Origin of the sequence: Nitrosomonas communis (assembly GCF_024102715.1) — a bacterium.
Taxonomy (GTDB): Bacteria; Pseudomonadota; Gammaproteobacteria; order Burkholderiales; family Nitrosomonadaceae; genus Nitrosomonas; species Nitrosomonas communis_B.
Genome location: NZ_JAGFJM010000104.1, coordinates 1 through 53,952, shown reverse-complemented (window position 1 = coordinate 53,952; position 53,952 = coordinate 1). Strand labels below are relative to the sequence as shown.

The window sequence follows — 53,952 nt, the reverse complement described above, 5'->3', positions numbered from 1 at the left end:
TTTTCTTGCGCTCAAACAATGGCGTGGTATTGCCACCCGCTATGCCAAGAACCTCTCTTCATTCATCGCCATCGTCCAGATTCGTTGTCTCGCACTATGGCTCAAAGTCTCGTGACGACACTATCTAAGAAATACATTTCAGTTTTCCTTTGTAGAAAGCTCTCATTGCTGATTACTTAAAAAAACCATGAGTATTTTTCGTATTCTTAAAATTGCTGATATTTTTACCATAGGTAATCTATGCTGTGGGTTATTAGCTATATTTTATGCTTCTAATGAACATTTCTCTTTTGCTATATCATTCATGCTTCTTGCACTGGTCTTGGATACGCTGGATGGTAAAATAGCAAAGCTTATGCACCAGCAGAATTTATTTGGTAAGCAACTAGACTCGCTGGCTGATCTTATCTCTTTTGGTGTTGCTCCCACTTTTTTTTATTATTCGTTGTGCGAGCCTGGTATTGGCATAATCCTCATCTTAATATTATATGTCGTTTGTGGCATGCTGCGCTTAGCGCGTTATAACATCTCTGATGGAGAGGAATTCGAAGGTGTACCTATCACTGTGAACGGGATCATTTTCCCTTTGTTATATTTCTTATATATTTTCCAGCCTGTTAGTATCGTAATCTGGCCAGTTGTTTATGCCATCATGAGCATATTAATGGTTTCCAACTTTAAGCTAAGGAGAATATTTTAATCTCTTTGGATTCAATTTCCTGCCTCTAAGAGATGTTAGAAATAAATGATAGTCATTCCGAAAGAGGTTAAAACGGCATAGTACCCCGCTGCTTGCTGCGGGGATAGTCGCTTTTAAGTATCGCTATTTTATCAAGTACTCCTCGCTCCTACCTCATAAAGCAGTAAGTTGGAAGACACAAATTTGATGTGGTATATTGCCTTTAAGCAGCGCTAGTTTTTACCTTATTAAGAAATTGACAAAAAGAAAATGTTATTTCTCTTACTGGAGAAAATTTTGTTTAAGAAAGCAATAGGCTGTCTCTTCACAAAATATTTTCAGTTTAGAATAGATTTACTTCTGCAGTTGTTTTCCATATTTACGATTAAACTTCTCAACCCTTCCGGCAGTGTCCACAATTTTTTGTTTCCCGGTATAGAAAGGGTGACAAGCAGAACATACCTCTATATGCAAAGGTTTATTTAAGGTGGAACACGTCTTAAAGACATTGCCACAACTGCATGTTACTGTTATTTCCTGATAATCTGGATGAATCTCTACTTTCATAATCTCACGTCCTCAATTCCTGTATCGCTTTATGGTTATATCTAAAAAGCCGCATATTATCCTTTAATAAAGGAAGGGGTGCAACTTTGGAAAGTTCATGCCGATATTACCATTGCTATCATAAAAAATAATACAAAAGTTTACAGCTAAATAAATAATTTATACTCGACGCATTGAATCAAAAAAATCAGCATTACTTTTTGTTGCTTTAATTTTATCAAGTAAGAATGACATCGCATCCATATCATCCATCGGATAAAGTAATTTTCGTAAAATCCAGATTTTCTGCAATATATCTTGCGGCAACAGAAGCTCTTCTCGCCGAGTACCGGAACGATTAACGTTAATTGCCGGATAGATGCGTTTCTCGGCCATCCGACGATCAAGATGAATTTCCATATTGCCAGTTCCCTTGAACTCTTCGTAAATGACATCATCCATCCGCGAACCCGTGTCCACCAGAGCAGTAGCAATAATAGTGAGAGAGCCACCCTCCTCTATGTTCCGCGCAGCACCAAAGAAACGTTTCGGGCGCTGCAACGCATTGGCATCCACCCCCCCTGTCAATACTTTGCCCGATGCTGGCGCGACCGTGTTATAAGCGCGCGCTAGTCGTGTAATGGAATCAAGGAGTATCACCACATCTTTTTTGTGCTCCACAAGCCGTTTGGCTTTCTCGATTACCATATCGGCCACTTGAACATGGCGCATGGCAGACTCATCAAAAGTAGAAGAAATGACCTCACCTCTGACAGAGCGAATCATTTCGGTCACTTCTTCGGGGCGTTCATCGATCAATAGCACCATCAGAATAACATCCGGATGATTCGCCGCGATTGAATGCGCAATGTGTTGCAGCATTACGGTTTTCCCGGATTTTGGACTCGCCACTAGTAAACCACGCTGGCCCTTTCCAATGGGAGCGATAAGATCAATGATCCGGCCGGTAATGTTCTCTTCAGATTTGATATCACGCTCTAATACCAAACGTTCAGTAGGAAACAGTGGCGTCAGATTTTCAAACAGAATTTTCCGTTTGGAGTTTTCTGGCGGTTCGTTATTGACTTTGTCGACTTTTACTAATGCAAAATATCGCTCTCCATCTTTGGGAGGGCGGATTTCACCATCAACTGAATCACCGGTATGCAAATTGAAACGCCTAATTTGACTGGGTGAAATATAAATGTCATCGGGACCAGCCAAATAGGAAGTATCGGGTGAGCGTAAAAATCCAAAGCCGTCCTGCAAAATTTCCAGGGTTCCTTCCCCAAAAATACTTTCATTTTTACGCGCTTGGTTTTTTAACAAGGCAAAAATCAGGTCTTGTTTTCGCAAGCGGTTGGCGCCTTCAATTTCATTGGCTACTGCCATTTTTATTAATTCAGAAACATGAAGACTTTTAAGATCGGATAAACGCATGAGGAAACTCGTGAAAATAATTGAGAAAGAAAAAATAGATGCTAAACACTCAGGAAGAAGAGTATTGCCAATAGGGAAAAGTCAATTTGAAGCGGTAACTCTTATAAGCTTTAAGCTTACTAGGGCGTGAATATTAGAGGCAAGCCTAATAATTTTATAAATGGCTGTCAATAAATGCTGTCAATTGAGATTTTGAAAGAGCACCCACTTTGGTTGCTTCAATATTGCCATTTTTGAAAAGCATGAGGGTAGGAATACCGCGGATTCCATATTTTGGAGGAGTAGCTTGATTTTCATCAATATTAAGCTTTGCAACTTTAAGTCGCCCACTATACTCATTCGCTACTTCATCCAGAATTGGAGCAATCATCTTGCATGGCCCACACCATTCTGCCCAATAATCAACTAATACAGGCATGGGTGATTGTAGTACTTCTGCTTCAAAAGTTGCATCTGTAATATAGTGAATATGTTGGCTCATGAAATCCTCATTCAAATTTAATTATTAAGTTAATATAGACGAACACAACTAGTGCATTGCACCAATGAATAGAATAGATCTGCCATCCCTGACAGCAAATCGAATTAACGCTGAAATAGAAATACTTAAGTTTATGATTGCTTATACTATAGAAAATTCCTGTAAATGGGAAGTATTGTCGTACACTACAATTAAACTTCTATAAATTTCTTTGAAAAATTAAAGCATCCTGTAGAAGAAATGAATGATGAAATCAAATTTTCTAGCTTGCCGTTCAATATAAAAATAAAACAGGATATACCGTTTAATATGTCTAATCAATTTAACGCGAGACAAAAATTATGCATTTGATTCTGCGTAATCGCCTACATCAAACATTCACATTGTTTATTGGCTTATTCTTGATTTTTCGCAGTGAAACGCTAATCGCCTCTCCGTTGCATCCAGAAATCAAACACTTTATTAACGAGATGGTTGTACAGCATGGATTCAATCAATCCAAACTTGAAGATGTATTTAGTAAGGTACAATTCCAACCTTCAGTCATTGATCTTATCTCAATGCCGACTGCACCAATACCGTGGAGCAAATATCGCTCTCGCTTTATTAACTCACAACGTATAAAAAGTGGCGTTAATTTCTGGAATGAGCATGCACGGAAACTGGAACAGGCAAGCCAAACATTTGGTGTGCCAGAAGAAATTATTGTAGCAATTATTGGCGTTGAAACGGCTTATGGCGTAACGATGGGCAATCACCGTATTATCGATGCGCTCACGACTCTGGCATTTGATTTTCCTAAGCGCGCTGAATTTTTTAGAAGTGAACTGGAGCAATACCTGCTCCTTGCGCAGGAACAGCGTTTTGATTTATTCAGTATCAAAGGCTCTTATGCAGGTGCTATCGGTATTCCACAATTTATGCCAGGAAGTTATAGGCGCTATGCCATCGATTTTGATGGTGATGGAAAAGCTGATTTAACAGACAATGCTGCGGATGCAATTGGTAGTATTGCCAACTATCTTAAGGAATATGGCTGGGAAACAGGTGGACCAACCATAACCCGTGCACATGTCCCTACCAAGAGTGACCATTATCAGCAAATCTTACTTGCAGGCATTGAACCAGTCCATACAGTAAAAAAGCTTCGTGCAGCCAATATTATCCCGCTAGAGACGATAAACGATGAACGTCTAGCAGCTCTCTTAGAATTAAAAGATGATGACAATATACAATATTGGCTTGGGTTTCAGAATTTCTATGTCATTACGCGTTATAATCGCAGTACTTTTTATGCAATGTCAGTACTACAACTTGCTGAAGCAGTTCGGGCAGCACGAAATTCAGGGTTGCGATAAGTTAATAATTTACTAACCAGACTCATTGATTAGCTATTTACTCACCTATTCTTGAATTTCTATATGCCTTTATCTTTTAAAAACCACAACATGATCAGCTTCCAGCTTGATGCCAATTTTCTCGCCAATAGCGTGGTTATGGTGACTTGATATGAGTGATAGTGCTGTTCTTCCAGTAGGCAACTTCAACGTATAAAGAATCTCAGCACCTCGGAATGCTTTATGCATGACCACTGCCTGTGAAGTGCTTTCATTACTATACACAATGTCATCCGGTCGTATTAATACATCTACCTCGCTTCCAATATGGCAAATTTCATTATCGGATTCACATTGATGGTAAATGTGTTCAGTTAAAATACCCAGCTCCGTCTCGATTTTACCTGGAGCAAGCACTTTACCGGGGAGAAAGACACCTTGGCCAATAAAGTTGGCAACAAAACGATTGGCAGGACGATGGTATAAATTATAGGCCGTATCCCATTGCATAATTTTTCCTTGATGCATGACGCCTATCACATCTGCTACTGAGAATGCTTCATCTTGATCATGTGTTACCAGAATAGCAGTAATATGCTGATTCTTCAAAATATCGCGTACTTCCAGACTTAGACGTTCACGTAAGCTGATATCCAAATTAGAAAAAGGTTCATCCATTAATAATAAATCAGGGTTGGGCGCCAATGCTCGAGCCAATGCGACACGTTGCTGCTGTCCGCCGGAAAGCTCATGTGGATATTTATTGGCCGCTTCAGTCAAGCCTACGGTTTGCAGTAAGTCAGAGACGCGTTGTGTGCGTTCAACCGTAGATTTACGATGCAGTCCAAATCCCACATTTTCCGCTATTGTCAGATGAGGAAACAATGCGTAATCCTGGAATACCATACCGACACGTCTTTGTTCAGGCGGCAGGCTAAAGTTAGCGCAACTAACCATTATCCCGTTAAGTAATATTTCACCTGCAGTCAGTGGCTCAAAACCGGCAATACAGCGCAACACAGTCGTTTTCCCACAACCGCTGGGGCCTAACAAGCAACCAATCTCTCCTTTTTCCAAATCAAACGATAAATAGTTAATAGTTGTCTGCTTACCGTAAGCATGCCTAACCTGGTGTAATTTCAGTAATGTATCCACAGCACTATTTGTCGGTCTGTCGCATTAATAAAATAATAGGTACCAATCCTGCTAACACTAAAGTCACCGCCGGTAATGCAGCTTGTTCCCATTCCCCTTCTGATGTCAAAGCAAAAATACGCACAGCTAAAGTATCCCAACCAAAAGGACGGGTCATCAAAGTGATTGGCATTTCTTTCATTACATCCACGAAAACCAGTGTTGCTGCAGTAAATATACCTGCTTTCAACATCGGCAAATGAATGCTTCGTAATACTGCCCAGCCGCTCAAACCGAATCCCATCGCTGCCTCGTCTATGTTACGGGTAATGCGTTGCATAGCGCTATCGATAGGATAATGACCGACAGCAAGGAAGCGTGTCATATAAGCAATCAGCATTACCCCGAGCGTGCCTTGAATCAGTAAGTTAGTTTCAATTTGAAACAGCAACGACAGCCATTCATTCAACTGATTATCTAGCCAGGCAAATGGAATGAAAATACCTACAGCCAATACTGCTCCAGGCAAAGCATAGCCAATAGTCGCTATACGTACTGCAATCCGGGTAAGGATATCAGAATGCAAGCGGACTGCATAAACCAGCAATATTGCAATAAAGCAGGTAATTACAGTGGCCATTGCTGATAGCAGCACTGAATGCAAGAGAAATTCAAGATAGCGTTGGTCAAAACTTTGCAGTAAAGAATTAGCAGCCCAGATACCCAATTGCATAATTGGCATCACAAATGCAAAAAATAAAACACTCGCAGCAAAAAAGCTAGCTGCTTTGGCCTTCCAGCCTGAAAGTAAGATGCCGCCGGCGCGTGCACTCCTTTTCGTCTCTGCAAAGCGCATCCGCAGCCGGAATTGTTGCTCGATAATAATGAGCACAAAGACAATGACAATCAATAACGATGCAAGCTGAGAAGCAGCAGGTAGAGAAAACATGCTAAACCATGCTTTATAGATCGCCGTGGTAAAGGTATCGTAATTAAATACCGCGACTGTGCCAAAATCTGCCAGGGTTTCCATGAGTGTTAGCATGATGCCGCCTACAATCCATGGGCGCGCCATCGGCAACGCCACCTTAAAAAAACCCTGACGACGATTAAGGCCCAGTGATTGTGCTACTTCCAGCAAACGCTTTCCTTGTGTGAGAAAGGCATTACGTGCCATTAAATACACATAAGGATAGAAAGCCAGCGTCATGACAACAATCACCCCTCCTCTTCCATATAAATCTGGAAACCAGGTTAACTCTGATCCCAACCAAATGCGCAGACTGGTCTGAACTGGGCCGGTATAATCAAATAAGCCAAGTACAACAAATGCAGTAACATAGGCGGGAATGGCTAATGGCAGCAATAATGCCCAGGAAAAAAACCTGCTGCCTGGAAACTCGTATACTGCGGTAAACCAGGCAAGACTGACACCCAATAATGACGTACCGGCAATAACCCCGACTGAAAGCCAGAATGTATTGATTAATAGACTAGAAAGTGTCGTTTCAACGAGATGCTGCCAGACTTCATTTGCTGGCATAAAGAAAGAAGAGAAGACGACAATGACCGGAGTGAATACCAGTGCCGCAACGAGAAACGGGATTAGTCGCCATATACTTACTTTATGTTTCAAGAGAAAAAAGGGACGACTAATATCGCTATTTTTTTCTTCTACGGTAGAATACTTTTCATTGTTCACATGCATCCACTAGTTTATCGATAACCAGCCCGATCCATTAATTTTACTGCTGTTGTCTGTAATTCCCCAGCCTTGACAATATTCATTGGATTTTGCTTGAATGCTCCCCAAGCCGAAACGGCTGGACTAGGTTTAACCTGAGGATTGACTGGATATTCCATATTGACATCAGCAAACAAATTTTGCGCTTTCTCTGAAGATAAAAATTCCAGCAATTTAATCGCCGAACGCTCATTTTTGCTGAATTGAGTAATACCAGCACCGGAAATATTGACATGCACGCCGCTATTGCTCTGATTTGGCCACAAAATTGCTAAAGGTAAAGCAGGATTACTTTCCATCAACCTACCATAATAGTACGTATTGACCAGAGTCACATCACATCGCCCTGCTGCCACAAATTCTAAGGCTCTCGTATCATCAGGCAGAGGATCAGTTGCGAGATTGGCAACCCAGCCTCTCACAATTTTCTCAGTTTCAGCTTCACCATGTTCGGCAATCATCATGGCAACGAGCGATTGATTGTAAACTTTCTTCGAAGTGCGCAAACATAATCTTCCCTTCCATTTCGGATCAGCTAGGTCCTCATAGCTAGAGAGATCAGAAGGTTTTACCTTTTGCGTATTGTAGACGATAGTACGAGCCCGCACCGAGAGACCAAACCATTGCCCTTGTGGATCACGTAAATAAGTAGGAATATTCGCTTCCAATATAGGAGAAGAAACAGACTTTAACACTCCCGTCCGAGCGGCTTCCCATAAATTCCCCACATCAGCAGTGATCAAGACATCAGCTGGTGTTTTTTTACCTTCAGCCTTGAGTCTCGCTAAAAGAGCACCTTCCTTGTCTGTCGTAAATTTGACCTGAATACCTGTTTCATTGGTAAAAGCATCAAACATCGGCTTGATAAGCTGCTCAATTCTTGCTGAATACACTACGATCTGTTCTGCTTGCACCACATTGGCGGCCAACAGGAAAATAGAACAGCTTGTGATCGCAACAAAACGTTTGATAAAAAATAGTTTAGGCATTTATTAAATATGAAGTATGAAAATGTCAGGAGATATCATCCTACAAAATTTTAAAGCATTATACTATAAACAAGAATAGTTATCAGTTATCCCGCCGTTTCAGAGAGCGGTTCACGCCGATTTACTAGGATGCATCACCGATTGCCAGCAATGGCGCTGTATATTTCAGTCCAAACACTTCTGCCACCGCTGGGTGTGTCACAAAACCACGATGTATATTAAGGCCATGTTGCAAAGCACGATCATGACACACAGCGTCTAAACCTTCATTCGCTAGACGCACGACATAAGCAGCTGTTTGATTGTTCAGCGCAAAAGTACTCGTGCGGGGAACAGCGCCTGGCATATTGGTAACACAATAATGCAATACCCCGTCAACTTCATAAACTGGGTGGCTATGCGTGGTTGGATGTGTGGTCTCGACGCAGCCACCCTGATCAACCGCCACATCAACGATAACCGAGCCGCGGCGCATATGTGATAGCATATCCTTGGTGATTAACCAGGGCGCACGTCCACCCGGAATCAATACTGCACCAATAACCAGATCAGCCTGATAAACGAGTTCTTTGATATTGAGGCCATCACTCATACGTGTTAATAGTTGTCCTCGGAAAATATCATCCAGGTATTTCAAGCGTGCATGATTCACATCCAATACTGTTACTTGAGCGCCCATACCAACAGCAGCTCTGGCAGCATTAGCACCTACTATGCCTGCACCCAGAATTGCGACATTGGCAGGCGCTACCCCGGGAACACCACCCATCAGAATACCCCGGCCACCCAAGGTTTTTAGCAAGTAAGAAGCCCCTATTTGAATCGCCATTCTTCCGGCTACTTCGCTCATAGGGGCCAATAATGGCAACTCGCCCGATTCTGTTTGCACAGTTTCATAAGCGATGCCTGTCACCCCAGCAGTCAACAGCGTTTCAACCAGCGCTTTATTTGAGGCCAGATGCAAATAAGTAAAAAGAATCAAGTCATGGCGCAAATAGCGGTACTCCAGTTCTGTTGGCTCCTTTACTTTGACCACCATTTGCGCAGACCAGGCATCTTCAGCATTAGAAACAATATCAGCTCCCGCTGATTTGTAATCCTCATCAGTAAAAGAGCTTCCTAACCCCGCTCCGGTTTGCACTCGAACCTGATGTCCATATTCTACTAATGTATGCACGGTCCCGGGAGACATGCCGACACGATATTCATTATCCTTGATTTCTTTGGGTAATCCGATGATCATTACTTAATTCCCGCTTTTGTTATTCAGAGTGATTCTTTTACTCTTTTTTTATCCTTTTTCATAGCATCCATTGATTGATTCATAAAATTAGCCTTGTTTTGTCGATGCGATGCACCATGTAGCAGCCTCACCATACAGGCTGAAAAAATTCCGGAAATTTTCCAGCAGACCATGGTTTCAGCTTTCTAACTAGTAGACTGTTCCAGCATAATGGTTACAAAAACACCGTTCGGCCTGAGCTTGTCGAAGGCTGATTGATGTCAGTTGTTTAGCAGTTCGACAAGCTCACCGCGAACGGTAATGGTTTTACTGGAACGATCCACTAGCGATCAATAACGATTTCCAGGTTCATTCATCCGGAAACCTGAACAATTAGGTATACCGAATTTCTCTAACTTATCATCAAAATAAGTGACGCATACCCACTGTCCAGGTACCACGATCACGATCTATTACACTGTTTTTATCGATTACGTTTACATGCTGATAGCCACCAAACAGATTCGTGCGTTTGCTTAGGCTATATAATGCGCCAACAGTAAAGCTTTTGGATTTGCGGCTTGCAAAAACATCAGTTTTGTTCGCATCTGTCATACCACCCTGTGCGACAAAAGTCGCATTTCCTAGCTTGTATTGTCCTCCTGCATACCAGATGCTACCGTTCCCGCCAGGATTCATTGCGGTATTACATTGCCTGGTCGACACATCACCTATTGCACCTAGAGCAGCTGCATCCGAACATGTTGCGGCACCCAGTGCGTCACTGATATAGTCATATTGGCCCTGAAGACGGAAATTTCTGTACGACCAGACCCCACCGATTCGTCCCACTTCTTCAGTTTTTAAATTAACTACTGTTATTTGTTTTTGAGCAGAGCTTACGTTGTCCCTGGAATAACCACCAAATACCTCCAGTTTATGTTCTTGAATCTCTAAGGCATATTTAGCAGCAAACTGGATATCCCATTCACCATTTTCACCACCGGTATTGCCAATATTTCTGCCCTGCCCACCAAGAATACCGCCAAGATGTGCTTCTAGCTTGTTTGCATCGCCAGGCATTAACAGCACTGCAAAGGAAAAACCATTAAAGGTTGCAGAGGTAAAGCGTACCACGCTATTCACTGCAGAATACGATCCTGAACCAAGACCGTTTGCGCTGGCGATCATGGTACCGCCACTACCAGTGGCTTGCAGTGTGGTGTAGACGAACGGGTCAATCGTCCAGCCGCCAGCAAAGTCTGCAAATGGGGAATGAGTGCGGCCAAATTTTAATGTGCCAACTGAATCCTTGGATATCCCGACAAATACTTCCCGATTACCTACTGGTCCACCATTCGTGTTGAAGCCGAAATCAATCATTGTGACCACTTTAAACCCGTTTCCCAAATCTTCGAAAACACGCAGACCCCATGAAGAAAAAAAGGTTGGATCATTAACCGTTGTCTGGCTGGAGAAACCTTCGATATTGATACCGCTATATTCGGCCTGAATCCGGCCAACAAGCGATAAATTTGTTCCATATGCGGATGTCACGAGGGCAGTTGCAAGTAAGCCAGTTAATGCGACGAAAACGAATTTGCTATTCATGATGAATTACTGTGTAGAAATTAAATTGGTAAGAAATATAAAAATAAGTTGTTATAAATTAAATGCATAAATAAGTGTGTTGTAAGCAAATTAACTGAATTTATAATCATATTTCTGTTTTACCCAAGTGATCATTGCAATGGACGCCAATACTTGCATGGAATTAACTATGTTTCTGCCGGTTAAATCCTGGATATGTAATTTCTGGAAGAACCACAAAAGATCTTTTTTGCGGACAGTATTTTTATTTACAGAAAAATTACTAACACGCTAAAAAGTGCCGATGATTTTTGAAAAAAACAGAATCTGAATCCACTTCTTATTTATGCAATAAGCATTATTATTAAAAATCATGGTTCAAATAGCTGTGAGTTTTCTCACATGAAGTAAGCTGCTCAGTCTTTACACTGGTTGATAAGACGTTGCTGTGCTGGAACCTGGATTAAACCTGTTGTATTGGTTCAGTTACGGATCGTTTCAAATCGAAAGAGGTATTTTTCGATGTAGTGGTCTTAAATGATTGGAATATAGCTATTTCGATGCATTAAGACTTTATTATCAATATGTTGCAAGAGGGATTTTTAATGTTGTCAATGAAGAAGTTTTCCATCAGGAAGCTGGCCCGGATTATTCCCGTGGCAAGCATGTGCGTATTCGCTTTATCCGCAGGCTCTATCAGCGCGGCTAATGATCAGGCGCCCTTACCAATCAACCAATTTCCAAATGTCTATAACAATTATTTGCAACCGGTAGCAACGGCTATCGATTATCACAGCGGCAGTATTTATCTATTTAACTATGAGAACGACAAGCTAGTCATCATTGATCCAACCAATCTCGCTGGTTGGCCTGGAAAAGTTCCATTGCAGCATACAATAGTATTACCGGAAGGAAATAAGGTTTATATCACATCCGATACGACAGATGAACATCCAGCCTATATTATTGCGCTAAGAGTAGACAATGTTGATTGGAACGCCGGTACTGCCTCAGTAGCGGTGGAATCTGTCATGACAGCTGGAGACGGTGCAGGCGAACCCAGTGAATTTCCATTTGTTGAACCCGTCAACAATGTCCAGAATATCCCTAATTGGGTAATAGGCCGGGGACCCCAAATCCATGGTCCTACCATCTTACCTTATTCAAATTATATTTACTTTACCGAATTTACTTCTGACAGGGTACGTGTTGTCAATACCAAAACAAATCAGTTGGTAGAGAATGTTGACCCTATCAGGATTCCGGGTTACACAGAGCAAACGCATGGTATCAACTTCAATAAATCCGGCACCATAGGCCTTGGCACAGGGTATTTCTTCGACAATAGCATAATTGATGTCTATAAACCGAACAGAGAAACTGGCGAGCTGCAACCTGTAGGCCAGATCATGTTAGGAGATGAGAAAAAACATGCTGCTTTCAGTCATTTTACGGTTTGGTTAGATGAACGCTACGCAGTTACGGCAACGATGCAGCTCGATAAAACTTCGTTAACACCTGCAACTACTGAAAAAATTATTCCACCGAGTGTCTGGTTGATTGATGCTGTCGCAGGAACTGCAACCAAAATTCTAGATCGCTCTAAAAATGCCAATGCACCAGGTGTTTTCCGTTCTGCATCCGACATTGCTGTTGTTAATGGCAAGCTCTATATTGCGGAAGAAGATTCACTCGATTTCACATTTGCTGATGATGGTTATATATCTGTTTACGATTTAACTGATCGCTATCAACCAAAATTTATCAAGCGGCTTAAGCCAGGTGCAGAGCTTCCAAATGGATTTGCTATCGCACATACGATCGCACCTACGCCTGATAATCGCCATATAATTGTGGCAAGCTGGGTTTCTGGCTACGTAGTCAAAATCGATACTTCGACAGATACGGTCGTGAAAGTATGGGGACCTAATGACGGCCTGGTTAAGCCGCATGGGATATTTACTGCGGGCACTCTGCGTTAATAGTTAGTGCTGTTTATTCGGCTCATCTGCTTTTACTCAAGGATTGTCGTGTGGGTAAACGTCAAGATGAGCCGGTTCAAATATAAAACAAAGCGATCAGAAAATTGAAAAGAAAGAGTAAATAAATGATACAAAGTATTTTGCAAAGAAAATATTCTTCAACGGTAGTTGCGCTGACCCTTCTTTTTACGCAAGCCAGCATCGAAGCTGCAACGGTCATCTTGCCGCGTCCAGTACCACTAAAGGCTGAAACAATTTCTCATTTGCAGCAAGCGCATCCAAGCGAGAATAAACAATGGCAATTAGTAGTATTTGGATTTACGCGTTGTAGGGATATCTGCCCTATGTCACTGGCTAATTTATCCATGTTGATTAAAGCTGCTGCCAATGAGCAGATTAAACTAGATGGAACCTTTGTAACAGTGGATCCGGACAGGGATTCGGAAGAAATTTTATCGAGCTATACAAAAAGCTTCGACGCAAACATCGCTTACTTACGGTTTGAAGGTGAAGAGCTGGCGCGTTTCAAAGCTACTTTTGGTGTAGAGACTGTTTTTTATACGAAAAACGTCGGTAACATGCAGAACTATCAGGTAGATCACAGCACGTCGGCTTTTCTAATTGATCCTTCAGGAAAGATTAGAGTTATCTTTGATGCGCTTGAAGATACAGTGAATATTGCAAAAATGTTTCGCGAAAAAAGGGAGTTCTTCAAATCATGAAGTGGACGCTAATATTCATATTTTTATTTATGATAACCAGGTCTGTTGCTGCCATGCAAATCGAGGCCGATCCCCGTACCATCTCGTCTTTTATGGATAAATCCTTGACACCAGCACTGGATATTCTCCAAGTAACAACTGATATTTCAGCAGATAATCATTTGCTGTTCCGAGTCAAAACAAGAGGGGAACAAGTCAACGAGGAAAACAACGATTATGTACTCTTGCAAATTCTGCATGAAAAAACTTATCTTTTTCTGCTTCCGTTAAATAAAACAAAAACGGAAAAAGCCTTAGTGTATGAGGGTACCCTTGATCCCGAAAACCATAAATTGTCAGAAACCAGCGGAAAGTTTACAGAATACAATTTGCCAGCAGGCTTTACCGCTACGCGTACCGTTCGAGGCGCTGAATTCACCATCCCACTCGATTGGATCAATTACGCTGCTGATTTCAATTTTGATGCCTATACTATTCAGGCGAGCACGCTAGAAAATACGTTACAAATTGACAAAGTATATGATCAGGCAAGAAAGGGACGTAAAGAGGAGAAACGATACTCTGCCATTACACTGCTCAATAAAATTTGCTCACCCAAGAAGCGATAACTCCTGGATTATTCTTATTATCTGAGTGTATACAGTCCATTCTTTATCTGATCATCATAGCTCGACAAAATAATTGGCTGCTGCAGAATCTATGGATACCTTGGTAAATTCTGGAGGCTGATTTAGAAAATGAGCATGATCAATGATGTGCTCCATCAAATCACGCGGATGACTACCCACCAAAGGCCGGTTCTGCTTACGGTAGTGATTGTTCAAGAGATAATCGGTAACATCGCTATCATAATGAACGCCTTGTTTCTGACAGATACGACGTAAAATCTCCTTGAACTCGGTTTCGGTCTGATATTGCACATGTATCTTATGGCGGATTCGTCGTAGAAATGCGTCATCAACCAGATCCAATGGATTCAAATTAGTGCTAAACACGGTAATCTGATCAAAAGGTATCTCGAATTTCATGCCCGTGTGCAGCGATGGGAAATCAACGCCACGCTCTAACGGAATAATCCAGCGATTGAGTAATTGGCGTGGCTCGATTCGTTGCCGGCCAAAATCGTCCAGAATAAAGACACCATTTCCTGCCTTCATATGGATAGGCGCTTCGTAGAATTTGCTCGCATAGTCATAACGCAATTCCAACATATCCAGCGTGAGCTCACCTCCCACCATCACAACTGGCCGGTAGCATTTTTTCCAGCGTGGATCATAGGTCAGGCTCATTTTAAGATCAAGCGAGCAATCTTCTGCTGTTTTTTTATCTTCGACAGGCGTATGAATAGATGGATCAAAAAAACGTATCACCTGCCCTCCTGCCTCTATCGCTTGCGGCAGATAGATCTCCCCCGGGATACCGCGTCCTAACGCCTCGGCAATACTTGTTTTCCCTGTTCCCGGTGGACCATATAGAAAGATCGAACGGCCTGAAGAAAATGCGGGGCCCAATTGACTGAGTAATTTGTCGCCGATAACCAGATGCTTCAAAGAAGAATCAATCCATTCTTTATCCAGCTCAACTTGGCGGACACTCTGCCGTGTGAGCATGAACGAGTAATCTTCCAATGGAACAGGCGCAGCTCCGACATATAGACTGATATTAAATGCTGCCTCTGCCCTTTCACGCCCGCGTTGGGTTAATTCGAGCACTTGCGTAGTACTGGTATAGCTGGAAGAAGTACGAATTGCAGCCAAATTATCAACCCTGACCAACTCTATCAGCTCTTCTATAATACTGAAAGGAAGTGAAAGCACATTCGCCATGCGTTGTAAGGTAAAAGTACCTGCTTCCAGATAAGCTGCTTTAAGCAATAAATCAACCAGATAAACGTCAGTTAAACCAGTATCGGCTATTTTTAGAGGTATGGGTGGCGCAGGATACAGAAATTGATGCAACTGCTCTCTGGTAAGGTAACCCAAAGAAATGATTGCATTGGCCAGGCGTCCGCCGGCACGTCTCTGCAAGGCAATCGCCTCGTCCAGTTGCGTAGGGGATAGAATACCCTCTTGAACAAGCAATTCACCGATCGACTTTGCCACGCTATTTATCCTTTCATAAAAGCTATTTCACCCCTGCTTCATGCGCCTGTTGATCAGCATGATAGCTCGACCGCACCATTGGACCACAAGCAGCATTACTGAAGCCCATTTCAATCGCAATACGCTCAAACTCCTTGAAGCCTTCTGGTGATACATAACGCATGACAGGCAGATGCCCGATGCTGGGTTGGAGGTATTGACCGATGGTAAGCATATCGACATTGTGCTCCCGCAAATCTCGTAATACTTCGATAATCTCTTCATCGGCTTCTCCAAGCCCTAACATTAGGCCAGATTTAGTAGGAATTGCAGGAAAAGCAGCTTTAAAGTCTTTCAACAACTTTAGAGAATGGGCATAGTCGGCACCAGGGCGGCATTGCTTGTATAAACGCGGTACAGTTTCCAGATTATGATTAAGCACATCAGGCGGACAAGCAGATAGTTTTTCAAGCGCGACCGCAAGTCTTCCCCGAAAATCAGGTACCAGAATTTCAATTTTAGTTTGCGGGGAATGGGCGCGTATCTCACGGATGCAATCAACAAAGTGCTGCGCTCCGCCATCCCGCAGGTCATCACGATCGACACTGGTGATCACGACATATTTAAGCTTCAGTGCAGCGATCGATTTTGCCAGGTGTAATGGTTCATCAGGATCAGGTGGTAAAGGTCTGCCATGCGCCACATCACAGAAGGGACAACGTCGTGTGCAAAGATCTCCTAAAATCATGAAAGTGGCGGTACCCTTGCCAAAACATTCACCAATATTAGGGCAGGAAGCCTCTTCGCAGACTGTGTGCAGCTTGTGTTCCCGCAACAACCGTTTGACTTCAAAGTAGGTCTGGCTATTGGACGAACGTACCCGTATCCATGATGGCTTGCGTAATATTTCGCTCGATTGCTGGATATCAATTTTGATAGGATTACGCGCTGTCTTAGCAATCCCTCTTTCGTGCCTATCTGTGGTCATGACGTTAACTATTTCCCCCCTTCAGCAAGTTTTATTTGTAATTTTTCTATCATTTTCTGGCCTAACACGTCCATTTTATCGTCAATGCCCAGATCCTTGATTTGCGTAACGCGCAGACCTGCATAACCACATGGATTGATCGCAGCAAAAGGTGTTAAATCCATATCTACATTCAGTGCGATACCATGGTAACAACAGCCATTCTTGATTTTTAGTCCCAGTGAGGCAATTTTTGCATTGTGCACATAAACCCCTGGCGCCTCTACGCGACCTTCTGCTTCAATCCGGTATGCTCGCAGCAAGTCTATCACAGCCCCTTCCATCTTTCTGACTAGTTCTCTTACATTCAGCTTCAAGCGGCGCAGATCGAGTAATAAGTAGGCAATCAACTGGCCTGGACCATGGAAGGTGATTTGCCCGCCGCGGTCTGTCCTGACCAACGGGATATCATTTTGATAGAGCAAATGCTCCGGCTTACCGGCGATGCCTTGGGTATAGACTGACGGGTGCTGCAACAGCCAGATTTCATCAGGTGTATGGCTGTCACGGTTAGCAGTAAACTCCTTCATGGCCTGCCAGGCTAACAGATAATCGACCATGCCCAGATATTTGGTGTTAATGGCCAGCGGCGAATTTTCTGACCCAGGCCGCATACTTTGCATGATCTCGGAGCCTTAAAATACCATCATTACCATCGGATGATCGTGCAGCTCTTGATAAAGCGCATCCAGTTGGGCACGTGATGTAGCACAGATGGTACAGGTTAAGCTCAAATAGGCGCCGTTCCTGCTGGCCCTTACCTCAAATGCAACCTCATCGAAATCAGGCGCATGATGTTTCACAATACTCAGCACTGCCTGGGTAAATCCCTGCTGCGACCGGCCCATGATCTTGATTGGAAAATCGCAAGGATATTCAATAAGCGAAAACTGCTCTGTCATGGGATGTAGTTAAAACTAATGATGTCTATACTGCGGCAGCATTGCCACCGCGCATCGTAACAGCTTTATATTGCTGATAAAACTGATTGAGTTGTTTGAACATCAAGCCTGGCTTGCCATCACCAATCAGTTTCCCGTCAAGCGATACAATCGGCATAATCTCTTTGGTGGAAGATGTAAGCAATACTTCATCTGCTGTGCGCAATTCTTCTTCAGATATCGCTCTCACCTCATACGGAATTGCATGCGCTTGCGCCAATTCCAAAACGACATCATAAGTAATGCCTGGCAGCATCAAATGGCTTTTGGGCGGCGTTAGCAACACATTGTTTTTGGAGATAAAGATATTGCTAGCTGCGCCTTCGGTCAAGAAGCCTTCGCGCAATAAAACCGTTTCCATGGCGCCTGAATCAACTGCCAGTTGTCGCAGCAAAACATTGGGCAGCAATGATATCGCCTTGATATCACATCTTCCCCAACGATTATCCTGGGCAGTGATCGCCGGAACACCCGTCAATAACAATTCCTGTGGCGGGGTGAGCAATGGATTGCTCATGATGAACACAGTAGGCGCAATCCCTGCTGGGAATGCATGATCACGTTTGGCGACACCACGCGTTATGTGCAAATAAAGATATTGATCATCGCCTTCATTAGCGGCAATAATCTGTACAAGCAGATCCTGCCATTGCTCATCAGTGTGAGGATTCTTCAGGCGGATACCATCCAGACTATGCTGCAGGCGCTGCAAGTGATTTGCGAGACGAAACGGTTTGCGCGAATAAACCGGTATCACCTCATAGACCCCATCACCAAAAATGAACCCTCTGTCCAATACCGGAATATATGCCTGTTCAATCGGCACAAACTTGCCATTGAGGTAAATCATATTTATCAAAAATTAGTTAAAAAGCATCTTGACGCTATCCCACATACGCCCAAAAATACTGGCCTCGCTAACTGCTTCAAGAGAAACAAGCGGATAAGTCGCAACTTCCTGATTATCGATCGTGAATCTAACGGCACCTACTTCCTGCCCATGATTGATGGGTGCAATCAATGGCTGTTTATATTCCATTTTAGCCTTTAATTTTTCAGCCTGGCCTTTGGGCAGAGTAAAATAAATATCGTGATCAAACCCCACTTTGAGGGTATTTTGCGCGCCTTTCCAAACCTGCAAATTAGTAATTTCCTGATTCCTTTTGTATGGGTGCGCTGTATCAAAGAACTGGAAACCGTAATTCAGTAAACGCTGACTCTCCTTGCTGCGCGCATTCGCTGAGGCAGTGCCCATCACGACTGAAATCAATCTGCGCTCATCACGTTTGGACGAGGTAATCAGGCAGTAGCCAGCAGCTTCAGTCCAGCCTGTTTTCATTCCGTCTACATTAGGATCAAGCCACAGCAAACGATTGCGATTGGATTGAGTAATCCCATTGTAGGTATATTCACGCAGTGAATAGAGCGGATAATACTCTGGAAAATCACGAATAATGGCAGCCGCCAGCAGCGCCAGATCGTGCGCAGAACTGTAATGTTTAGAATGAGATAACCCGGTTGAATTCATGAAGTGCGTATTGGTCATCTTCAAACGGGCAGCTTCCTCGTTCATCAGATGCGCAAACATTTCTTCCGAACCGGCAACCAGTTCGGCCAGCGCAACACAGGCATCATTGCCGGATTGCACAATCATGCCACGAATCAATTCATCTACCGTCACCTGCTTATTGGGTTCGATAAACATGCGAGAACCCACCATTTTCCAGGCTGTTTTAGATACAGGCACAACCTGATCCAGCGTAATGCGTTTCTGCTTTAATGCTGAAAACACAACATAAGCTGTCATCAGCTTGGTGAGCGATGCAGGTTCAAGACGCTCATCAGCATTCTGGCTGAGCAGTGTCTGACCAGTGTGAAAGTCAACGAGAGCAAAAGATTTTGCCGCTACCGACAATGTAGGCTGCTGCGCAAAAACAGGGAGTACTGCCAAGCATAGCAGTACGTAAAGTAAGCTCTTCATGGAAACACGAAAAAATTTCATTATAGCTTGCTCACTAATTTTCATAAATCGACCGCATAAATAAAATGGTTTCTCATTTATTTTCTGTTTGCTAGTGAAGGAAGAACAAATAAATTCCTTGATGAATTACAAAAAACCAGGGGTAAATTACTTAAATAGACTGAAAAAATTTTCAAATATTCTGCCTGAATCATGATCAGGTATGAGTTATAAATACCGTTATTTTGCCGCCGGTAATCGAAGTCTTAAAATACAAAGCTAATATGATAACAAATAAGAAATTATGTTTGCTGTCATTTGAATCTCCATCAGTCATTATCCGTTTAATCATAAAACAATCAAGATTAACACTGACTGAATGATGCGCAGCAGATAGCACGCATCTCCTTATTCATTTTCTTATCTGCTTCTCAAACTTTCCAGTTACATAAGATCAGATAGCCACTTGATAAACCACCTGGATCAGCGGGTGCGGGGTAAAATACTGGCCAGTGCCAGCTTGGTGTCCTGCGCGTTCTTCTCCAGCAAACCCTCGTAGGCATCACCCTTCACATCAGCACTCATCGATACTCAGTTCTCCCTGTTGATCAAATCCACGATCAACCACCGCAACTTAGCTGGGTAACCTCAACATCGTCGCCGTACGACACGCCATCATCACGCAACATGTTGCAATAGTTCCAGAGTTTTTAGACGATGGTGTATGTATTCATTTTAGCGGCCCAAGGGTTTCAATTTTTCTGAGTAGTTTATCTGCGGCCAATTGCAAATCTGCAACCAATTGTTCATCGATTTCAAAATCACCTTCATATTCCGCTAGGTTGCGTCGGTCATGACACAAAATCAGCACACGCCAGACTTCTGGCCCAAGACCCAGCGTATGCGGGATACATTGAAAAATAATGTAACGCTTGTCAGATCGATAGCCATGCCAGCGCAACGCCGCCAAGGCTAGCGCATGGGCTGCATTGTAGGCAAGATCAAATCGGCTCTCGATGGATAGCAGGCTGTTATGCGCATCAGTCAATCTTACTCGGCCAGATCGAACGAGACCTTCAAACTCTTTTGCATCAACTTCTTCTCGCTTCAGATAACCAGTTTTGACTAAATTTTCCAGATTAGGCGAGGTCATCTTCCGTACCGATCAAGAAAATCTTGGGTTGCGCCAATACTCTGCTGACAAAGGCATTATCCTCTGCACGTTTGCGAGCTAAATCCTCAAATTTATAAAGCGTTGGGTTGATTGCTCTGCCAAGACGAGTCTCTACTTTAGTCAGTTGAGAGATGACTTCGAAATAAGTCAGATCAGAGGAAATAATCATCACATCGATATCGCTACTCACTCTATCCGCTCCTTTCGCCACCGATCCATAGATAAACGCTACCTTGATCCTGTCGGCAAGGGTGGATAATGCCTCACGCAGTGCGTCAGCTAATCCGAACGTCTTCAGTGCAATACCGCGCAATTCCTCGAAGATGGGTGATTGATGGTTTGCCTGGTAGTGCTTCTGATTACCAATCTGGGTCACAGTCAACAATCCAGTCCTCGCAAGTTTTCCCAGTTCGCGCTGTACTGTACCGATCCCGATACCAGCAAAACGTACGATCTCATTAGCGTAATAGCTTCGATCAGGATTGCCGAACAAGAGGCCGAGAACACGCTGCTGTGTTTTAGTGAACAAAGCATCGCTCAAGCCGGTTTGAATAATCGCATTAATTCCCATTATGGGAATGATAACACCCTTTTCAGGAATGAACAATTGCTCAAATTAACGCACAAGATGAATTACTCAACAGCATTTGATACCAATGTCCATCGACACTGATATTTTCTGGGCCGTGCGGTACACAATCCGCTATGACTTATCACGGTTTGTTCTTCTGATTGTTTATCTACTACAGCATGCAAACCCATCACGGCTTCTTAATAAACCGCTCATAATCCTCCAGCCGCCTGGATTCATTGATTTCATCATGCGGGATGATCAAATACTGCCAGGGCTTACCGCTATTGGATAGCGAATAGTCTCGTGCATGTTGGCACCACTTCGCCGCCACCTCAGCTTTGGTCTGAACTTCAGCATCGTTTAAATCGGTACGCGCCTTGGTTTCCACCATGTAAATTTTACCGTTGGCTTCCACGACAAAATCGGGAATATATTCCGGTTGCGCCGTGCCAAATTGATAGAAAATCTGGAATTGACCTTTGACCGGCCTAAACCATTTGTCGGAATCCCGTTCCAGATTGACTGCAAAGCGTCGTTCGGTATCGGATTGAAATTTCTGCAAAGAGTAGAGACATTTCTGGAATCCACCAAACAACATCTGCTTGATCCGACTTTTGTCATCGACCGTGTCCCGGTAGTGACAGAGCGGATTTTTGGCCGAGGCGGTGTAGGTGCACGGTTTTAGCGTCGTGAAGCCTCGGCTTACCTGCACCTCATAGCCCGATGCTTTTTCCCAGCAATGCGCCATCATCTGTGCATGGATGTTCTTAGCGATCAGACGCCGGTCACGGTCAAGCACGGTTCTTGCTTCATCTGCCGATAAATAGCCCAGCAAATGTTGCACCATTTGTCCGGCGAGGTCATAAAGTAGTTCGGCATGAGTGGTATAGTCGATATCATCGAAATCCACCAGCGCAAAAACAATGTAATCCTCCAGCCGTCGCTCGGTGATGCCGATTTCTGAAACGAGCGTTTCCTGCTCGTTGGTACGCAGTTTCTGAATGAGCAATTCACGATCAGCAGGTTGAAGATGCAATCCACTGACATCTAAAGTGAAAGGATGAAAACCGACCGTCACCTCACCGGTAGGCACGACGGCAATGCGCGGGATATCAATAATCTTACTGCTAACGATCTCGGCCGTTTTGGTAATGACTGCGGCTAAATCCACAGTTTCCTTTTCGAGTAACTCGCCTTGTACAGGGGTCAAACGTTGAATCACTTGGGCCATAATTGTCTGCTGCACGTCGGGTTTGAGCAGCGCCGCACTATTGGAAACATACTGGGGCTGCTTTTCCAATTCCTGGATCACATCCAGCACCGCGCGCGCTACCTGCTTTTCACTCTCTGTAGTAAATACCGGTGTTGTCAATCGCTCGATTTGTAACTCGTAGACATGACCACCGGTGCTAATCGCCTGTGGAGTATCCAGTCCCAGTGCTGTTTCAGCGTTCGAGCTCACCTGCACAGCAACCACTCCCTCATCCTGATCTGGGATTTCCAGAATCACCTGCTTTAGACGGATGGGCGAATCGCCACGATTGGCTTCGTCGATAATCTCCTGAAAGCGGTCATGCGCTACGATGTTCAGACGATCCACGGCGCTGACGCCGGTGCGTTTGCCATAGGGCAGTCTGAGACCACGGCCGATAGATTGCTCGATGAGCGTGCGCGCATTCGCAGCGCGCAATGGCACGATAGTGTAAAGATTGGTCACATCCCACCCTTCCTTGAGCATATTGACGTGGATCACAATCTCGGTCGGTTCACCTTCGCTTTCCACCGCAAGCAAACGCGTAATCATTTCCTCTTCTTCCTTGCCAGTCCGGCTGCTGTCGACCTGGATGACCTTATCCCGGTAGCGCCCTGCAAAGAAGGCATCAGATTGGATCAACCCCAGCAACTGGCTGGCGTGAGTGGTATCACGTGCAATCACCAGCATGAACGGCTTGACGGTGTGAACGCCATTCTGGCGCGCATACGTCATCAATTCCACTTTGGTGGCTTCATGGATGCGGATGCCGTCTTCCAGTTTGATCTTTTCAATTTCCTCCGGCGTGTGGCGCTTGGCATCAAAATCTCGTTGCGTGACCACAGCCGGTTCCTTGACAAAACCATCCTCCATGGCGCGTGCCAGCGGATAGTCCATGATGACATTCTTGAACGGCACTGGCCCACGGCTCGATTCCACGAACGGCGTCGCGGTCAGCTCCAGTCCAAACAGCGGTTTCAATTCATTGATTGCTTTTACCCCCGCGCTGGCACGGTAGCGATGCGATTCGTCCATGAGCAACACCAGATCGGGTAACTCAGCGAGGTAGTTGAAGTAACTGTCGCCGAGATATTCCGACAAACGCTTGATGCGTGGACTGTTGCCACCGCGCACTTCTGAATTGATCTTGGAAATATTGAAAATATTCACCGTCACGGGTGACAACAAACTTAGGTTGCCCGCACGTTGTTCGTAGTTGTCCCCTGTAATGATTTCCGGTGGATAACTGGCAAACTCGGCAATACCCTTGAATACATACTTCGGCGTGTTGGGGGTAAAGTCGGTGATCAGTTTGTTGTAAATGGTTAAGTTGGGCGCCAGCACGAAAAAATGTCTGAATTGGTGCGCCAAATGCAAATAGCTGATGAACGCGCCCATCAACCGTGTTTTCCCTACACCGGTAGCGAGTGCAAAGCAGAGCGACGGAAACGCACGTTCAAAATCGCTGAGCGTAGGGAACTCACCCTTGAGCGTAGCGAGCACCGCATCGAGATCGCGTTCATGCGCGAGCATAGCCGGTGCGGCGTCAATCGCTTGCATCAACTTTTGCAAAGATTCGGACTGTGGCAGGCGCAGCGAGAGGCGGCCGCTGACAGCGTTGAAAATACGCGAGTTCATTCCTCATCCTCCCCGAATAACAGCCGCTGAACTGGCGCTGGTTTCTCTTTCATCACGGAATGCTTCCCTTCTCCCTCTGGAAGAGGGCTAGGGTGAGGGGATGCCATCGGCAGATTCTGCACATTCAGGCTGTAATCGTCATGCCCCCATTCGCAGCGCGACAGCACTACCTTAGGAATCTTCTTCAGCGTGAGATTCGGCCAGCGCTCAGTAGCTGCCGCAGCGCTCACCCCGCGCCAGGCGCTGCACAGCACCAGCAGACTGCGGCCTTCGCCCACTTCCTCGGACAAAGCCTGCAACTGCTCGGCGGAAAGGTTTTGCGTAGTGACATAAATGAAATCACGCTCAGTGGAATGGCCGTGCTGCCACCATGCCGTCTCCGACGGGGCGTAAGTGAAGCCTTCCAGCTTGCACAGTGCCTCGGCGAGCATGGCGGCGTTGTATTCATGGTTAATCACCCAGTTGCCCCAACGATCTTTCTCTAACAGAGAGGGCGCGAGCCGGTAGTAACGAAAACCGCCCCCTCCCTGCCAATTCACGCTTTTCGTGATGCCGCCTGGATCTTCACCGTCGATGACTTTTTTCAAGCGGGGAATGATGTGTGTATGGCAATGCTCGCCCAACTCCACCATGATCCAGCGGCGGCCCATTTTGTGCGCCACGGCACCAGTGGTACCGGAACCGGCGAAGGAATCGAGGACAAGATCGCCGGGATTGGTGGCTAAAAAAAGAATTCTTTCAAGAAGTCTTTCGGGTTTGGGCGTAGAGAAGGCATTTTGTTCAAACAAAATTTTCTGTTCTTTTCTTGACTCGTCGTTATGCCCAGCTTCATCATGTGGCCACCACGATGTTGGGATTACACCTTGTTGAACCTCAGCAAGGTATCGTTTTAATTGGGGTGCGCCTTTCCCATCTTTACCCCAGAAAATTCTATTTTCTCGAATAAGTATTGCCATTCTTTCTCTGCTGGTTTGCCAGCATCGCCCAGATGGAGGCTTATAAATCACTCCTGTTATCGGATTCTCAATTTCGTAGTCATACGCTTCGGAATATGTCTTGACACTTAAATTATCTGTTCGCCAGGGCCCTCGACCATCTTGATCATCATGCTTATAGAGAGAGTTCTGTTTATCTGTTCTAGGCAACAAATTTCGAGAGAACCTATCTTTCTTACGATAAACAAGAATATGATCATGGGAATCGGGAATACCTACTGCGTCGTTAGCAGAGGTATATTTTTTTTGCCAAACTATATTTCTAACAAAATTTAAACGCCCAAATACCTCGTCACACAACACCTTCAGGTAATGCGCCTCGTTGTCATCAATCGTGATCCACAACGAGCCATCCTCCGATAACAACCGGCGGATGATCTCCAGTCGGTCGCGCATCAATGACAACCAGATGGAATGCTCCAGGCCATCGTCGTAATGCGTGAACGCGCTGCCGGTATTGTAAGGCGGATCGATAAACACACATTTCACCTTTCCCGCAAGCTCTGCCTCCAGCGCCTTTAACGCCAGTAGATTGTCGCCGAAGATCAGCCGGTTGTCGAAGATATCGTTTTCCGTCACCCGTTGCTTGGCGTGATAAGACAGTGAAGGATTCTCCAACAAAATCCGTGGCTCCAACTGCGGCCGTCTGCCTTTGCCAATCCAGGTGAGTTCGAGTTTTTGCTTCTGAGTCATGTCTTACCCTTTACAGTGGTTGCGTTAACACAGCCATCATGGAATTCTTGATCGTTTTACAGTCGGATTGATTCTCGAACGCGCTACGATATTGCTTGCCCTTGACATTTGCACTGGCGGCGTTGACCAATGCATTAGCGATGGTATCTATCGCGATTGATAAACGATTTACTTCATTCCCGTTAAGTGTTAAGTCAGCGCCCCAGCGCAATTGCGTTTTTATCAACAATACATGGAGTACCAACCATTGCCCATTCCGGATTATCTCCTTGGCCTCTGCAGGCTCACCCTTGGCGCGATCACCAAGCGTCTGTTGAGCAATTCGACTAATTTGCACCACACGCCATAGTTCACGCGCTGTCAACGCATCACTGAAAAGTCGACTATATGCATAGTCCAGTGGAGATCCTGTTCCCGCAAGATCAGGGCGCCGAAACAAACGCTTGCGATCGGATTTCGCAGCCACCACGTAGGCTGGCCAATGATTCGCCGTTTCGCAACAAGCTAACGCTGGCGCTGCTTCACGGATGCTGAAGACCGTTCCCGCAAGTGGCGGATCATCATCACCATGTTTGTAGAGATACTCGATCCCTGCTATTAATAACGTTTGACGCCAACCCTCTTGCCGCTCATCGAGGGCGGCGAAATCTTCCAGATCGACGGCGTTTTGCCGGTTACGGTATTGTGTTACACGTATACCAAATTCATCAGGGGTTTGATCCAGGCTCACAAAAGTGGCCAGCACTTCAGCGGGGTGGTCGTCAAAATAATCGACACTCTGTTCAGCAATTACGCCCACGGTTTGGGCGCCATTGATGATCGATATACCACGCAACCTAAAACGCCCTTGCTGCCGACTCTGCTCAATAGGAGGAAGCTGCTGAATATTGGAGCAGAGAAATGTCACACCATTATTGAAATAGAAAAAGTGTTGAGCCTCTTGCTGTAGAGTATCAATCATGCCTTGATTCACTACGGTTGAACCCTTGAAACGTCGAATATTCTTCTCCACGACTTGATCACCATATTGATGCTCTAGCTCGGCTAATTTTTTTGCGGAAAGTCGCCCGTAAAATCCTCTATAAGGCTTATTGATATAGCCAAAGTCTCGAAGAACAATTTCTGTTTCGATGGGCTGTGCAGCCTGTGCCTCCAGTTGAAAACTATGTAGGCTCGTTAGCCCCCTCGCATAGCAACGGACAAAATTCGGCTCTGTTGCGTTATAGTTATGCTCAAGGTCGGAAAAGATATTCCGCCGGTCCTCCGAAATAGCGGTTCCTGTATAGGCAAGCACAACCCGTACTTGCCGAGGTTCGCCAGCTAATGCAGCTTCAATAGCCGGTATTTTCTCATTTAACGCGTTATTGAAGCGTTGGTACTTACTGGCTAGCAAATCGATGACCCCATCACGAAACTTCGATACCTCACCCAATTCGGGTTCACCGTTACCACTTGCAATATATTTGGACTGAATCAGCCACAGAGTGTCATTAGCTCCTATGTACACTGAATCAATGCCATGATCACCACCACCATCAATACTGGCAGCAACCGCCTCTTGGGCACTGGCGCCTGCTTCCCGCACAAGCATAAACGCGGCGATCGCCTTGGACAAGAAATTGCTGCGGCGAGCATTGTCATCATTTCCTGTGCCTTGAATAAACGGGCCGAAATCCTGATCTAACGATTGAATCAATAGCTGTAATTCTAACGGTATCCCTTGCGGTGGCATTACACTAACTCCCATTCGATCACAAACAACTGCTTGTTCTCGCTTTTCTGTTTTAGCTGGCTCTCCAATTCGGCAATCAGGCCATTGCGTTTGGCTTCTACTTGATCCTGTCGATCGAACAACTCCCGCCGCAATTTGTTACGCCGTTGTTCGATTTCGCGCTGCTGCTTTTGCCAATGAAGCTTTTCTTCGAGCGTGGGAGCGGTAGCGGCGGTGCGTCGCACTTCCTTGATCTGACGATCGAACTCCTTAATTTCGTTCTCCAGGCCCACTTTCAGGTCATCTGCCCAAGCGTCGAGCTTTTGCACTTCTTGTTCAAAATATTTCAGATTGCGGCGATTGATATGCTCGGTCAGCCGATTCTTGCGTTGCATTAGATCAGCATGCAATAGGGTGTGGTTGTTCGGTGTTGCTTCAAGCTGAAGCTGTTCTCGAACTGGCAAGCGCAGTAGTTTTTCTGGATCGTCTTCTGGCAATATGTAGCCATCCTTGGTGATTGCCGACACTACAAGATGTTGTTCTTTGCCGCCGAGGGAGTCCACGGTGAGCAATTCTAACGCAAGCCAACCGCTTGTGCCGCGCAACGGCTCCAACGTGGTTATGCGCTTGCCATAAGTGTTGTAGTCGAAGATCAGCTTGGCTGGCGATAGTGGGCGCGCCTTGGCTTGTTCCAACACAAATTCGCCCAGAGGGTGGCCAAGCCGGTAAAGGTGCGCCTCGCCGGAGCGCCGCGGAAGTTCATAACGACCCAGTGGCACCTTGTCCTTCGATACTTCACTGGGAAGATGGGAGAGTACAAAAGCGCCGTCGCTATCGAAATTGGCGTAAGCGCTGAGTTCAAAACGCGTTAAATCCATGAACATACGCTCATAGCGATCACGTGTCTCGATACTGCTGGTTTTGATTTTATCCAGTACTTTTTCATCGAAGTGTTCTAACAGGATATCGCGCGTACGTACCATGGCTTCGTTGATTTCACCGGCGAGATCAAGTTGCAATTGTTGAAAGCTTTCGTGGATTGTTTGTGGGTCACGGCAATGCTGATAGATCTCCGCGATGCGTCGCTCGAAATCCACGCCGCTACCGATAGTCCCCAGTACTTCATCGCTGGCACCGAAGACACCGCTGAAAAGCTGGAATTTTTGATCGAGAAGTTCATAGACACGCCGATCAGCCTCATTGCTGAGATCGACGAAGTTGACTACAACCACGTCAAACTTCTGCCCATACCGATGACAGCGGCCAATACGTTGCTCCACCCGCTGTGGATTCCAGGGCAGATCGTAATTGATAACCAGCGAGCAAAATTGCAGGTTAATGCCTTCAGCACCGGCCTCTGTGGCGATCATCACTTTGCCATGATCGCGGAAATGCTCAACCAGGGCCGCGCGTGTATCGGCTGTCTTCGAACCCGTGATGCGATCGCTGTCCTCATGCTTCGCTAACCACGCCTGATAAATCTGCTGAGCTTCTTTGCCACTATTCGTCCCATTGAAAAGCACGATACCATCGCCGTAAGATGTCTCTTTAAGCAACGAAAGCAGATATTCCTGCGTACGGCGCGATTCGGTAAAGATGAGCGCTTTGCGAGGCGCGCCAAGTCTGTCCAGCTCAGTGAATGCCTTGTTCAAGGCGATAAGCAATGCCTGCCCCTTGGCATTATCCCGAATACTGGTTGCCATAGTCTCGTAGCGTCGCAGTTCTATGATTTCATTGCGAATATTCGCACGATCTTGCTCGGCAAGCAGTATTTCGGGTGATTCAGCTTCCCATTCTTCAGTATCTTCATCCAGTCCTTCGTAATCCTCATCTAATACCTCGACTAAGTCTGGTGTAGATACATCTTGTTGAAGAATTTTTTCCAGGCGCGTTACCATAGTGCCTAACGCACCGCCGATCGCATGAGTCGAGGAAGCGAGCAATTTCCAAAGCACGAGGGTAATTAACTGTCGCTGGCTGTTGGGTAATGCCTTAAGATCAGGTCGTCGTAAATAGTCAGCTACCAATGTGCGCAACAATTGTTCATCGTCGCTGGGTCTGAACTCCTGCACAATCGGAATGCGCTTGGTATAGGCAATGGTGTGCGCTACTTGCCACCGGAGTGTTCGTTTGCACAAGGGGGCAATGCGATTGCGCAGACGCTGAAAAGTATCCTCTTGATTGAGGGTTGCAAATTGCTGGCGAAAACTATCCAGATCACCGAATACGCGGTCATCGATGATGCTGACAAGGCCGTATAGCTCCAGCAGTGAGTTTTGCAGAGGCGTGGCGGTCATCAACACTTTGGATGGCACGCCCGCCAGCCCAACTTTCAGCGTATTGGCGATCACATTGCTCGGTTTGTACACATTACGCAATCGATGTGCTTCATCGAAAACCACCATATCCCATGGAACAATACGTACATCGGCGATCTTAGCCTTGGCAAATTGGTAAGAGCAGATGACAGGTCTCCGTAACTCCACGAAAGGATTAGCAGACCCATTCTTCTTGAGCTGGTTATAGCTTTTCGCCTCCAGGATCAGGCTGTCCAAAGCGAACTTATCCAGCAACTCTTGATGCCATTGTTTACGCAGATTTGCCGGTACGATGATAAGAATCTTGCGCTTGCGCTCGGCCCAGTATTGGGCAAGCACTAACCCCGCCTCGATTGTCTTCCCCAACCCTACCTCGTCGGCAAGGATAACGCCGCGTGATAGCGGATTTTGACACGCAAACAAAGCCGCTTCGACTTGGTGAGGATTCAAATCTACTTGAGCATCAGTTAATGCTGCTGCGAGTTTATCAACGCTGTCCACCGCGCACTGGCGTGTCAGTTCATGTGCGTAATAGCTGGCTTGATAAGCAGTAAGGGGCATGAGACTTGTTTCTATCTAGGAGCGCAAAAAATAGAATTACTCGACCCTTTTACAATGACGAAGTGACTGTTAATCTTCGTGACGGGAATAACAATTACTTTCTTGGCTTCGATCACGCCCGCCGCTTTGCCATCGACATACAACAGATAATCGGCAAAACCATAGCCGAATCTTAACGGAAACTCGCGAATGGCTACACCGCGTGCTGCATGGATATTGACTTTATCCGCATCGCACACCAGCCAGCCTGCTGCCGTCAGCAGGCGATCGATATTCTCCCTTGCGTGTTGTTCCAGTGACAATTTTTTATTGATTTTGTAAGCAGATGATCAAGCCATGGGCGGCCAAGACGATAGCATATAAAGTTGTTACACGGTTAGCTTTTCATTACTTTAGTCTTCGCACTGTTTTATTGTGTCTTTCATCTGCAAACCTCATCATGACTACCGATATCAAGTAACAGTATTTCGTGCTCGGAAATTTGTAGCGCCAGGATTATGCGGCAACTATGAGTAAGACTAACCGCCTGCATACCTTGAAGTTTGCCGCTGAGTGGGTGTAGATGCAGGGTGGGCTGAAAGGGATCATCGCGCAGTTGTATAAGTATCTCGATGAAACGAGGGCGAAGATCGGGATGCTTTGTGAGAAACTTTTGTACACGACGCTCGAAAAAGACAGTGGTGACCAGTGTCCAGGTCATTCGGCTGGTTCGCTATCTAAGCACTGCATCAGTGATTTTACGCTGTCGTGACGGGTAACTCGACCAGCATGAGCGTCTTCCAGCGATGCTTTGATACGCGCCAGGACTGCTTCTTGCTGTGCTTCGACGAGTTCGTTATAAAACTCTTCGGTCATGATCACGTATTGTGGCCGATTGTTCTTGATGACGTGCACCGGCCCATGCGTAAGCGCTTCATCAACGGCAGCAATGCCACGGCGTTTGATTTCCTGGGCGGGGATAATATTCATATTTTGCTCCTGTATTTTGGTGGATGACGCGTTGCTTATCCACCCTACTTAAAGTACCTATTTTGTGCAATTCGCACGCTCACTCACGCACTGTTTCCCAGAATTTCTGCAGGCGTTTGACCGATACCGGATAAGGCGTTTTCAGTTCCTGCGCAAACAAGGAAATGCGCAGTTCCTCGATCTGCCAGCGGAATTCGGCCAGATTGGGGTCGTTGATGCCTGTCTTGCGGTGTTTCTCCAGGCGTTGCAGGTATTGATGCCATAAGGCCGCGATACTGGCGGCATGTTGTCCGTCACGTGACGGATTACCGGAATATTTATCCAGCCGCATAACCATGCCTTTCAAATAGCGGATGAAGTGCGGCAGCCGCTCCCAGGGTATTGCTTGCAGAAAGCCAGGATAAATCAGGTGATTGAGCTGGTCATTCAGTTCATTTTTGAGGCGGGGATTGCTGATGGTGCTGGCAGCCAGGCGTTGCTTCAGCGTCTGGTATTCCTGCGCGATGTCCTGGATCAGCCGGGCAACAGCATCGGTCACCGGGCTGAGACGCAGCCGCGCACGTTGTTTCTGCGCGTTAAATTCATTTTCGCTGCGCGGCAGCGGATCATCGCCGATGAAGGCGCGATCGCTGATGGCTTCGAGCATGTCTCGCTTGAGCATTTCCGGATCGATCAGCGTGCTCAACTGCATCATCGCCTGTTTGTGTCCCGGCAGATTTTTTTCAAGCAGTTTCATCCGGTCCTTGAGCTCGAAACTCAATAATCGCCGCACGCCTGCGCGCATATTGCTGTCGGCCGCTTCACGGGTATCAAACAGGCGGATGGCGACATGATCCACCTGATCGACCAGGGCTGGGTAACCCGTTATTTGTCTACCGGCGCGCGTGAAGGTGATTTCCTCAGGCAGATCGCCAAAATCCCAGCGTGTAATCATGTCTCGCTCGATGCCGGTTTGCTCGGCTGTGTCTGAGCGGGCAAAGGTCAACTGGGCAGCCTGCCCCAGCTGCGCTTGCAATTGCGCCAGATCGCGGCTCATGGCCAGTTCCTGCCCGGCATCGTCAACTACCTTGTAATTCATCTGCAAGTGCAGCGGTAACGGCTTGCCATCCCAGCTGTTCAATGGCACCTTGATTCCTGTTTGGCTCTGGATAAAACGCGCTAGTGTTTCTGACAGCAGCATGGGTCCTCCTTGTTCCTGCTGTTCCAGAAAACGGGTGACATAATCGGGTACCGGCACCAGATTGCGCCTGATCTGCTTGGGTAGCGCTTTCAGGTACCAGGTGATTTTTTCTCGCACCAATCCCGGTACAAGGCTATCAAATTGTGCTACATGCAGTTTGTTGAGGAAAGGCAGCGGCACGGTAATGGTCACCCCGTCCAGCACATGCCCTGGTTCAAAACGATAGTTCAATGGGAAAACGTGGCTATCAATGCTGATGGTTTCAGGGAATTGCACTTCGGTAATGCTGCCTGCCGCATGACGCATCAGGTAATCACGCGTGAGATACAGCAGTTGCGGATTGGTTTCCTCTGCCTGCTTACGCCATTTTTCAAAAGCTGTCCCGCCATAAATATCTGCCGGAATAATGGCATCGTAGAACGTGAGTATCTCCTGCTCATCGACCAGCACGTCCTGCCGGCGCGCCTTGTGTTCGAGCTCTTCGATTTCAGCGATCAGCCGGCGATTGTGTTCAAAGAACGGCGCTTTGGTCACGTACTCGCCTGCTACCAGGGCATTGCGGATAAAGATCTCACGTGCTTCTTTAGGATTGATTCTGCCATACGCCACTCGCCGCTTTGGTACGATCGTCAGTCCATACAGCGTAACGCGCTCATAAGCTGCCACCTGAGCAGGTTGCTTTTCCCAATGAGGATCAAAATAATGTTTTTTACAAAGCCTGCCAGCAATTTGTTCTACCCAGGAAGGATCAATCACTGCCACGCAGCGCGCATACAGTTTGGCGGTTTCGGTCAGCTCCGCTGCCACGATCCATTTGGGTCTGGCCTTTTTCAGCGTTGAACCCGGAAAAATGGAGAATTTGATGCCACGCGCGCCGAGATATTCGCCGTCACTTTCCGACTTGAAACCGATATTACCGAGCAAACCGGATAATAAAGCGCGATGAATCTCGTCATAGCTGGCCGGCACCTGATTCGGCCTGAATCCCAGTTCCATTACCAGCGTGTGCAGCTGCCCATGGATTTCGCGCCATTCACGCATGCGCCGATGGGAAAGGAAGTGTTCCTGGCAGTGGGCAATGAGTTTCTTGTTGGATTTTTTATGCTTGAGCTGCTCATCAAAGAAATCCCATAATTTAAGAAAACCCATAAAATCCGAGCGCTCATCGCGGAAAGGTTCATGCGCACGGTCGGCTGCTTCCTGCCGCTCAAAGGGCCGGTCGCGCGGGTCTTGCAGACTTAGCGCAGAAGCAATGATCAGGATCTCGCTCAGGCAGTTCTCCTGTTTTGCCGCCAGAATCATGCGCGCAATTTTCGGATCGATCGGAAATTTTGCCAGCCGCCAGCCAATCGCGGTCAGCGTATTGTTGTCATCTACCGCGCCTAACTCGGCCAGCAATTGATAGCCATCGGCAATCATGCGTGGCAATGGCGGCTGGATAAACGGAAAATTCTCCACTTCACCGATTTTGAGTGATTTCATGCGCAAGATGACGGCAGCGAGCGAGGAGCGCAGGATTTCCGGATCGGTGAATTCAAGGCGTGAAAAGTAATCATCTTCTCCATACAGGCGGATGCAGATACCACTCATCACCCGCCCGCAGCGCCCGGCGCGCTGATTGGCGGACGCACGGGAAATCTTCTCGATTAACAGCTGCTCGACCTTGTTGCGATAACTGTAGCGATTGACACGCGCCAAGCCGGTATCGATCACATAGCGGATACCCGGTACGGTCAACGAGGTCTCCGCCACATTGGTTGCCAGCACGATGCGGCGCACATTACCCGGCTTGAACACGCGCTCCTGCTCGGCAAATGATAAGCGCGCAAACAAGGGCAGAATTTCCACCCCTGCTCCGCCACCTGGCCGACTAAAGGCATGCTTGCGCAAGGATTCAGCCGTCTCCCTGATTTCACGCTCACCTGGCAGAAAGATCAGGGTATCGCCTGCGCCCACGCGCATCAGCTCATCCACTGCATCCATGATGGCCTGCTGCAAATCCAGTTCTTCCTCATCTTCTGACATTAACGGCCGGTAGCGTACTTCCACCGGATAAAGCCTGCCGGAGACTTCAATTACCGGCGCACCATTGAAATGCTGAGAAAAACGCTCGGCATCGATAGTGGCAGAGGTCACGATCAGTTTCAGATCAGGCCGTTTCAACAGCAATTGCTTGAGATAGCCGAGCAGGAAATCGATATTGAGGCTGCGCTCATGCGCCTCATCGATGATAATGGTGTCATAGGCACGCAGCAGCGGATCACCTTGCGTTTCCGCCAGCAAAATGCCGTCCGTCATCAGCTTGATATAAGTATCCTTGCTGACACTGTCCGAGAAGCGCACTTTATAACCGACGGCATGACCTAATGGACTATTCAGCTCGGAAGCAATCCGCATCGCCACCGTGCGCGCAGCAATCCGGCGCGGCTGCGTGTGTCCAATCAACCCCGCCACCCCACGCCCAAGCTCCAGGCAGATTTTGGGTAACTGCGTGGTTTTGCCTGAACCGGTCTCGCCACAGACGATCACCACCTGATTTGCCTCAATAGCGCGTGCGATCTCTTCACGCTTGCCGACGACAGGGAGTTCCTCCGGATAGGTCGGCTTGGGCAGGTTGGCCAGACGCCGATCCAGGTCAGTTACAACAGATGGCTTCATCAAAACGTAATGACAAAACAATGGCAAGCATTAACAACAACTTGCAAGATTAAAGAAAAATTAAATAACAAAAGAGCAACTATGATTCTCTGCTCACGATCACGGTCTCTTTCTGATTGCTCAGCGTACCCTGTTCGATAATCGCCACTGTTAACCGGGAAATGGCCACACGCTTGCCGGTGGTTTCTTCAGTGATATCCGTCTGCCATACCTGGGTACGGCGGCCGATATGCAATGGTGTGCATATGCCGATAACGCTGCCTTGCGTCACGGCGCGAATATGATTGGCATTGATTTCAAGCCCGACTGCGCGGTATTTCTCCGGATCGATCGTCATCCAGGCAGAAACGCTGCCGAGCGTTTCTGACAGAACGCAGTTCGCACCGCCATGCAAGATGCCGAAAGGCTGTGTTGTACGATTATCCACCGGCATGCGTGCTTTCAGAAAATCCGGGCCGATTTCAGTAAATTGTATGCCGATATGCACGCCCATGTTGGCGTTACGCAGTCCTTCCAGATAATCAAGCGTGTATTCCTTGAACCAAATCGTGCTCACTACTTCACCTTTAAAATAAAATTAGATCGAAAAAAGAGTCATATGCTGCAAACTTCGCTAAACCGGATATTATAAAGGCAGCGGATAACAAGTACGCCTCTTTGTTACTACCGCGCTGTTCCTTGGTTGTATGTTGATTGCGTTCAATGGAACAATAGATTTGAAATCAGTCCAGATCTGATCTGACAGGAGTGATTGACATGGCGCATAGTGCTATTTTTATAGGAACATCCGGCTGGTCATACGATCACTGGCAAGGCATATTCTATCCGCCAGCGCTTTCTCATAGCGGCTGGCTGCAATATTATGCAAAACATTTCAGCAGCGTCGAGATCAATAATTCCTTTTATCAGTTACCCGACAAAAAAATATTGCTGCAATGGCATGATGCCGTTCCAGCAGATTTTATATTCACCGTCAAAGCCAGCCGTTACATCACCCACATGAAAAAACTGGACGATCCAGAACACAGTGTTAGCGTTTTTTTGGAACGGATATGCGTTTTAAAAGAAAAGCTAGGGCCCGTTTTATTTCAGCTACCACCCCACTGGCACTTCAATCCCGAGCGCCTGGCCGCCTTTCTTGACAAACTCAGCAGCGACTTCAGATATGTCTTCGAGTTTCGCGATCATAGCTGGCATAACGCGCAGACTTATCAATTGCTTGCAAAGCACAATGCGGCATTCTGCATATTCGATCTGGATAGCTTTCTTTCACCGAGAGAAATCACGGCAGATCTTGTCTATGTGCGCCTGCACGGCCCTAATGGACCTTATCGCGGCAGTTATTGCAAAAACATATTATCCGATTGGGCAAATGCCTTCGCCAGCTGGTCAACGCAGGGTCACACGATCTATTGCTATTTCGACAATGACCAGAACGGCTACGCCGCACAAAATGCGCGCACCTTACAGGCCATGCTGCAAAATGACTGAGTTTTGTGAGTGTTGCCCACCCATAGCACTCCTATCTGGCGTATTATTGCGTCATTTCATAAGCATCATTTCAGATATTACATCGAGCGAACTATCGGCATAATGCTTGGCGGGAGAAAAGTATGAGTATTCTGTGGCAAGGCGCGAGAGGTCTGATCGTTAAAGAACTGCAGGCAAAATTAAAAGAATTCGGGTTTGATCCAGGGCCTGCCGACGGCATATTCGGTCCTGCGACCACTGCAGCGGTCACTGCTTTCCAGAAGTACCAGAAATTATTTGCCGATGGGATCGCTGGCCCGCAAACTTTCAGTACGCTGGAGCTGTCGACGGCTTCGGTAGAAGCGCCAACGCCTGCCCGGACAAAAGTTTTTGTCAGCTACAGCCACGCTGATGAAAAGTGGTTGAGAATGTTCCAGGTTCATATCGCCCCGCTGGAGCGCAGTGGTGTTGTTGACAGATGGGATGATACCAAGATTCTCCCGGGTAAAAAGTGGCGCGAGGAAATTGCTCAAGCCATTCAATCCGCAAAAGTGGCAATTTTATTGATCAGCGCGTATTTCATGGCTTCGGAGTTTATCGCCGAGAATGAGCTGCCGCCTCTGCTAGAAGCTGCTGAGCATGATGGCGCAGTTATCTTACCGGTGATCATCAGCCCTTGCGTAATGGGCAACCTTGCGACTTTTCAGGCAGTGAATTCTCCGTCCAAACCGCTCGTTGATCTGAGCAGAGGCGACAGGGATAGAGTATGGGTCAAATTAGTAGAGGCTATTACTGCAGCACTCAATGAATAAACCCGTCATAACTCAACTTTTATTTTTTAACCTTTCTTTGAGATCAGCAAACGGATTAAAGGTGGCACCTGTCATGGTATTGCCGTGATCGCTACGCCCTGCTGCATCTCTTACTTTGGCATGCTCGTTTTCATGACAGTAAGTGCACAATAATTCCCAGTTACTGCCATCGGCAGGATTATCGTCATGATTATTGTTTTTGTGATGAACTTCCAGCAGTTGCACAGTTTTATGATCGAAAGCACGCGCACAGCGGCCACAAACCCACGGAAAGAGTTTTAACGCCTGTTCGCGATAACCCTTAGCCCGTTTTTCGGCATTAAGCCGCGCTTGCAGTACTATTTTATCAAGTTTACTGGTATCCTTTGTCATCGCTGTCTCACTCAAAAAAACGAAAGAAAACATTACATCACAACAAGATATCGTTTCAATCTCTAATAAAACTTTCTGAACAAGCTCTCTGCAATCACTTTGAATTTACACTCAATCACGCATTAACGTAACAGGTAAATTCATTTTCACATGATGATTATCAAATTGGCAATAATTCATGTTTAACATCAATAGTTTGTAAACAATGAATTTCTTATCTCGCCGCATCGCTCATGTTGATATGGACGCTTTCTTTGCGTCAGTCGAGCTTCTCCGTTACCCGCAGTTACGCGGGTTGCCAGTCGTCATTGGCGGAAAATCTGATCACAAACCGGTAATAGAGGCAGATGGCAGTCTGCGTTTTGCCCGGCTGCGTGACTATGTTGGCCGCGGGGTAATCACTTCAGCCACCTATGAAGCACGTGCGGCGGGCCTCTCTGCTGCCATGAGTGTGATGAAAGCAGCGCAACTTGCCCCTGATACCATACTGCTTCCGGCTGATTTTGATGCGTATCGCCATTATTCGCAGTTATTCAAGGCAGCCGTGGCCAGGATTACTGCCCAGATTGAAGATTCCGGCATTGATGAAATTTATGTTGATTTAAGCCATCTGCCCGACGATAGCCTGACGCTTGCCAAACGGATCAAACAAAGCGTATTCGACGCTACTGGTCTCACCTGCTCCATTGGCATCACGCCCAACAAATTGTTATCAAAAATTTGCTCGGATCTTGACAAGCCTGATGGCATCACTATTCTTGACCTGACCGATATTCCCGAGCGCATCTGGCCGTTGCCTGTACGCAAAATCAATGGCGTTGGCCCCAAAACAGAAAAGAAGCTGGCATCACTTGGCATTCTAACGATTGGCGAGCTGGCGCAGGCCGAGCTCGGTTTTCTGCAGACGCACTTTGGCCGCAGCTACTCTACCTGGTTATATGAGGCTTCGCATGGTATTGATCATCATCCAGTCATCATTCACTCGGAACCCAAATCGATCAGCCGGGAAACCACTTTTGAGCACAACCTGCATCCACGTCACGACCGCGCTGCATTATCAGAAGCGCTTACTACCCTGTGTACACGCGTAGCCAACGATCTGCAGCGCAAAGGCTACCTCGGGCGCACCATCGGCGTTAAGTTGCGCTTCGAGGATTTTCATACGGTGACACGTGATTTCACCCTGACTACATTCACTGGCGATCCCCTCTCCATACGGCAAGCGGCGAGAGAATGTTTGCGGCGTGTGCCGCTGGAAAAAAAGCTGCGATTACTTGGCATACGGGTCAGCAAACTCGCTCCCAGCCATTCCCCACAGGTAACGCATGTCTTAGCGCAGGGACAATTGCCGCTTATGTTCCAGGAGCAATAGGCAGCATCCATTTGCTGGCAAGTGTTGCCAGCCAAGATTGTTTTCACTAGAAATTCATAACGTTAAGGGACAAAAATGTATGCATTTGCATTATTGTCTGCCAGCTTGCTATCCCCTAGTATCAGCATGCAACCAAACAGGATTGTGTTGATCTTCCTGCACTGCTTCAAGTGGTGTTCAGGAAATCGGATCAAACATTGAGTCACTTTGGTTATCCCAATGTTGCTATTTTGTAACGTCAAATGAAGGAGAATTTCGTAGGTGATTTGATCGCGACGTAGCTTATTTTCAATTTGAGAAAGGGGGTTGCAATGATTAACTCAAAATTTTTCTTACCGCGGAGAATCCGGCTCGCGGTGCTCTCGGTGATAGCGATGGCATTTGCTGGCGTACCACCAGCAGCAGCTCATCACGCCGCAGATAATGAACCAGAAGGAAAGTGCAACTTCGACAAGGGACTGACGCCGGAAGATTTGAAAGTTTGCGGTGAACTCAGCAAGCTTATTCCAGTGCCGAAAGATGCCATTCATGCCGGCCTGGCGTGGACTAAAACGTCGAAACCAAAAATCTGTATGGGAATGCGGCCGTCGGAGTATGCAGGCTTCCACCTTACTTTCAAGGATGATAATGGTCATGACCAGCTATTCGAACCTTTCAGGCACTTTGTTTATGGCGGTGCCGGCTTCAGTGAAGGAACGCATGGACTGGATGAAAGCAATACCAAAGGAAATACCGCACGCGAGAATTTCGTATGCTGGGATCTCACCCATGAAGATGCGTTCAAGCAAACTGATCATTTCAGCCTGATCGACGAAAATGATCCACCTAATGAGCTAGTGACCAAAGCGGAGTTTGCGCTGAATGATGCCGCTTTTTCCGATGCTGGCCATAGTAAGGGCCTGGATTACAACATGTTCTGCTCCGGTAACGTCGCACTCGCAGACGGCAGATGGCTGTTCATTGGCGGACACGACAAAGGAGGCAACAATGCTATCCGGAAGCTGACCGTGTTCGATCCCAGAGATGAATCCTGGCTGCCACGGGTTGTACCGCCGGTCAAGGCTGCCTATCTCGACATCTTCGATGAGCTGACGCCTGAAAGCCTTCCACAGGATTTTCCTGATTTTCCTGACGCCAACGATGAAAGCAACACCGATCCTGCAGATCCCTCCGACATGAAGTACCAGCGCTGGTATCCAAGTGGGGCGTTGCTGCCTGACTCGACAGTGCTCATCGTGGCCGGTACGGATCGAAATACCAGTTTGCTCAGAGGAAACCCTCCTGGGGGGGTCTGTACCGAGGAAACGCGCAACACGCACGTCAACTGCTCCCTGGTTACGCAGGTAGCACCCGAGATCTATGATCCCAAAACAGACAGCACCATTGCGCTCGAGAATGCACGTAAGCACCATAATACCTTTCCGCGCGTCTACCCGGTGCAAACCGGCAAGAACGCAAAAGATTGGAAGGTGGCGATCATCGGTGAAGCCAGTCCTAACTCACTGGAAAAGGACGCCAACGGCAAGTCCATATTGGGACGCCCGCTCCTGAGCGTCGCCAGGGGATACGATCCTTACACCTACACCGGCAAGACCTATCTGCTTGACGTGAAAGCTGCGAAGGCTGATTCCAATCGTGATATCCCGGCTGAAAAGCACTATCAGTTCGTGGATCAGGCAGTCAATGCGCATAATTTTGGCGCAGGTGCCCAGTTGTGGGAAACTGACAGCAAAGGTCATGGCGTTTCGCAGAAAGTGGTTCTGTTCGGTGGTGATTGCAGCGGCACAAATGCAGATCCAGCACCGGAAACATGTAAGCAGGATTTGATTGAAACGATCGACTTCCAGGATTCTCCGCCAAAATATAAACAGAGCAATGCCAAACTCTATTTGGAAGTTAATCAAAACAATACCACTGTCCTGCCTGACGGCAAGGTGCTTGTTTCAGGCGGTGCTACAGGACGAGGACCATGGAATAATTCATTCCACTTGCAACTGTATGATCCACAGACAGATACAATCGAAACGCTTGTTGACCGGAAAATCGCGGGGCACGATCATTCGACAGTCGCCTTGCTACCCGATGGCACTGTCGCCCTGCTCGGCGGCAACGCCACCGACTTGCATGGTGATGAGGGTCATATTGAGCTTGGCATACCAGTGGCCCAACTCTACAAACCGCCTTATTTCTTCAAAGGTGGTGTCAGACCCGAGATAAAAGATGCACCAGACGAGATCTCGTATCATCGGCGGTTCAACGTCCAGTTGGCCGAAGGAACAGGCACCATCCAATCAGTCGCCCTGATCGCTTTTGGCCCGATCACTCATAACTGGGACTGGGGCAAACGTTATGTCAAGCTATGGTTCGAACAGAAAAAAGACAAGCTGCTGGTACAAGCGCCAGCTTTCCCCGGCCTTGCCGTTCCGATGCATTACATGTTGTTTGTCGTGGATGATAAAGGTGTTCCCAGTGTGGCCAAGCTGATACAGCTAAAAGGCACACCAGCAAGTTAGTCGCATCACCGAAGAGCATTGATGTTGTTTCTCTTTACTGGAAACAGCCGATGCTCTTCGGCTTTTTGCATAAAGCAGATTGCCCATAAATCTGACTTCGGCTTTGATTTAGTGGTGGGAGAGGTTTTACTGCAACGATCTATTAGTGGTGGAGGATCGGTGGAGAAACCAGGTCACTCCTTTTGAAAGTGAACAGGAATAACACCGTGTATGCATTATAAAAAGCGTCGGCCAGAAACGGCGTAGTCGAGCCGATCAGCCTGTTCGACGGCAGTTCAAAAATATCCAAATAGAAACTCGAATACCCAGTCTGGTACTCAGCCTTATATAGCGCTAATTCAGGTAGTGAAATGGGTATCAAGGAACCTTGCACGGGTGGAATTCCAAAGAAAGTAGTGCCTAATTCAGTTCCCAGTGCCTTGACAACGATATTAATACGATAGGTTGCATTTTCCGCACCTTCCTGCACCGCATAACCATGCTGCCCGAGCCAGCCGGCAACAACGCCTCGCAAAAAATCTTTATCCGCACTAATTCCGGTGATATCAAGCTTCACATTCGCACCCTGCGGAATAGGCAGAGCCAACTCAGGTTGTTTGGATAGACTGCGCTTCGCTGCTTCACTAATCAGCAACTGCTCGGTGGCAGTCCTGACTGAATTCGTTATTTTCTGGGTAGCTGAACAGGCCGATAGCAGTCCAGCTAATGCAGCCCCTAAGCAAACAACTTTAACGATTTTCCTCATCATGATTTTTGCTCCTTATCGTTACTCATTGATTTTTTTCTTTTGTACATCAACAGTATTAAACCCAGTAGCAAACAAGATGCTGGGGCTAACACCATCACTCACCGCGCTGTTGCCCGCGTCAGCTTCAGCAGTTTCCCGTTATCTTCATCCGTCAGCAGATAAATCGCACCATCGGGTCCTTCTACCACATCGCGAATACGCGCACTATCCATCAACAATTTTTCTTCACTGATGACCTTGTGGTTATCGACTTCCAATCTGACCAGATGCCTGCCAGCCAATGCGCCAATAAACAGATTACCCTTCCATTCTGGAAACATGTTGCCGCGATAGAACATCATGCCGGAAGGGGCGATGGAGGGTGTCCAGTAGTAAATTGGTTCTTCAAACCCTTGTTCTGCATGTTCATTCTTGATAGGGATCAGCCAGTAATGAATGCCGTAGCTTGCCAATGGCCAGCCATAATTCTTGCCAGCTTTAGGAATATTGATCTCATCTCCGCCACGCGGCCCATGTTCATGAATCCACAATTTTCCGCTACCCGGATGAATGGCAGCACCCTGGATATGCCGGTGGCCGTAGGACCAGATTTCCGGTTTGGCTTTTGGATTATCAATAAATGGGTTATCCGCAGGCACCGAACCATCAGGCCGGATACGCACCAGTTTGCCGAGATGATTATCCAGTTGCTGCGCCTGATCCATATATTTGAAACGCTCGCCCAGCGTGACAAAAAGATTGCCATCCGGGGCAAATACCAGGCGTGATCCGAAATGATTCGCGCCATCTGTTTTAGGGTGTTGACGGAAGATCACTTGCAGGTTTTCCAGTTTCATATCGATCAGCTTTGCCTTGGCTACAGCAGTGCCCGCTAATTTGCCTTGCGGCTCTGCATAGGCAAGATAAATGAAATGATTTCTAGCAAAATCAGGATCCAGCGCCACTCCGAGTAATCCTCCCTGATCCTCGGCAAGCACGGCAGGAACACCTTTAATCGGCTCGGCTAATAACTTGCCATCGGCTGAAACGATACGAAGCTGCCCCGCGCGCTCGGTCAGGAGCATCCGGCCATCGGGCATAAATGCCATGCTCCAGGGATGATTCAATCCGCTGACCAGAACATTGACTTCAAGCTTCGACTGGGAAGATTGGGCGTGCGTAATCGAATAAACACTGCTCAAGATAATTAGCACGAATAACTTGGTTATCAGCAAGATACGCGTCATTTCTCATTTCCTCCTTATGCATGGCAAGAGCAAATCATCAAAATGGTATCAGTCAAACGCCATTTTTATCCTTAGCTTATTCTATATTTATCGCACTGCAAAATTTGGAGAAAAGAGACTCCGGTAAACAGCTTTAATCGCCTCATGCATTTTGCTGACGAATCAACGCCATGGCAAGCAAGAAGCTGCCAGTCAGACCCTACTCAGAATATCAATCAGCATGTTTGGCTTTTAACACTGCACCCTTGAAAACGATTCCATCCCAGCCATCGCGCATAAAATTGCGGATATTCTGATGATTGTTACCAGCAGGGTTTTCCAGTACATCTTTGCGATAATAGTCACCAAATAAAGCCAGAGTCTGGTTCTGATCTAATCCATGCAATCTGGCAAAGGCGAAAATCTTGCAGGAGCCTTCATTGCGCCCGGCTTCATTAATCAATGGCTGCCGGATACCATTACTGAATTCCGTCGGCTGATAATCATATGCCTCGGCAATCACTGCCATTGTTTCCTGAAAATCAACCGCCTGCCCTGCTTTAACACGTTCTATAAAATGATTAAGTGTCATAGAATTACTTCCAAACGAGGATAAATTATAAAACTCTTCGTCAATATCTTTACTGCTGTAATCGTTCGCGGTGAACCTGTCGAACTGTTCGTAACCAAAATTGGCCTTTACCGATATGCTGCTGCCAGAATAAAAAGTGGTCAGTTATGGTGGCATGTGATTGAGGTCAAATTTTCCGTGCTTCAATATGCAACCAGGTTCACAGTATATAGTCATCGTACTTCAAAATTCGGCATTAATACCTTCTCCCGCTGGGAGAAGGTTGGATGAGAGATTATGAAAACCAATTTTGAAGTACGATGAGTATAATCACTCACAGCATCATTTTTACCTCCAAAAATCTCTGCCCTTCTTTTTAATCAAGCCAGGTAAAAATTTATGTTTGCGCTTTCCTATATCGATCCGAGAGGTTAAAAATAACGCGCGAACATCTCCAGCGTAACCCCAATGATGTAAAGCACTGGTACACGTTCGGTATGCTGCTGTTAAATCTGAATCGTCCCAAAGCGGCAAAGGCTGCTTTTGAAAGATTGCTGCAGGTCGATCCGTACATGGCCAATGTTCGCCTTGAGCTAGCAAAACTATTGATTGATCAAAGCAATGAAACCTAAGCCTTCGAACTGCTTGCACCCATCCTGGAGAATCGCCCCTTATGGAAAACAATAGGGAATCCCCCTCATTTCAATCAGGATTTCACTGGCACCTTCAATCTGCTACAGGCCAGACTCAAGCGAGACGATGTACCCATGCTGCATCCTTCTTCCCTGACTACGCCTGCCAAAGTCGGCAGAAATGACCCTTGTCCTTGCGGTAGCGGGAAGAAATACAAGAAGTGCTGTGGTACTTAGGAGGAGGCAAGATATTTTCATAACCATGAACCCTTTCCAGTCTCAAGACCTACAGTTCATCCGATTGTCAGAAATGTTTTTGAATGTTATTTTGCTTGTAATTAAGCGTTGTTTTTCAATGTTGGCAGACATTAAGCAATTCTTTAAATTGGACTCCGCATGACAAAAATCAAAATTTTTCTTGCTTCTTCTAAAGAACTCCAGTCCGAACGCGAGCATTTCGAGCAGGAAATCTACCGCAAATGCAAAGCCTGGTTCGACCGGGGCATTTTTTTGCACCTCGACATGTGGGAAGACCTGTCTGCCCGCATGTCGCTGGCAGGCTCGCAGAGCGAGTACAACCAGTATGTCAAAGCTGCCGACCTGTTCGTGTTGCTGGTGCACAGCAAAGTAGGCATGTATACCGCTGAAGAGTTCGATACCGCTTTCGGACAGTTTCAATCAACGAAGAAACCATTCATCTTTACTTATTTCAAAACACCTGATGGAGTAACTGTTGATGCAAGCCTTGCTGAATTCCACCAGAAACTGAAAGAGTTGAATCATTTCTACAGCCCTTTCAAAGATGAAAATGATCTTTGGGTGCAGTTCAACAAAGAACTGGACAGGCTGGAAACGAATGGATTTACGGAATTCAAGCGAGAGGATAAGCGTCAGGCTGGCCGTACCATTACTCTGGGCGACAAAAGTATCTATATCGAGAAAGCCGGTGACAGCATGAAGATTAACATTCAATAACCGCACCCATCATGGACAAAACCAATCGGGATATCCAGCTAGGCCAGAAATCCCTCTATGTTGAGAAAATTGAAAAAGGAGGGCGGCTAAACGTAACCTATGCAGGTGAACGCCGCATCCCTCATGCCCTCACCTCGCCGCCCTTTCTCACAGAAATCTTTCTTGGCCGCCAGGATGATCTGCAGCTTATTCATGACAAATTGTTCGCTCCGGGTAGCAACTTGCTGCTGCTCGTGAACGGTGAGGGCGGCATCGGCAAAACCACTCTCGCTGCCAAGTATTACCACACTTACCAGCATGAATACATCCATGTCGCCTGGGTACTGAGCGAAAAAAGCATTGCCAGCGCCTTGCTGCTGCTTGCTGTGCCACTCGGTCTGCAGTTTGCTGAGCGGCAGGATACCGGAGAGCGCCTCGAAGTGCTGCTCACCGCCCTAATGAATCTTGAGAAGCCCTGCCTGCTGGTCATAGACAATGCTAACGAATTAGCTGATCTGGATGCGAATTACCAGCGGTTGCGCCGCTGCAGCAATTTCCATCTGCTGCTCACCACCCGCATCACCCATTTTGAGCGGGCTGAAGCATGCGCCATCAACGGATTACCCAAAGATGAAGCGCTTGAACTCTTTGAACGGTATTATCGCGGCCTCGACGATGGCGAAAAAGCACTATTCTTCCAAATCCGGGAGGCAGTGGGTGGCAATACGCTCGTGCTCGAACTGCTGGCCAAAAACCTGGCCGGGCAGAACCGTCTCAAACAACGCTATAGTCTGGCTAATCTGCTTGCCGATCTGCAAAGTCTAGGGCTACTGCAACTCAGCCACTCGCAGGCCGTGGGCACGGATTATCAAAGCAAGGACTCAATGCGCCGGGAAACCCCGGAAGCCATTGTCTCTGCTATGTACGATCTCAGCGGATTACCTTCGGAAGAAAGCGCGCTGCTCTCGGTTTTTGCCGTGCTGCCAGTAGAAAGTATCGCTTTTGCAACACTGGAAACACTGCTGCCCGGCTTACCGGAGCTCGATAGCCACCTGCTTTCCCTCGCTCAGAAAGGATGGATCGAGTACAACGAAGCAACCATTTCCTTTAAGTGCAGCCCCGTGGTGCAAGAGGTGACTCGGCAGAAAAATCCCAGCTTGCGAGAGCACTGCGCTCTGCTGGTGAACACATTGATTGAAAAATTAGCCTGTGAAGGCACGCATATTACGGGTTCTTCCTATAACGATGCGTTACGGTATGCCCGCTATGCGGAAGCAGTAATAAGAACTTTCTCGAAGAGTGCGGATGATAGCCTGGCCATTTTGAGCGAGCGCACCGGCAACTATCATCGCATCATTGGCAACCTTGAACGCAGTCTGTTCTTCTTTACGCAGTTCCATCAATTGGCAAAAGAACTGTTTGACGCCGACCCGCAAAATAAGAGATTCAAAGACCATTTGGCGATTTCGTGCCAATTCCTTGGCGACACGCACACGGCCTTGGGTCATCTCGATCAGGCATTGGCTTTCTTTTCGCAGTACCACCAGTTGGAAAAAGAACTGTTTGACACCTATCCGCAAAATGTGGACTTCAAAAACGGCCTGGCGATTTCGTGCCAATTCCTTGGCGATACGCACGCTGCCTTGGGCCATCTCGATCTGGCGTCGACTTTCTTTACGCAATTCCAGCAGTTGGCAAAAGAACTGGTTGCCGCTGATCCGCAAAATGTGGGGTTCAAAAACAACCTGGCGATTTCGTGCCAATACCTTGGCGAGACGCACACGGCCTTGGGCAATCTCGATTTAGCGCTGACTTTCTTTGCGCAGTTCAACCAATTGGCAAAAGAACTGTTTGATGCCTATCCGGAAAATGTGGAGTTCAAAAAGAACTTGGCGATTTCGTGCCAATTCCTGGGCAACACACACAATGCCCTGGGCAATCTCGACCGGACGCTGACTTTCTTTGAGCAGTACCACCAATTGGCAAAAGAACTGGTTGACGACTATCCGCAAAACGTGGACTTCAAATACGGCCTGGCACTATCTTATCAATGTTTAGGCTCGTTTTATGAGGACCAGCTTGAGGATTTAAATCAGGCCCAAAAGTATTACCACCAGTCAAAGAAGCTGTTGCTGGAATTAGTCAGCCGTTTTCCAGGTTATGTCGAGTTCGAACAAAATCTGGATTGGGTAACCAATAAACTGCCCGATGAGCCGTATTAACGAGCGTGCCTCTACTCATTCAGCCTTAAAACATAACAAGACGGACTCGCGCTCCTCCGAACACATTGAGCGGCGGACCCGGTTCAAAATAACGGCCAACTGCGGCATTGATACGTGTATTGGCATTGTAGCGCTCATCGAACAGATTATTGATGCCGATAAATACCGAGCCTTCGAGCCAGCGATGCTTCTTTTCCCATCCCAACAACAGTTGCCCCAGGGTGTAGGCATGATTGGTGACGGTATTGATATCGTTCACGAAAAACTCCCCTACCCGATGTACATGGAATTGTCCAAACAGGCCGGTGGGATGGCTGTAGCGTATCCTGCCCTCCCACCGATGTTTTGGTAGGCCGGGAAATGCGTTGCCTTTCAGATCGACATTATCGACGAGGTAGTGCTCGAATTCGAAATCTGAAAAAGTGTAGGCAATTTCGCCACGCAGTCCATTCCATACTGGTGTTGCCAGGCGGGCTTCAACCCCGAGTCTGCGCGATTTACCCGCATTGCGAAAAAATGCGCGCCCGGGAGCAGCCGCCAGCTCAAACGGTGTGATTTCATTACGGGTATGGATATGGAAGAAAGTGGCTTCATACTCAAAACCAGCCGGTTTGCCGCGCAGACCGATCTCCTTGCTCAAGGAAGTCTGCGCTTCAAGATCGTTATTAAATCCGCCTGTCCCTGCGGGATTGTTAATCAGTTCGGTGGTGGTAGGCGCTTCGAATACCGAGGCAATATTGGTAAAGAGCTGATGTACATCCGCCAGATGATAGACTAGACCTGCTGTGCCGCTGGCCTGCGACAGTGTTTTGGCGCCGGACTGATCACCATCTGCCAGAAATGTATCCTTGACCCGGTAATGCAGCCAACCCCAGCGTCCCCCTGCTACTACATCCAAGTTATCCAGCACGCGCCATTCATTGCGGAAGAATGGGCCAACATTTTGCACACGCTCGATTTGATCGAGATTCAACGCGCCCTGTACGCCAAAATGGTTATTGAAACGCCGCCGGTCATCATTCTGAATGCCGTAATCGACACCGAGCAGCAGACGATTAGCACGCTTCAGTAAAGTGTGGTCGCTCACAAACTGGGTGGTCAGTCCTCCTGTCCAGCGATCGAATTCCACTTGCCCGCCAATGGTAAACGGCAGCAGATTCTGAAAATCACGGTGCAATGCATGTGCAACCATGGTCAATGTCTGGTTAGCCGACAGGCTTCTGCGGTAGCGCACCGCGAATTGCTCCTGGTTAATAGACTCACTGGCGTTGAATAGCCGATTGTTCGCCGCTGCCTGCTTTGGGTTAGCGTTTGCCTCGGCAAGCGTCAATGCCCCGGGGTCCTTTGAATCAGGTGCATAAAACTTATGAAACAGCACCATCCAGTCGGAATCAGCGGATGTTTGGAAATTCAGTTTCACCTGGGAGAACACGTTTTCCATGCTGCTATGATCGCGCCAGCCATTTTGCTGCAGATAGGAACCAAACAAGCCATAGTCAAAATTCTCCCCTCGCCCGCCTGCATATAATTCGGATTTCAGGTAACCATATTGACCAAAGACGAGACGAGGCAGCAATTCGAATTTTTCGCGCGGCGAGCGCGTGGTAATGTTAATCATGCCGCCAGAGGCATTACCGAACAATGACGCGGATGGGCCACGTAAAATCTCCATGCGCTCGATCAAGGCCGGGTCGACCGCGTCAAGCTGCGTCTGACCATCCGGCAAAGTTTGCGGAATATCATCGACACGCAACTGAATTCCGCGTACACCAAATGGCGAACGTGCACCGAAACCGCGGATGGCTATGCGTAAATCCTGGGTAAAATTGAATTGATTCTGAAAAAATACCCCCGGGGTGCCTTGCGCAAATTCATCCAGCGTGGCGCCTGGTTGATGATCAGTGAATTTACTCCGTTCAATACGGCTAATCGCATTGGGAATTTGTTCGGGCTTTTTTTCGGTGCGTGTCGCAGTTACCGTGATGGGATCGAGAATGACAGGTTCTGGACTCTTGGATTGTTGTGCTTCAGCCAGGTTAGCTAACAGAAAAGAACCAAGCATGAAAGCAAGTTGGCGCGTTGAATAGCAGGCTAAGTTAATACGACAGACAAGCATTAATAGCAATACGCAAAAGTGAATTTCTTTCGGTTCCAAACAATTTAGTTACAATGATAGTTGAAATAACATGCTCAAGACATGCTGATTCTCGCGGCGCTCAATGTTTTTCAAGAGAAAACATGAGATGGCGGGCAAAGATGGCACAACCACTACGCAATATAATCAGAAATTTTGAAGGCAAGCGGATCAGTCCCGGTTAAAGCAGCAAAAGTTGCTCCAAAGTAGGAACTAGTTTATCCTTTGCTCCCTGTTATTTTTGAATTAGAAATTATTCCGCAAAAAGCGCAAGGAGAAGTGACCGAGTGGTTGAAGGTGCACGCCTGGAAAGCGTGTGTACGGTTTATCCCCGTACCGCGGGTTCGAATCCCGCCTTCTCCGCCATCTTACTGCCAGTAGATTACTCATCAACGCTTAGCATCCCCACATAAATAAATAGTTTACAGACCCTCATTATCAAAATACTCAGATACCCAGATAATGGCTGTCGGAATCATGTTCACCAGAATTTTTTTACGCGAATCAAGACACTCTCAATCTATTGCAAAAGATCTGATCAAGACAAATGAGCCATAAGGAAAATCATCGCTCTCATCGCACTGGCTGGTTACGTGCAGTCGTATTAGGCGCCAATGATGGTATAGTTTCGACTGCCAGCCTTATTATCGGGGTTGCGGCCGCCCATACTGACCGGGAAGGCATTCTTTTAGCAGGAGTAGCCGGTCTCGTGGCCGGCGCCATGTCCATGGCAGCCGGAGAATATGTCTCTGTCAGCTCTCAGGCCGATGCAGAAAAAGCCGATATTGCCCTTGAGCAACGCCATCTCAACGACGATATTGAATTTGAGTTCCAGGAATTAACAAATATTTATATCAAGCGGGGAGTTCAGCCGGAGCTGGCCGAACAAGTGGCTAAACAATTAATGGCTCATGATGCATTGGGAGCTCATCTCAGGGATGAATTGGGTATTTATGAACGTGTTAGCGCAAAGCCCATTCAGGCGGCCTTTGCTTCAGCGGGCATGTTTACCATTGGTGCTTCAATGCCGCTAATAGCGACCTTTATCGCACCTGCAGTCCACATTATTCCTATCGTTGCCAGCTTTTCTCTTTCCTCCCTGGCGATGTTAGGCACGCTGGCAGCTTATTTGGGAGGTGCAAATATCATGGTGGGCGCAATCAGGGTGACTTTTTGGGGAGCGCTGGCCATGGGGCTAACTGCTGTTGTAGGCAATCTCTTCGGAGTTGTTGCCTGACAATTAGCCGCGTCAATCAAGCGCATCAGCATTGAATGCGCCACAAGAAGCAAGATCAGATTCACTGGATAGAGGTAATTTAGCAGCCAGATTACGCAAGGCCGTCCGTAAGCCCTCTTCAAGAACCGGGTGATAAAAAGGCAAGCGCAATACATCCCAAACTGTTAGAGATTGATCAATCGCGAGCGCCAGTAAATGAGCCATGTGTTCGCCTGCTGGCGCGCACATTTCAGCACCGAGCAGCCGTCCGCTTTCCGATTCTGCATAAATGCGTAGCATACCTTTATTACGTTGTGCCGCCCGAGCTCGCCCCTGATTATCAAAAAGCACTTCACCGATTGCTATATTTTTACTGTTAAGCAATCGAAAATGACTTCCCACCACTGCGATGCCTGGGTCGGAGAAAACAATGGCAAGTGGTGTGCGACGTTTAAAACATATGATTTTTTCCCGTACTGCGTTTAGTCCCGCGATATGACCCTCATCTGCGGCCTCATGCAGCAATGGTAAATAATCATTGGCATCACCGGCTAGAAATACCGGAAGATCAGCTATCTGCATGGTAGTGGAATCCACAGGCGGCAATCCTTGTGCATTGAGCGAAACACCCAGTGTTTCGAGTCCAAGATCATCAATATTGGGGCGACGTCCAAGCGCTGCTAGCACGCCATCTACAGCGACCTCTGTCCGGCTCGTCCGAATACGCACGTGATTTTCTCCAGACTCAAGACGCAACTCAGCTTTTTCGCCTAAATACACTGGAAATTCCTGAGAAAATAAATTTAGTGCTATCTGATTGACCTGTGGATCGCTTAATCCGCCAATCAAATTTTTACTGCCGAACCCGGTCACGTTTACCCCTAAGCGAGCCAGTGCTTGCGCCATCTCTACGCCGATAGGTCCCATTCCAATCACCGCCAGGCTTGCTGGTAATGTTTCCTGCTCAAACAGAGTGTCTGTGGTAAATAAACGGTTTCCCAGCACATGCCACGCAGCCGGGACAATAGGACGTGTGCCAGTAGCGATAATAATGCTTTTTGCGCGCAGCTTTTTATCGTTGACTAATACCTGATTTGGGCCAAGCAAGCGCGCACGGCCAGGTATCGCTCGCACGCCAAGTACTTCAGTTGCTTTTAAGGTACTGCTTACAAAATCATCACGAAGCTTACGCACACGCTGCATAACGTGCGTCATATCCAACGTTAACTGATTTGCGCCTCGAACACCAAAAGCTTCAAATGCAGTACGCCGGTGATAGGCGTTGGCTGCTTCAATCAAAACCTTGGATGGCATGCAACCAACGCGTGCGCACGTTGTTCCCCATGGACCATCATTAATAATTACAAAGTTTTCGGTACGCTTCTTCACCTCTCGTAGTGCTGACAGTCCTGCGCTGCCCGCGCCGATAATAATGACATCCAGAATTTCATTTAGGTAATTAGCCATAACTGTTCTTATATTTGTGAGGGGCCGACTCAATAAATCTGAGTAATTTACTTCGTTATTGCTACAGGTGCCCGGTTAAAAGTTTTGACATGAGTAAATTTAAGCGTAGAATTAAACCAAGAAAAAGCAAGCTAAATGAGATATTGTTAAAAAGAGAAAATTATCAACAATATTGATTGCTAAGTAAATTAGATTTTTAGTTGCGATAACTCAAAAAAGAGTAAAGATTTTCCCTGCGGTGTTTGTTAAGGCTCATATTCTTTGAACCAAGTCTTAGTATCTGGTTGTAAGCTAAAGCGATGCTGTTGTGCGCTTCTCAAAGAAGAAATGCCTGATGCATACGGTAAACAACCCACTTGAACCATAAGGTTCAAGATAACAGCCTGACGGCATTTGCGGGGAAGCCATCTCTTCATATACTCTCCATTTCCAGTCTAAGAAACTGTTTGGAAATTCTGAATCCTAGCGTTAATGTAAGGAATTTTCTATAAACAGGCGGTATCATGAATCAACAAAAAGTGTAGGAAGCGTTATCCGAGTGACCTGAGCAATGGAGCGTGGCACTACTTAAAGCCCCACCTGCCGGTATCGACAGTAGGAAGGCCACGAGAGTTGAGTATGCGTCGTGTGGTAAATGCGATCCTTTATGTTTTGAAAACAGGTTGT

At 46.9% G+C, this 53,952-nt stretch carries 46 protein-coding genes, 1 tRNA gene, 1 other RNA gene and 1 pseudogene; 18 read left to right on the top strand and 31 right to left on the bottom strand.

The features are described 5' to 3' along the window. Both J5I83_RS10020 and pssA read left to right on the top strand, forming a co-directional pair. A pseudogene (locus J5I83_RS10020) lies at window positions 1–115 on the top strand (IS5/IS1182 family transposase); the annotation flags it as partial. Window positions 116–187: 72 nt separating this feature from the next. Next, on the top strand, window positions 188–700 hold the full coding sequence (gene pssA, locus J5I83_RS10015; protein WP_304055573.1) for a CDP-diacylglycerol--serine O-phosphatidyltransferase: 513 nt from the start codon (window positions 188–190) through the stop codon (window positions 698–700). 333 nt (window positions 701–1,033) lie between these two features. On the opposite strand, the gene rpmE is transcribed toward pssA, so the two are convergent. The 3 genes from rpmE to trxA all read right to left on the bottom strand — a co-directional run bounded on the left by rpmE (window position 1,034) and on the right by trxA (window position 3,146). Next, complete coding sequence (rpmE, locus tag J5I83_RS10010) at window positions 1,034–1,246, bottom strand: 50S ribosomal protein L31 (protein WP_304055571.1); 213 nt, start codon at window positions 1,244–1,246, stop codon at window positions 1,034–1,036. Window positions 1,247–1,405: 159 nt separating this feature from the next. Further along, on the bottom strand, window positions 1,406–2,665 hold the full coding sequence (rho, locus tag J5I83_RS10005; protein WP_304055569.1) for a transcription termination factor Rho: 1,260 nt from the start codon (window positions 2,663–2,665) through the stop codon (window positions 1,406–1,408). A 154-nt stretch (window positions 2,666–2,819) separates the two neighbouring features. Beyond that, window positions 2,820–3,146 (bottom strand): thioredoxin TrxA, encoded by a 327-nt coding sequence (trxA, locus tag J5I83_RS10000; RefSeq protein WP_304055567.1) that lies wholly within the window; start codon window positions 3,144–3,146, stop codon window positions 2,820–2,822. 341 nt (window positions 3,147–3,487) lie between these two features. Here trxA and mltB point away from each other — a divergent pair, with 341 nt between their 5' ends. Then, on the top strand, window positions 3,488–4,504 hold the full coding sequence (mltB, locus tag J5I83_RS09995; protein WP_304055565.1) for a lytic murein transglycosylase B: 1,017 nt from the start codon (window positions 3,488–3,490) through the stop codon (window positions 4,502–4,504). Between the two features lie 69 nt (window positions 4,505–4,573). Here the strand turns inward: mltB and J5I83_RS09990 are convergent, their stop codons facing one another. From J5I83_RS09990 to J5I83_RS09970, 5 genes are all read right to left on the bottom strand, one after another. Beyond that, window positions 4,574–5,638 carry an ABC transporter ATP-binding protein gene (locus J5I83_RS09990; RefSeq protein ID WP_304055563.1) on the bottom strand — a complete coding sequence of 355 codons (1,065 nt, stop codon included), beginning with the start codon at window positions 5,636–5,638 and terminating at the stop codon, window positions 4,574–4,576. 4 nt (window positions 5,639–5,642) lie between these two features. Next, window positions 5,643–7,160, bottom strand: a complete 1,518-nt coding sequence (locus J5I83_RS09985; protein ID WP_304055577.1) for an iron ABC transporter permease — start codon at window positions 7,158–7,160, stop codon at window positions 5,643–5,645. A 173-nt stretch (window positions 7,161–7,333) separates the two neighbouring features. Beyond that, window positions 7,334–8,350, bottom strand: coding sequence for an extracellular solute-binding protein (locus tag J5I83_RS09980; RefSeq protein WP_304055561.1), 1,017 nt, complete (start codon window positions 8,348–8,350; stop codon window positions 7,334–7,336). Between the two features lie 124 nt (window positions 8,351–8,474). Continuing rightward, a complete protein-coding gene (ald, locus tag J5I83_RS09975; RefSeq protein WP_304055558.1) occupies window positions 8,475–9,593 on the bottom strand; it encodes an alanine dehydrogenase in 1,119 nt (372 codons plus the stop codon). A 402-nt stretch (window positions 9,594–9,995) separates the two neighbouring features. After that, window positions 9,996–11,183 carry a porin gene (locus J5I83_RS09970; RefSeq protein WP_304055556.1) on the bottom strand — a complete coding sequence of 396 codons (1,188 nt, stop codon included), beginning with the start codon at window positions 11,181–11,183 and terminating at the stop codon, window positions 9,996–9,998. A gap of 593 nt (window positions 11,184–11,776) precedes the next feature. On the opposite strand from J5I83_RS09970, the gene J5I83_RS09965 reads away from it, so the two are divergent. The 3 genes from J5I83_RS09965 to J5I83_RS09955 all read left to right on the top strand — a co-directional run bounded on the left by J5I83_RS09965 (window position 11,777) and on the right by J5I83_RS09955 (window position 14,474). Continuing rightward, complete coding sequence (locus tag J5I83_RS09965; protein WP_304055554.1) at window positions 11,777–13,144, top strand: hypothetical protein; 1,368 nt, start codon at window positions 11,777–11,779, stop codon at window positions 13,142–13,144. A 125-nt stretch (window positions 13,145–13,269) separates the two neighbouring features. Then, complete coding sequence (locus J5I83_RS09960) at window positions 13,270–13,866, top strand: SCO family protein (RefSeq protein WP_304055552.1); 597 nt, start codon at window positions 13,270–13,272, stop codon at window positions 13,864–13,866. A gap of 29 nt (window positions 13,867–13,895) precedes the next feature. Beyond that, a complete protein-coding gene (locus tag J5I83_RS09955; protein ID WP_304055550.1) occupies window positions 13,896–14,474 on the top strand; it encodes a DUF1292 domain-containing protein in 579 nt (192 codons plus the stop codon). A gap of 54 nt (window positions 14,475–14,528) precedes the next feature. Here J5I83_RS09955 and J5I83_RS09950 read toward each other — a convergent pair whose 3' ends face one another. From J5I83_RS09950 to J5I83_RS09870, 17 genes are all read right to left on the bottom strand, one after another. After that, window positions 14,529–15,968 (bottom strand): ATPase, encoded by a 1,440-nt coding sequence (locus J5I83_RS09950; RefSeq protein WP_304055548.1) that lies wholly within the window; start codon window positions 15,966–15,968, stop codon window positions 14,529–14,531. 22 nt (window positions 15,969–15,990) lie between these two features. Further along, window positions 15,991–16,935 (bottom strand): lipoyl synthase, encoded by a 945-nt coding sequence (gene lipA / locus J5I83_RS09945; protein WP_304055546.1) that lies wholly within the window; start codon window positions 16,933–16,935, stop codon window positions 15,991–15,993. Window positions 16,936–16,943: 8 nt separating this feature from the next. Continuing rightward, on the bottom strand, window positions 16,944–17,597 hold the full coding sequence (gene lipB, locus J5I83_RS09940; protein ID WP_304055544.1) for a lipoyl(octanoyl) transferase LipB: 654 nt from the start codon (window positions 17,595–17,597) through the stop codon (window positions 16,944–16,946). Between the two features lie 12 nt (window positions 17,598–17,609). After that, window positions 17,610–17,876, bottom strand: coding sequence for a DUF493 domain-containing protein (locus J5I83_RS09935; protein ID WP_304055542.1), 267 nt, complete (start codon window positions 17,874–17,876; stop codon window positions 17,610–17,612). A 25-nt stretch (window positions 17,877–17,901) separates the two neighbouring features. After that, on the bottom strand, window positions 17,902–18,765 hold the full coding sequence (locus tag J5I83_RS09930) for a D-amino acid aminotransferase (RefSeq protein WP_304055539.1): 864 nt from the start codon (window positions 18,763–18,765) through the stop codon (window positions 17,902–17,904). Between the two features lie 12 nt (window positions 18,766–18,777). Continuing rightward, entirely contained in the window at window positions 18,778–19,896 is a 1,119-nt protein-coding gene (locus tag J5I83_RS09925) for a D-alanyl-D-alanine carboxypeptidase family protein (RefSeq protein WP_304055537.1), read from the bottom strand. Between the two features lie 709 nt (window positions 19,897–20,605). Next, window positions 20,606–21,028, bottom strand: a complete 423-nt coding sequence (locus J5I83_RS09920; RefSeq protein ID WP_304055534.1) for a hypothetical protein — start codon at window positions 21,026–21,028, stop codon at window positions 20,606–20,608. Beyond that, window positions 21,015–21,620, bottom strand: a complete 606-nt coding sequence (locus J5I83_RS09915) for a nucleotidyltransferase domain-containing protein (RefSeq protein ID WP_304055532.1) — start codon at window positions 21,618–21,620, stop codon at window positions 21,015–21,017. Before J5I83_RS09915 ends, J5I83_RS09920 begins: the two co-directional genes overlap by 14 nt. A 190-nt stretch (window positions 21,621–21,810) precedes the next feature. Next, window positions 21,811–24,513 (bottom strand): DEAD/DEAH box helicase, encoded by a 2,703-nt coding sequence (locus tag J5I83_RS09910; protein ID WP_304055529.1) that lies wholly within the window; start codon window positions 24,511–24,513, stop codon window positions 21,811–21,813. Next, entirely contained in the window at window positions 24,510–26,201 is a 1,692-nt protein-coding gene (locus J5I83_RS09905) for a site-specific DNA-methyltransferase (RefSeq protein WP_304055526.1), read from the bottom strand. The genes J5I83_RS09910 and J5I83_RS09905 overlap by 4 nt, the downstream gene beginning before the upstream one ends. A 10-nt stretch (window positions 26,202–26,211) precedes the next feature. Beyond that, window positions 26,212–27,933, bottom strand: a complete 1,722-nt coding sequence (locus tag J5I83_RS09900) for an AIPR family protein (RefSeq protein WP_304055524.1) — start codon at window positions 27,931–27,933, stop codon at window positions 26,212–26,214. Next, entirely contained in the window at window positions 27,933–30,791 is a 2,859-nt protein-coding gene (locus J5I83_RS09895; RefSeq protein ID WP_304055523.1) for an SNF2-related protein, read from the bottom strand. The genes J5I83_RS09900 and J5I83_RS09895 overlap by 1 nt, the downstream gene beginning before the upstream one ends. An 11-nt stretch (window positions 30,792–30,802) precedes the next feature. After that, complete coding sequence (locus tag J5I83_RS09890) at window positions 30,803–31,093, bottom strand: hypothetical protein (RefSeq protein WP_304055520.1); 291 nt, start codon at window positions 31,091–31,093, stop codon at window positions 30,803–30,805. A 119-nt stretch (window positions 31,094–31,212) separates the two neighbouring features. Further along, window positions 31,213–31,491: a plasmid stabilization protein gene (locus J5I83_RS09885; RefSeq protein WP_304055519.1), complete on the bottom strand. Its 279-nt coding sequence runs from the start codon at window positions 31,489–31,491 to the stop codon at window positions 31,213–31,215. Then, window positions 31,488–31,760: a hypothetical protein gene (locus J5I83_RS09880; protein WP_304055518.1), complete on the bottom strand. Its 273-nt coding sequence runs from the start codon at window positions 31,758–31,760 to the stop codon at window positions 31,488–31,490. The genes J5I83_RS09885 and J5I83_RS09880 overlap by 4 nt, the downstream gene beginning before the upstream one ends. Window positions 31,761–31,839: 79 nt before the next feature. Then, window positions 31,840–35,598 (bottom strand): ATP-dependent RNA helicase HrpA, encoded by a 3,759-nt coding sequence (gene hrpA / locus J5I83_RS09875; RefSeq protein WP_304055516.1) that lies wholly within the window; start codon window positions 35,596–35,598, stop codon window positions 31,840–31,842. 79 nt (window positions 35,599–35,677) lie between these two features. Further along, on the bottom strand, window positions 35,678–36,154 hold the full coding sequence (locus J5I83_RS09870; RefSeq protein ID WP_304055514.1) for a hotdog fold thioesterase: 477 nt from the start codon (window positions 36,152–36,154) through the stop codon (window positions 35,678–35,680). A 200-nt stretch (window positions 36,155–36,354) separates the two neighbouring features. On the opposite strand from J5I83_RS09870, the gene J5I83_RS09865 reads away from it, so the two are divergent. Then, on the top strand, window positions 36,355–37,089 hold the full coding sequence (locus J5I83_RS09865; RefSeq protein WP_304055511.1) for a DUF72 domain-containing protein: 735 nt from the start codon (window positions 36,355–36,357) through the stop codon (window positions 37,087–37,089). A gap of 122 nt (window positions 37,090–37,211) precedes the next feature. Next, entirely contained in the window at window positions 37,212–37,880 is a 669-nt protein-coding gene (locus J5I83_RS09860; RefSeq protein WP_304055509.1) for a peptidoglycan-binding protein, read from the top strand. Window positions 37,881–37,892: 12 nt separating this feature from the next. On the opposite strand, the gene J5I83_RS09855 is transcribed toward J5I83_RS09860, so the two are convergent. Further along, the gene (locus J5I83_RS09855) at window positions 37,893–38,252 is read right to left on the bottom strand and encodes a YajD family HNH nuclease (protein WP_304055506.1); all 360 of its coding nucleotides are present in this window, start codon (window positions 38,250–38,252) and stop codon (window positions 37,893–37,895) included. Window positions 38,253–38,457: 205 nt separating this feature from the next. Between J5I83_RS09855 and J5I83_RS09850 the strand changes: the two genes are divergently transcribed. Both J5I83_RS09850 and J5I83_RS09845 read left to right on the top strand, forming a co-directional pair. After that, the gene (locus J5I83_RS09850; protein ID WP_304055504.1) at window positions 38,458–39,624 is read left to right on the top strand and encodes a DNA polymerase IV; all 1,167 of its coding nucleotides are present in this window, start codon (window positions 38,458–38,460) and stop codon (window positions 39,622–39,624) included. A gap of 311 nt (window positions 39,625–39,935) precedes the next feature. Continuing rightward, complete coding sequence (locus tag J5I83_RS09845) at window positions 39,936–42,137, top strand: galactose oxidase-like domain-containing protein (protein ID WP_304055501.1); 2,202 nt, start codon at window positions 39,936–39,938, stop codon at window positions 42,135–42,137. Between the two features lie 142 nt (window positions 42,138–42,279). Here J5I83_RS09845 and J5I83_RS09840 read toward each other — a convergent pair whose 3' ends face one another. The 3 genes from J5I83_RS09840 to J5I83_RS09830 all read right to left on the bottom strand — a co-directional run bounded on the left by J5I83_RS09840 (window position 42,280) and on the right by J5I83_RS09830 (window position 44,682). Beyond that, window positions 42,280–42,885: a hypothetical protein gene (locus J5I83_RS09840; RefSeq protein WP_304055498.1), complete on the bottom strand. Its 606-nt coding sequence runs from the start codon at window positions 42,883–42,885 to the stop codon at window positions 42,280–42,282. 98 nt (window positions 42,886–42,983) lie between these two features. Next, window positions 42,984–44,111, bottom strand: coding sequence for a PQQ-dependent sugar dehydrogenase (locus J5I83_RS09835; RefSeq protein ID WP_304055496.1), 1,128 nt, complete (start codon window positions 44,109–44,111; stop codon window positions 42,984–42,986). 211 nt (window positions 44,112–44,322) lie between these two features. Then, complete coding sequence (locus J5I83_RS09830) at window positions 44,323–44,682, bottom strand: HopJ type III effector protein (protein ID WP_304055494.1); 360 nt, start codon at window positions 44,680–44,682, stop codon at window positions 44,323–44,325. Between the two features lie 374 nt (window positions 44,683–45,056). Between J5I83_RS09830 and J5I83_RS09825 the strand changes: the two genes are divergently transcribed. From J5I83_RS09825 to J5I83_RS09810, 4 genes are all read left to right on the top strand, one after another. Then, window positions 45,057–45,293 (top strand): tetratricopeptide repeat protein, encoded by a 237-nt coding sequence (locus tag J5I83_RS09825; RefSeq protein ID WP_369683418.1) that lies wholly within the window; start codon window positions 45,057–45,059, stop codon window positions 45,291–45,293. A 135-nt stretch (window positions 45,294–45,428) separates the two neighbouring features. Continuing rightward, the gene (locus tag J5I83_RS09820; protein ID WP_304055492.1) at window positions 45,429–45,530 is read left to right on the top strand and encodes an SEC-C metal-binding domain-containing protein; all 102 of its coding nucleotides are present in this window, start codon (window positions 45,429–45,431) and stop codon (window positions 45,528–45,530) included. A gap of 159 nt (window positions 45,531–45,689) precedes the next feature. Next, window positions 45,690–46,268, top strand: a complete 579-nt coding sequence (locus tag J5I83_RS09815; RefSeq protein ID WP_304055489.1) for a hypothetical protein — start codon at window positions 45,690–45,692, stop codon at window positions 46,266–46,268. A gap of 11 nt (window positions 46,269–46,279) precedes the next feature. Beyond that, window positions 46,280–48,469 (top strand): NB-ARC domain-containing protein, encoded by a 2,190-nt coding sequence (locus tag J5I83_RS09810; protein ID WP_304055486.1) that lies wholly within the window; start codon window positions 46,280–46,282, stop codon window positions 48,467–48,469. A 25-nt stretch (window positions 48,470–48,494) separates the two neighbouring features. Here J5I83_RS09810 and J5I83_RS09805 read toward each other — a convergent pair whose 3' ends face one another. Further along, entirely contained in the window at window positions 48,495–50,531 is a 2,037-nt protein-coding gene (locus tag J5I83_RS09805) for a TonB-dependent receptor (protein ID WP_304055483.1), read from the bottom strand. Window positions 50,532–50,876: 345 nt separating this feature from the next. Between J5I83_RS09805 and J5I83_RS09800 the strand changes: the two genes are divergently transcribed. Continuing rightward, window positions 50,877–50,969 (top strand) — tRNA-Ser (locus tag J5I83_RS09800). 181 nt (window positions 50,970–51,150) lie between these two features. Next, a complete protein-coding gene (locus J5I83_RS09795) occupies window positions 51,151–51,840 on the top strand; it encodes a VIT family protein (RefSeq protein WP_304055481.1) in 690 nt (229 codons plus the stop codon). 12 nt (window positions 51,841–51,852) lie between these two features. On the opposite strand, the gene J5I83_RS09790 is transcribed toward J5I83_RS09795, so the two are convergent. Then, window positions 51,853–53,286, bottom strand: coding sequence for a dihydrolipoyl dehydrogenase (locus tag J5I83_RS09790; protein WP_304055478.1), 1,434 nt, complete (start codon window positions 53,284–53,286; stop codon window positions 51,853–51,855). Window positions 53,287–53,513: 227 nt separating this feature from the next. Between J5I83_RS09790 and ssrS the strand changes: the two genes are divergently transcribed. Both ssrS and J5I83_RS14565 read left to right on the top strand, forming a co-directional pair. Beyond that, window positions 53,514–53,692: non-coding RNA, 6S RNA (gene ssrS / locus J5I83_RS09785), on the top strand. Between the two features lie 101 nt (window positions 53,693–53,793). Continuing rightward, window positions 53,794–53,952: transposase (locus J5I83_RS14565; protein WP_369683417.1), on the top strand; the 159-nt coding region annotated here is incomplete at its 3' end.

Bases quoted from the DNA above. Each gene is read 5' to 3' on its own strand.
- pssA (WP_304055573.1), top strand. From the start codon at position 188: ATGAGTATTTTTCGTATTCTTAAAATTGCTGATATTTTTACCATAGGT.
- rpmE (WP_304055571.1), bottom strand. From the start codon at position 1,246: ATGAAAGTAGAGATTCATCCAGATTATCAGGAAATAACAGTAACATGC.
- rho (WP_304055569.1), bottom strand. From the start codon at position 2,665: ATGCGTTTATCCGATCTTAAAAGTCTTCATGTTTCTGAATTAATAAAA.
- trxA (WP_304055567.1), bottom strand. From the start codon at position 3,146: ATGAGCCAACATATTCACTATATTACAGATGCAACTTTTGAAGCAGAA.
- mltB (WP_304055565.1), top strand. From the start codon at position 3,488: ATGCATTTGATTCTGCGTAATCGCCTACATCAAACATTCACATTGTTT.
- J5I83_RS09985 (WP_304055577.1), bottom strand. From the start codon at position 7,160: ATGCCAGCAAATGAAGTCTGGCAGCATCTCGTTGAAACGACACTTTCT.
- J5I83_RS09980 (WP_304055561.1), bottom strand. From the start codon at position 8,350: ATGCCTAAACTATTTTTTATCAAACGTTTTGTTGCGATCACAAGCTGT.
- ald (WP_304055558.1), bottom strand. From the start codon at position 9,593: ATGATCATCGGATTACCCAAAGAAATCAAGGATAATGAATATCGTGTC.
- J5I83_RS09970 (WP_304055556.1), bottom strand. From the start codon at position 11,183: ATGAATAGCAAATTCGTTTTCGTCGCATTAACTGGCTTACTTGCAACT.
- J5I83_RS09965 (WP_304055554.1), top strand. From the start codon at position 11,777: ATGAAGAAGTTTTCCATCAGGAAGCTGGCCCGGATTATTCCCGTGGCA.
- J5I83_RS09960 (WP_304055552.1), top strand. From the start codon at position 13,270: ATGATACAAAGTATTTTGCAAAGAAAATATTCTTCAACGGTAGTTGCG.
- J5I83_RS09955 (WP_304055550.1), top strand. From the start codon at position 13,896: ATGATAACCAGGTCTGTTGCTGCCATGCAAATCGAGGCCGATCCCCGT.
- lipA (WP_304055546.1), bottom strand. From the start codon at position 16,935: ATGACCACAGATAGGCACGAAAGAGGGATTGCTAAGACAGCGCGTAAT.
- lipB (WP_304055544.1), bottom strand. From the start codon at position 17,597: ATGCAAAGTATGCGGCCTGGGTCAGAAAATTCGCCGCTGGCCATTAAC.
- J5I83_RS09935 (WP_304055542.1), bottom strand. From the start codon at position 17,876: ATGACAGAGCAGTTTTCGCTTATTGAATATCCTTGCGATTTTCCAATC.
- J5I83_RS09930 (WP_304055539.1), bottom strand. From the start codon at position 18,765: ATGATTTACCTCAATGGCAAGTTTGTGCCGATTGAACAGGCATATATT.
- J5I83_RS09925 (WP_304055537.1), bottom strand. From the start codon at position 19,896: ATGAAGAGCTTACTTTACGTACTGCTATGCTTGGCAGTACTCCCTGTT.
- J5I83_RS09920 (WP_304055534.1), bottom strand. From the start codon at position 21,028: ATGACCTCGCCTAATCTGGAAAATTTAGTCAAAACTGGTTATCTGAAG.
- J5I83_RS09915 (WP_304055532.1), bottom strand. From the start codon at position 21,620: ATGGGAATTAATGCGATTATTCAAACCGGCTTGAGCGATGCTTTGTTC.
- J5I83_RS09910 (WP_304055529.1), bottom strand. From the start codon at position 24,513: ATGAACTCGCGTATTTTCAACGCTGTCAGCGGCCGCCTCTCGCTGCGC.
- J5I83_RS09905 (WP_304055526.1), bottom strand. From the start codon at position 26,201: ATGACTCAGAAGCAAAAACTCGAACTCACCTGGATTGGCAAAGGCAGA.
- J5I83_RS09900 (WP_304055524.1), bottom strand. From the start codon at position 27,933: ATGCCACCGCAAGGGATACCGTTAGAATTACAGCTATTGATTCAATCG.
- J5I83_RS09895 (WP_304055523.1), bottom strand. From the start codon at position 30,791: ATGCCCCTTACTGCTTATCAAGCCAGCTATTACGCACATGAACTGACA.
- J5I83_RS09885 (WP_304055519.1), bottom strand. From the start codon at position 31,491: ATGACCTGGACACTGGTCACCACTGTCTTTTTCGAGCGTCGTGTACAA.
- J5I83_RS09880 (WP_304055518.1), bottom strand. From the start codon at position 31,760: ATGAATATTATCCCCGCCCAGGAAATCAAACGCCGTGGCATTGCTGCC.
- hrpA (WP_304055516.1), bottom strand. From the start codon at position 35,598: ATGAAGCCATCTGTTGTAACTGACCTGGATCGGCGTCTGGCCAACCTG.
- J5I83_RS09865 (WP_304055511.1), top strand. From the start codon at position 36,355: ATGGCGCATAGTGCTATTTTTATAGGAACATCCGGCTGGTCATACGAT.
- J5I83_RS09860 (WP_304055509.1), top strand. From the start codon at position 37,212: ATGAGTATTCTGTGGCAAGGCGCGAGAGGTCTGATCGTTAAAGAACTG.
- J5I83_RS09855 (WP_304055506.1), bottom strand. From the start codon at position 38,252: ATGACAAAGGATACCAGTAAACTTGATAAAATAGTACTGCAAGCGCGG.
- J5I83_RS09850 (WP_304055504.1), top strand. From the start codon at position 38,458: ATGAATTTCTTATCTCGCCGCATCGCTCATGTTGATATGGACGCTTTC.
- J5I83_RS09845 (WP_304055501.1), top strand. From the start codon at position 39,936: ATGATTAACTCAAAATTTTTCTTACCGCGGAGAATCCGGCTCGCGGTG.
- J5I83_RS09840 (WP_304055498.1), bottom strand. From the start codon at position 42,885: ATGATGAGGAAAATCGTTAAAGTTGTTTGCTTAGGGGCTGCATTAGCT.
- J5I83_RS09835 (WP_304055496.1), bottom strand. From the start codon at position 44,111: ATGACGCGTATCTTGCTGATAACCAAGTTATTCGTGCTAATTATCTTG.
- J5I83_RS09830 (WP_304055494.1), bottom strand. From the start codon at position 44,682: ATGACACTTAATCATTTTATAGAACGTGTTAAAGCAGGGCAGGCGGTT.
- J5I83_RS09820 (WP_304055492.1), top strand. From the start codon at position 45,429: ATGCTGCATCCTTCTTCCCTGACTACGCCTGCCAAAGTCGGCAGAAAT.
- J5I83_RS09815 (WP_304055489.1), top strand. From the start codon at position 45,690: ATGACAAAAATCAAAATTTTTCTTGCTTCTTCTAAAGAACTCCAGTCC.
- J5I83_RS09810 (WP_304055486.1), top strand. From the start codon at position 46,280: ATGGACAAAACCAATCGGGATATCCAGCTAGGCCAGAAATCCCTCTAT.
- J5I83_RS09805 (WP_304055483.1), bottom strand. From the start codon at position 50,531: ATGCTTGGTTCTTTTCTGTTAGCTAACCTGGCTGAAGCACAACAATCC.
- J5I83_RS09795 (WP_304055481.1), top strand. From the start codon at position 51,151: ATGAGCCATAAGGAAAATCATCGCTCTCATCGCACTGGCTGGTTACGT.
- J5I83_RS09790 (WP_304055478.1), bottom strand. From the start codon at position 53,286: ATGGCTAATTACCTAAATGAAATTCTGGATGTCATTATTATCGGCGCG.